The organism is Marinobacter sp. UBA2688 (assembly GCF_002352785.1).
Lineage (GTDB): Bacteria > Pseudomonadota > Gammaproteobacteria > Pseudomonadales > Oleiphilaceae > Marinobacter > Marinobacter salarius.
Map to the genome: position 1 here is coordinate 362927 of NZ_DELU01000026.1, position 57207 is coordinate 420133.

At 55.0% G+C, this 57207-nt stretch carries 59 protein-coding genes (2 of these 59 only partly in view); 32 read left to right on the forward strand and 27 right to left on the reverse strand.

Annotated elements, in window-relative coordinates; translation table 11 throughout:
- From B3M52_RS17085 to B3M52_RS17115, 7 genes are all read left to right on the forward strand, one after another.
- Positions 1-586, forward strand: partial view of a tetratricopeptide repeat protein gene (locus tag B3M52_RS17085; RefSeq protein WP_414673602.1) — the 3' end only. 1322 nt of this gene lie to the left of the window's left edge; only the last 586 of its 1908 coding nucleotides appear in the window; its start codon lies beyond the left edge, outside the window; it ends in the stop codon at positions 584-586.
- Between the two features lie 11 nt (positions 587-597).
- The gene (locus tag B3M52_RS17090) at positions 598-1122 is read left to right on the forward strand and encodes a hypothetical protein (protein ID WP_286749927.1); all 525 of its coding nucleotides are present in this window, start codon (positions 598-600) and stop codon (positions 1120-1122) included.
- Positions 1123-1147: 25 nt separating this feature from the next.
- Positions 1148-2512, forward strand: a complete 1365-nt coding sequence (locus B3M52_RS17095; protein ID WP_286749928.1) for a PelD GGDEF domain-containing protein — start codon at positions 1148-1150, stop codon at positions 2510-2512.
- Positions 2502-3488, forward strand: coding sequence for a tetratricopeptide repeat protein (locus B3M52_RS17100; RefSeq protein WP_286749930.1), 987 nt, complete (start codon positions 2502-2504; stop codon positions 3486-3488). Before B3M52_RS17095 ends, B3M52_RS17100 begins: the two co-directional genes overlap by 11 nt.
- The gene (gene pelF, locus B3M52_RS17105; protein ID WP_286749932.1) at positions 3485-5005 is read left to right on the forward strand and encodes a GT4 family glycosyltransferase PelF; all 1521 of its coding nucleotides are present in this window, start codon (positions 3485-3487) and stop codon (positions 5003-5005) included. The genes B3M52_RS17100 and pelF overlap by 4 nt, the downstream gene beginning before the upstream one ends.
- The gene (gene pelG, locus B3M52_RS17110; RefSeq protein WP_286749934.1) at positions 5005-6381 is read left to right on the forward strand and encodes an exopolysaccharide Pel transporter PelG; all 1377 of its coding nucleotides are present in this window, start codon (positions 5005-5007) and stop codon (positions 6379-6381) included. Before pelF ends, pelG begins: the two co-directional genes overlap by 1 nt.
- Positions 6382-6558: 177 nt before the next feature.
- Positions 6559-7896 carry an HD-GYP domain-containing protein gene (locus B3M52_RS17115; RefSeq protein WP_286749936.1) on the forward strand — a complete coding sequence of 446 codons (1338 nt, stop codon included), beginning with the start codon at positions 6559-6561 and terminating at the stop codon, positions 7894-7896.
- On the opposite strand, the gene B3M52_RS17120 is transcribed toward B3M52_RS17115, so the two are convergent.
- On the reverse strand, positions 7861-8289 hold the full coding sequence (locus tag B3M52_RS17120; protein WP_286749938.1) for a hotdog fold thioesterase: 429 nt from the start codon (positions 8287-8289) through the stop codon (positions 7861-7863). The genes B3M52_RS17115 and B3M52_RS17120 overlap by 36 nt on opposite strands.
- Before the next feature lie 219 nt (positions 8290-8508).
- On the opposite strand from B3M52_RS17120, the gene B3M52_RS17125 reads away from it, so the two are divergent.
- Positions 8509-8655 (forward strand): hypothetical protein, encoded by a 147-nt coding sequence (locus B3M52_RS17125; protein ID WP_286749939.1) that lies wholly within the window; start codon positions 8509-8511, stop codon positions 8653-8655.
- A gap of 148 nt (positions 8656-8803) precedes the next feature.
- Positions 8804-9487: a type 1 glutamine amidotransferase domain-containing protein gene (locus B3M52_RS17130; RefSeq protein WP_286749940.1), complete on the forward strand. Its 684-nt coding sequence runs from the start codon at positions 8804-8806 to the stop codon at positions 9485-9487.
- On the opposite strand, the gene B3M52_RS17135 is transcribed toward B3M52_RS17130, so the two are convergent.
- From B3M52_RS17135 to B3M52_RS17175, 9 genes are all read right to left on the reverse strand, one after another.
- Positions 9488-9955, reverse strand: coding sequence for an acyl-CoA thioesterase (locus tag B3M52_RS17135; RefSeq protein WP_286749941.1), 468 nt, complete (start codon positions 9953-9955; stop codon positions 9488-9490).
- Between the two features lie 51 nt (positions 9956-10006).
- On the reverse strand, positions 10007-11182 hold the full coding sequence (locus B3M52_RS17140) for a benzoate/H(+) symporter BenE family transporter (RefSeq protein ID WP_286749942.1): 1176 nt from the start codon (positions 11180-11182) through the stop codon (positions 10007-10009).
- A gap of 120 nt (positions 11183-11302) precedes the next feature.
- On the reverse strand, positions 11303-12082 hold the full coding sequence (gene benD / locus B3M52_RS17145; protein WP_286749943.1) for a benzoate diol dehydrogenase BenD: 780 nt from the start codon (positions 12080-12082) through the stop codon (positions 11303-11305).
- The gene (gene benC, locus B3M52_RS17150) at positions 12079-13107 is read right to left on the reverse strand and encodes a benzoate 1,2-dioxygenase electron transfer component BenC (RefSeq protein ID WP_075195454.1); all 1029 of its coding nucleotides are present in this window, start codon (positions 13105-13107) and stop codon (positions 12079-12081) included. The genes benD and benC overlap by 4 nt, the downstream gene beginning before the upstream one ends.
- Before the next feature lie 20 nt (positions 13108-13127).
- Positions 13128-13619 (reverse strand): benzoate 1,2-dioxygenase small subunit, encoded by a 492-nt coding sequence (gene benB, locus B3M52_RS17155; RefSeq protein ID WP_075195455.1) that lies wholly within the window; start codon positions 13617-13619, stop codon positions 13128-13130.
- On the reverse strand, positions 13616-15007 hold the full coding sequence (locus B3M52_RS17160; RefSeq protein ID WP_286749945.1) for a Rieske 2Fe-2S domain-containing protein: 1392 nt from the start codon (positions 15005-15007) through the stop codon (positions 13616-13618). The genes benB and B3M52_RS17160 overlap by 4 nt, the downstream gene beginning before the upstream one ends.
- Before the next feature lie 32 nt (positions 15008-15039).
- Positions 15040-15981 (reverse strand): catechol 1,2-dioxygenase, encoded by a 942-nt coding sequence (gene catA, locus B3M52_RS17165; protein WP_286749947.1) that lies wholly within the window; start codon positions 15979-15981, stop codon positions 15040-15042.
- Between the two features lie 113 nt (positions 15982-16094).
- Positions 16095-16385, reverse strand: coding sequence for a muconolactone Delta-isomerase (gene catC, locus B3M52_RS17170; protein WP_007152837.1), 291 nt, complete (start codon positions 16383-16385; stop codon positions 16095-16097).
- Positions 16386-16433: 48 nt separating this feature from the next.
- Positions 16434-17555, reverse strand: a complete 1122-nt coding sequence (locus B3M52_RS17175; protein ID WP_286749949.1) for a muconate/chloromuconate family cycloisomerase — start codon at positions 17553-17555, stop codon at positions 16434-16436.
- 106 nt (positions 17556-17661) lie between these two features.
- Between B3M52_RS17175 and B3M52_RS17180 the strand changes: the two genes are divergently transcribed.
- Positions 17662-18564, forward strand: a complete 903-nt coding sequence (locus B3M52_RS17180; RefSeq protein WP_286749950.1) for a LysR family transcriptional regulator — start codon at positions 17662-17664, stop codon at positions 18562-18564.
- Positions 18565-18566: 2 nt separating this feature from the next.
- Here the strand turns inward: B3M52_RS17180 and B3M52_RS17185 are convergent, their stop codons facing one another.
- Complete coding sequence (locus B3M52_RS17185; RefSeq protein WP_286749951.1) at positions 18567-19346, reverse strand: IclR family transcriptional regulator domain-containing protein; 780 nt, start codon at positions 19344-19346, stop codon at positions 18567-18569.
- Between the two features lie 197 nt (positions 19347-19543).
- On the opposite strand from B3M52_RS17185, the gene B3M52_RS17190 reads away from it, so the two are divergent.
- From B3M52_RS17190 to B3M52_RS17265, 17 genes are all read left to right on the forward strand, one after another.
- Positions 19544-20359 carry a CoA transferase subunit A gene (locus tag B3M52_RS17190; RefSeq protein ID WP_136633519.1) on the forward strand — a complete coding sequence of 272 codons (816 nt, stop codon included), beginning with the start codon at positions 19544-19546 and terminating at the stop codon, positions 20357-20359.
- On the forward strand, positions 20359-21135 hold the full coding sequence (locus B3M52_RS17195) for a CoA-transferase subunit beta (RefSeq protein WP_286749953.1): 777 nt from the start codon (positions 20359-20361) through the stop codon (positions 21133-21135). Before B3M52_RS17190 ends, B3M52_RS17195 begins: the two co-directional genes overlap by 1 nt.
- 8 nt (positions 21136-21143) lie before the next feature.
- A complete protein-coding gene (gene pcaF / locus B3M52_RS17200) occupies positions 21144-22346 on the forward strand; it encodes a 3-oxoadipyl-CoA thiolase (protein WP_414673603.1) in 1203 nt (400 codons plus the stop codon).
- A 14-nt stretch (positions 22347-22360) separates the two neighbouring features.
- Complete coding sequence (locus B3M52_RS17205; RefSeq protein WP_286749954.1) at positions 22361-23149, forward strand: alpha/beta fold hydrolase; 789 nt, start codon at positions 22361-22363, stop codon at positions 23147-23149.
- A 165-nt stretch (positions 23150-23314) separates the two neighbouring features.
- Positions 23315-24241, forward strand: a complete 927-nt coding sequence (locus B3M52_RS17210; protein WP_286749955.1) for a methyl-accepting chemotaxis protein — start codon at positions 23315-23317, stop codon at positions 24239-24241.
- A gap of 177 nt (positions 24242-24418) precedes the next feature.
- Complete coding sequence (locus B3M52_RS17215; RefSeq protein WP_286749956.1) at positions 24419-25594, forward strand: ABC transporter substrate-binding protein; 1176 nt, start codon at positions 24419-24421, stop codon at positions 25592-25594.
- Positions 25595-25692: 98 nt separating this feature from the next.
- Positions 25693-26556: a branched-chain amino acid ABC transporter permease gene (locus B3M52_RS17220; RefSeq protein WP_273622778.1), complete on the forward strand. Its 864-nt coding sequence runs from the start codon at positions 25693-25695 to the stop codon at positions 26554-26556.
- 13 nt (positions 26557-26569) lie between these two features.
- Positions 26570-27526 carry a branched-chain amino acid ABC transporter permease gene (locus B3M52_RS17225; protein ID WP_286749959.1) on the forward strand — a complete coding sequence of 319 codons (957 nt, stop codon included), beginning with the start codon at positions 26570-26572 and terminating at the stop codon, positions 27524-27526.
- 2 nt (positions 27527-27528) lie between these two features.
- Entirely contained in the window at positions 27529-28296 is a 768-nt protein-coding gene (locus B3M52_RS17230; RefSeq protein WP_075195475.1) for an ABC transporter ATP-binding protein, read from the forward strand.
- Positions 28293-29006 carry an ABC transporter ATP-binding protein gene (locus B3M52_RS17235; protein ID WP_075195476.1) on the forward strand — a complete coding sequence of 238 codons (714 nt, stop codon included), beginning with the start codon at positions 28293-28295 and terminating at the stop codon, positions 29004-29006. Before B3M52_RS17230 ends, B3M52_RS17235 begins: the two co-directional genes overlap by 4 nt.
- Positions 29007-29308: 302 nt before the next feature.
- A complete protein-coding gene (locus tag B3M52_RS17240) occupies positions 29309-30400 on the forward strand; it encodes an IS630 family transposase (protein WP_199448324.1) in 1092 nt (363 codons plus the stop codon).
- Positions 30401-30722: 322 nt separating this feature from the next.
- On the forward strand, positions 30723-32297 hold the full coding sequence (gene mdlC, locus B3M52_RS17245; protein WP_410797521.1) for a benzoylformate decarboxylase: 1575 nt from the start codon (positions 30723-30725) through the stop codon (positions 32295-32297).
- A gap of 27 nt (positions 32298-32324) precedes the next feature.
- Positions 32325-33302 (forward strand): TRAP transporter substrate-binding protein DctP, encoded by a 978-nt coding sequence (dctP, locus tag B3M52_RS17250; protein WP_286749964.1) that lies wholly within the window; start codon positions 32325-32327, stop codon positions 33300-33302.
- Between the two features lie 77 nt (positions 33303-33379).
- Positions 33380-33832, forward strand: a complete 453-nt coding sequence (locus B3M52_RS20045; RefSeq protein ID WP_410797522.1) for a TRAP transporter small permease — start codon at positions 33380-33382, stop codon at positions 33830-33832.
- Positions 33832-35145 carry a TRAP transporter large permease gene (locus B3M52_RS17255; RefSeq protein WP_286749965.1) on the forward strand — a complete coding sequence of 438 codons (1314 nt, stop codon included), beginning with the start codon at positions 33832-33834 and terminating at the stop codon, positions 35143-35145. Before B3M52_RS20045 ends, B3M52_RS17255 begins: the two co-directional genes overlap by 1 nt.
- Before the next feature lie 60 nt (positions 35146-35205).
- On the forward strand, positions 35206-36666 hold the full coding sequence (locus tag B3M52_RS17260) for a benzaldehyde dehydrogenase (protein ID WP_286749967.1): 1461 nt from the start codon (positions 35206-35208) through the stop codon (positions 36664-36666).
- Positions 36667-37133: 467 nt separating this feature from the next.
- Positions 37134-38138 carry a porin gene (locus tag B3M52_RS17265; RefSeq protein ID WP_286749968.1) on the forward strand — a complete coding sequence of 335 codons (1005 nt, stop codon included), beginning with the start codon at positions 37134-37136 and terminating at the stop codon, positions 38136-38138.
- 322 nt (positions 38139-38460) lie between these two features.
- On the opposite strand, the gene B3M52_RS17270 is transcribed toward B3M52_RS17265, so the two are convergent.
- The 5 genes from B3M52_RS17270 to B3M52_RS17290 are packed head-to-tail and all read right to left on the reverse strand — an operon-like array spanning position 38461 to position 43596.
- Positions 38461-39786: a TRAP transporter large permease gene (locus B3M52_RS17270; protein WP_286749969.1), complete on the reverse strand. Its 1326-nt coding sequence runs from the start codon at positions 39784-39786 to the stop codon at positions 38461-38463.
- A gap of 23 nt (positions 39787-39809) precedes the next feature.
- Positions 39810-40325 carry a TRAP transporter small permease gene (locus tag B3M52_RS17275; RefSeq protein ID WP_286749970.1) on the reverse strand — a complete coding sequence of 172 codons (516 nt, stop codon included), beginning with the start codon at positions 40323-40325 and terminating at the stop codon, positions 39810-39812.
- 3 nt (positions 40326-40328) lie between these two features.
- Entirely contained in the window at positions 40329-41360 is a 1032-nt protein-coding gene (locus B3M52_RS17280) for a TRAP transporter substrate-binding protein (RefSeq protein WP_286749971.1), read from the reverse strand.
- Between the two features lie 26 nt (positions 41361-41386).
- Entirely contained in the window at positions 41387-42469 is a 1083-nt protein-coding gene (locus B3M52_RS17285; RefSeq protein WP_286749972.1) for an enolase C-terminal domain-like protein, read from the reverse strand.
- 8 nt (positions 42470-42477) lie between these two features.
- The gene (locus B3M52_RS17290) at positions 42478-43596 is read right to left on the reverse strand and encodes an alpha-hydroxy-acid oxidizing protein (RefSeq protein ID WP_286749973.1); all 1119 of its coding nucleotides are present in this window, start codon (positions 43594-43596) and stop codon (positions 42478-42480) included.
- A 349-nt stretch (positions 43597-43945) separates the two neighbouring features.
- On the opposite strand from B3M52_RS17290, the gene B3M52_RS17295 reads away from it, so the two are divergent.
- Positions 43946-44845, forward strand: coding sequence for a LysR family transcriptional regulator (locus B3M52_RS17295; protein WP_286749974.1), 900 nt, complete (start codon positions 43946-43948; stop codon positions 44843-44845).
- A gap of 135 nt (positions 44846-44980) precedes the next feature.
- Here the strand turns inward: B3M52_RS17295 and B3M52_RS17300 are convergent, their stop codons facing one another.
- A complete protein-coding gene (locus B3M52_RS17300; protein WP_286749976.1) occupies positions 44981-45862 on the reverse strand; it encodes a LysR substrate-binding domain-containing protein in 882 nt (293 codons plus the stop codon).
- 165 nt (positions 45863-46027) lie between these two features.
- On the opposite strand from B3M52_RS17300, the gene B3M52_RS17305 reads away from it, so the two are divergent.
- The 4 genes from B3M52_RS17305 (at position 46028) to B3M52_RS17320 (ending at position 50093) form a co-directional block, all read left to right on the forward strand.
- A complete protein-coding gene (locus B3M52_RS17305; protein WP_227662382.1) occupies positions 46028-47146 on the forward strand; it encodes an S-(hydroxymethyl)glutathione dehydrogenase/class III alcohol dehydrogenase in 1119 nt (372 codons plus the stop codon).
- Between the two features lie 52 nt (positions 47147-47198).
- Positions 47199-48038: an S-formylglutathione hydrolase gene (gene fghA / locus B3M52_RS17310; RefSeq protein ID WP_036202357.1), complete on the forward strand. Its 840-nt coding sequence runs from the start codon at positions 47199-47201 to the stop codon at positions 48036-48038.
- 120 nt (positions 48039-48158) lie between these two features.
- Positions 48159-49163 (forward strand): porin, encoded by a 1005-nt coding sequence (locus B3M52_RS17315; protein WP_075195479.1) that lies wholly within the window; start codon positions 48159-48161, stop codon positions 49161-49163.
- Positions 49164-49283: 120 nt separating this feature from the next.
- Positions 49284-50093: an IclR family transcriptional regulator gene (locus tag B3M52_RS17320; RefSeq protein ID WP_036202351.1), complete on the forward strand. Its 810-nt coding sequence runs from the start codon at positions 49284-49286 to the stop codon at positions 50091-50093.
- Here the strand turns inward: B3M52_RS17320 and B3M52_RS17325 are convergent.
- The 10 genes from B3M52_RS17325 to dmpE form a co-directional block, all read right to left on the reverse strand.
- Entirely contained in the window at positions 50090-51046 is a 957-nt protein-coding gene (locus tag B3M52_RS17325; RefSeq protein WP_075195481.1) for an AraC family transcriptional regulator, read from the reverse strand. The genes B3M52_RS17320 and B3M52_RS17325 overlap by 4 nt on opposite strands.
- Before the next feature lie 176 nt (positions 51047-51222).
- Complete coding sequence (locus B3M52_RS17330) at positions 51223-52167, reverse strand: ketopantoate reductase family protein (RefSeq protein WP_036202345.1); 945 nt, start codon at positions 52165-52167, stop codon at positions 51223-51225.
- A 28-nt stretch (positions 52168-52195) separates the two neighbouring features.
- Positions 52196-52894, reverse strand: a complete 699-nt coding sequence (locus tag B3M52_RS17335; RefSeq protein WP_041333577.1) for a hypothetical protein — start codon at positions 52892-52894, stop codon at positions 52196-52198.
- A gap of 38 nt (positions 52895-52932) precedes the next feature.
- On the reverse strand, positions 52933-53124 hold the full coding sequence (locus tag B3M52_RS17340) for a 2-hydroxymuconate tautomerase (protein WP_007152856.1): 192 nt from the start codon (positions 53122-53124) through the stop codon (positions 52933-52935).
- 9 nt (positions 53125-53133) lie between these two features.
- The gene (locus B3M52_RS17345; RefSeq protein WP_075195482.1) at positions 53134-53769 is read right to left on the reverse strand and encodes a glutathione S-transferase family protein; all 636 of its coding nucleotides are present in this window, start codon (positions 53767-53769) and stop codon (positions 53134-53136) included.
- Entirely contained in the window at positions 53766-54359 is a 594-nt protein-coding gene (locus B3M52_RS17350) for a 2-hydroxychromene-2-carboxylate isomerase (RefSeq protein ID WP_075195483.1), read from the reverse strand. Before B3M52_RS17350 ends, B3M52_RS17345 begins: the two co-directional genes overlap by 4 nt.
- Positions 54360-54392: 33 nt before the next feature.
- Positions 54393-55187, reverse strand: a complete 795-nt coding sequence (gene dmpH, locus B3M52_RS17355) for a 2-oxo-3-hexenedioate decarboxylase (RefSeq protein ID WP_075195484.1) — start codon at positions 55185-55187, stop codon at positions 54393-54395.
- Positions 55184-56221, reverse strand: coding sequence for a 4-hydroxy-2-oxovalerate aldolase (gene dmpG, locus B3M52_RS17360; RefSeq protein WP_075195485.1), 1038 nt, complete (start codon positions 56219-56221; stop codon positions 55184-55186). The genes dmpH and dmpG overlap by 4 nt, the downstream gene beginning before the upstream one ends.
- Positions 56222-56233: 12 nt before the next feature.
- Complete coding sequence (locus B3M52_RS17365) at positions 56234-57169, reverse strand: acetaldehyde dehydrogenase (acetylating) (RefSeq protein WP_041333571.1); 936 nt, start codon at positions 57167-57169, stop codon at positions 56234-56236.
- 23 nt (positions 57170-57192) lie between these two features.
- Positions 57193-57207 carry the 3' end of a 2-oxopent-4-enoate hydratase gene (gene dmpE, locus B3M52_RS17370; RefSeq protein ID WP_075195486.1) on the reverse strand. The gene runs 771 nt beyond the window's last position, so only the last 15 of its 786 coding nucleotides appear in the window; the start codon falls outside the window, past its right edge; its stop codon occupies positions 57193-57195.

The following is a 57207-nucleotide window of genomic DNA, read 5'->3' on the forward strand; positions in this document are numbered from 1 at the left end:
ACCGGACAGCGCCGAAGCCTGGTGGCTGACCCGCCGCGACCGCGCCTACGCCAGCGCCAGCTACACCCCTTTCTCCCGGCTTAACCTGAATGCCCAACTTGAGCAACTGACGGTCAACAGCCTGGAGAACGATCAACTGGCGGATGGCTACGGGCTGGACCTGAATGCCACCTACACCATTTTTCGCAATGACCCGGCCTGGATTATCAGCGCCGGTTATCGCAACCAGCAGCTATCATTGGCCGAAACCCTGCCCTCATCCACCCTTGCGGCACTGGATCAGCCACTGAACACCGACAGCCTGCTGACCGAGGAGTACGAACGCATCGGTGTGGGCACGCGTTGGTTCCATGGCTCACCCCACGCACTGCATCGCTCGACACCCTCACCCCGCGCATTTCTCGGTTTGGACGCCGGTTATGTATTATCCACGTCAACGGCGGAAGTCGGTGTGGAAGTGGGCCTTGGTTGGCGGGTGCTGGGGGATGATGAACTGGCCCTGTCCGGACGCTGGTCGTCGGAAGGGCTGGACGGCAACGGCCGAACCGAATTCAATCTTACATACACGATTTACCCTGGTCGCTGAAGGAGACCGTTATGAAAACACTACGCCATAGCCTCTGGCTCACCCTGTTATTGCTGGCTGGCTGTTCGGTTATCCAGAGCCAGGAGGGCTCGCCGATTCCGGAGGATGGACAGTTTGCGGTGCTGCCGCTGATTAACCTGTCACAGACACCCCAGGCCGGAGACCAGTCCGCCAGTGTGCTATCCGCGATCCTGCGAGCCAAGGGCAGCGAAAACGTGACCCTTTACCTGCCGGACGACCGCAACCCCCTGCTGTACGAAAGCAGTGAACGACAGCAGACCGCCCTTACCACGGCCCGCAACGACGGCGCTGACTACCTGTTTACGGGCACCGTGGAAGAATGGCGTTACAAAAGTGGGTTGGATGGCGAGCCAGCCGTGGGCATTACCCTGGAAATACGCAACGCAGACGACAATCGCGTCGTCTGGTCCGGCACCTCGGCCCGCACGGGATGGGGTCGTGAAAGCCTGAGCGTGGCGGCCCATAAGGTTCTGGACGAGCTGACCAACGCCATGCCACTGATCGAAAGCCAATAATACCGCCTGAGCAACAGGGTTCACTATGGACGAAGCAGAGCAGATAACGGGCGAGAAGGTACGGGTACCCATCGCACTGAAGTGGCTGGAAACCCTGCTGATTACCGCGTTTTTCCTGGCCTTTAGCGTTTGGCACCGGCCGGATGATCCGTTCTATCTGACAGGAAACTTTCCCTGGCCAGTGCTGGGACCGCTACTGGTAGGCCTGAGGTACGGCTTTTTCATGGCGCTGATTTCAGCCCTGATCATCATCGCCGCCCTGGGTTTTCACTTGCGGTTTGAGATCACCGGCGGCGCCCGTGATTTTCCCTACGTGTGGACCACCGGGGTACTCGGCATCAGCCTGTTGGCGGGTGAGTTTCGGGACTACTGGGGCCGCCAGCAGCAAAAACTGGAAGCGAGCAACGAGTACCGTGGCTCCCGTCTGGAAGAGTTCACTCGCAACTACTATCTGCTCAAGGTGTCCCATGACCGACTGGAACAACAACTGGCCGGCAGTTCCAGTAGCTTGAGAGAGGCGCTTCGACGCCTGTATGCACAGATTGGCGAAGCCGGTCAGACAGGGCTGAATCAGGAGGCGGCCTCATTGATGCTCCAGCTACTGGTGCGTTACGGACAACTGCAGATAGCCGGCATCTATGCCATCAATAATGGCGTACCCGAGCCGGAACCACTGGCAACGGTCGGTCGCTTCCGCAAGGTGGACCTGAAAGATCCCCTCTTGCTGCACGCAATGGCGGAACGGAAACTGGTGTCGGTGCAGACTGAATTCCGCCAGCGTATGGGCGACCTCGACACCGACCTGCTGGCAGCCATCCCGCTGATTGACTCCGAAGATCGCTTTATCGGCCTGTGTGTTATCGAGGCCATGCCCTTTTTCAGCTTCGAGGCTCGCTCGTTGCGACTGCTGGCGATCCTGGCCGGGCACATGGCAGACATCGTCCACGAACAGTCGGAAGTACAGGCCGGTGGCTCACCGGAATGGCGTTACTTTCGGCGCCATCTGGCCCGTGCGGGCCGCGACGCGGAATTTTTCAACCTACCCGCAGCGATGGTGGGCTTGCCACTGACCAACAACCGCAATGGCCAGTTGATTGCCGACCATATTCAAAAAGTCCGCCGGGGCCTCGATGTGATTGCCGAGCATCGGGCCGGCAATCAGCGCTACATCGTTGTTCTGATGCCACTCACCGATGAACTGGGCCTGGCAGGCTATTTACAACGACTGGACGACGGGCTGAGGGAGCAGCTGGGGTTGCAGGCCGGTGATCTGGTGACACCGCAAACCCTGCAAGTCCGTAATCGAGCCCAGGCCGATGAGTGGGTGCAGGCCTTCCTGTTCGACAACCAGGGAGAGAACAACCAGGGAAAGAACAGCCATGGCCAATAGCTGGTTTGCACTGCTCGCCCTGGCGCTGGAAACCGGCGGCGTCACCGGGCTGCTATCACCCACCGCCGGCAACCTTGAGCTGGCCGCTTACCTGATCGCCCATGCCATGGCCTGTGCGCTGCTCACCCTGATCCTGCTGCCGTTGATGCCGTCGCGCTATCGCGGGCAGCCCATTACCACAGGTGTCTTCCTGTTCACTCTGCAGTTTGCCATCCCTTTCATCGGCAGCGTGGGCCTGGTTCTGGGCATGTTGCTGGCACTGTATCTGCCACGGTCCAGTCGCGACATACCCTGGCAGGAAGTGGACATACCCGAACTGCCGTTCCAGCCGATCGATATGGATCTACAGGTGGTTTACAGCCAGGGCGGCCTTCGCCAGGTACTGCGCGAAGCCATTAGCACCGACAAACGCCTGAAAGCACTGATGGCCACCCGCCAGATGAACGACCGGGACGCCATTGAAATCCTGCGCGAAGCTCTGAAAGACCCGTCTGACGATGTGCGATTGCTGGCCTATTCCATGCTAGAGCAAAAAGAGAAAACCCTGGCCCAGCGGGCCGGCACTCTCCAGCAGTCACTGCAGAACGCCGACGACCTGACCAGCGTTTCCCTCCAGCGGAGGCTGGCACAGGTTTGGTGGGAGATGGCTTATCTGGGCCTGGCCCAGGGCGGCCTGCGACAATACTACCTGGACAGTGCCGGTAAACTGCTACGACGACTGGTGGCCCGCCGCTCCCAACACAACGACTGGCGCCTACTCGGCCGTGTGGAACTCGCCCTGGGCAACATCGACAACGCGGAAGAGGCCTTCCGTTCGGCGCTTGCCGGCGGCTCGTCACCGGAATTGATCATGCCCTACCTGGGGGAAGTCGCGTACCTGCGCCGGGACTTTGCTCAGGTGCGCCAACATCTTTCAACCTGCCCTCCGGAGCGTTTCCATCCCGCCAACCGACCGGTTATCGAGTCATGGCTATGACATTACCCAAAACCAGCGTAACGCCCCAAGCTGACATCGCCCTTTTGCTGGAAGGCACCTATCCGTTCATCCGGGGCGGGGTGTCCTCCTGGGTGCACCAAGTCATTACCGGCCTGCCGGAATACACCTTCGCCCTGATCTTTCTGGGCGGCGACCGCGCACATTACGGCGAGCAACAGTATGTCCTGCCAGACAATGTCACTCACCTGGAATGCCACTACCTGATGGACACCGAAGCCGCTGGCAAACCCCGGCCACGTCGGGGTAACAAGGCCGCCTTCGAGGCCCAGAAGTGCCTGCACGAGCAGTTCAAGTCCGAAACATCAGTGCCGCCAGACATCCTCCACAAGGTGTTTGCCGACCTGGGCCAGAAGCAGGGTATCAGCCGTGACGACTTCCTCTACAGTGAAGAAAGCTGGGAGATGATTGACGAGAACTACCGTAAATACTGTACGGAGCCGTCCTTTGTCGACTATTTCTGGTCGATCCGTATCATGCACGCGCCATTGTTCCAGCTCGCCGAAGTGGCGCGAAAGATGCCTGCTGTGCGCATGCTGCATTCCATTTCCACCGGTTACGCGGGCTTGCTCGGCGCCATCGCCAGCGAGCAGCGGGGCATTCCCTTCGCGCTCAGTGAACATGGCATCTACACCAAGGAACGCAAGATTGACCTCTCCCAGGCCCAGTGGATTCACGACCCCACAGACCAGGTCAGCGGTACGCTGAACGAGCAATTGGGGTACATTCGCAGACTCTGGATCCGTTTTTTTGAGGCCCTTGGACGCCTGGCCTACCAGCAGGCAGACCCGATCGTGTCGCTGTACCAGGGCAATCAGCAACGGCAGTTCCAGGACGGTGCACCGCCTGAACGTACCTGTATCATTCCCAATGGCATTGAGCCCACCCGCTTCGACGCCGCCAGGAAGGCCCGCCCCGACCACATCCCGAAAGTCCTGGGACTGGTCGGACGGGTCGTTCCCATCAAGGATATAAAAACCTTTATCCGTGCCATGCGCTCGGTCAGCGAAACCATTCCCGACGTGGAGGGCTGGATTGTCGGCCCGGAAGATGAGGACGAAACCTACGTACGCGAGTGCAAGGAACTGGTCGATAGCCTTGGCCTCAACCAACGAGTGAAATTTCTGGGGTTCCAGAACGTCAACGACATTCTTCCTCAGCTTGGGCTGATGGTACTGACGTCCATTTCCGAAGCCTTGCCGCTGGTGATCCTGGAGGCCCACGCTGCGGGCCTCCCCTGCCTGGCCACCGATGTGGGTGCTTGCCGCGAACTGCTGGAAGGCGCCAGCGACGAAGACCGGGCACTGGGCGCCAGCGGTGCTGTGGTGCCCATCGCAGACCCTGAAGCGACCGCGCGGGAAGCGGTGCGACTGCTGTCAAATCCCGAACAATGGCAACAGGCTCAGAAAGCGGGACTGGAGCGGGTACAGAAGTTCTATACCCTGGAAAGCATGTTCGGGGCCTACCGCTCCATTTACAACAAGGGGCTGAACGGCTAATGGCAGGCATCGGTTTCGAGATACGCCGCATCCTCAAGCGCGACAGCTTCCTGAACCTGTTCGAGGCCTACGGCCTGGCCGGCATCATCAGCTCCGGCCCCTGGGTGCTGTCGGTGCTCGGCGTCATGATGATCGGGGTGATCAGTTTCACACTGGCGGTATCTGATACCGAGGTGGTTCAGTTCCTGGTATCGGTGACCTACCTGATGGCCGTCTCCCTGACCCTGTCGGGCCTGTTCCAACACGTCTTCACCCGCTGGGTGGCAGACCGGCTGTACGCCAAGCGCAATGACCTGATCCTGCCCAATTTGATGGGGCTGATCTGGGTCACTACGGTACTGTCATTGGGGCTGGGGTTGATGGCCATGGTGCTGTTCTTCAGTGACACTTCGGTACTGTACCGCCTGCTGATGCTGGCCAACTTTGTCGTGCTGTGTAACCTGTGGCCGGTGACAATCTTCCTGTCCAGTATGAAGTCCTATCGTCGCATTGTGGTGGTGTTTGCGCTGGGTTACGCCACCGCCGTGGTCAGCTCCATGGTGCTGTCACAATTTGGCCTTGAGGGATTGCTGGCGGGCCTTCTTCTGGGCCACAGCCTGCTGTTCTTCAGCTTCTTCTACACCATTATCCGGCAATATCCAGGCAACCACTTCATCCGCTTTGATTTTACCCGGCGGCGGCAGATTTTTCCGGCACTGATTCTTACCGGTCTGCTGTTCAATGCGGCGGTGTGGGCCGACAAATTTATCTTCTGGTTCCACCCGGACACGTCCCAGCCCATTATTGCCAGCCTGCGCGCCTCGGTGATCTACGATCTGCCTATTTTTCTGGCTTACCTCTCGATTATTCCCGGTATGGCGGTATTCCTGGTCCGCATGGAAACCGACTTTGCAGAGGCCTATGAACGTTTCTACAACGCCGTACGGGAAGGCGATACCCTGGAACGGATCAATCGCTTCCGGGACCAGATGGTCATTGTGGCCCGCAATGGCATCTACGAGATCTTCAAGGTGCAAGGCCTAACCGTCATTGTGATTTTCCTCTGGAGCGAGGAAATCCTGGCGGCTATCGGAATTTCCCCCCTGTATCTGCCATTATTCCACATTGACCTGGTCGCCGTTGGCATCCAACTGCTGCTGCTGGCGATCCAGAACGTGCTGTTCTACCTCGACGCGCGGGGCATCAACGTCACCCTCTGTGCGCTGTTTTTCTTCGGCAATATTGTGTTTACGTTTATCACTATCGAATTGGGGGCGTCGTTCTACGGCTATGGCTTTGCCGCTGCCGCCCTGCTGGCAGTGCTGACCGGCCTGTGGCTGCTGTCACGGAAGTTCGACAAGCTGGAGTACGAAACCTTCATGTTGCAGGGGCGGTAGTACATGCTAGGCTGAAATTACCGGCATGATTTCACTTAGTTACAGCATTTGACATTATTTTAGGATTCAAGTGATACGCGAGCGCAGCGTTCACTCATACTTTAGGAGAAGCGCACAAAGCCTGAACAGAGTTTACTCTGACGATCGTGCCAATCCTGGTTTCGAGACTACTTAACTATGCCAATGGGCCGCGAAGACATCGTAGAGACGGAAATCCCCGTATCCCAGTTGGCGATAGGGATGCATGTCATTCGTCTCGACCGGCCCTGGGAAGACACCGATTTCCTGCTTCAGGGCTTCATTCTTCAGACCGAGGAAGATGTGCTCGCCGTTCAGCAACAGTGCGAAACGGTCATCGTGGAAGGGCGTGTACAAGTCGCTCCAACCGCCGAGAGACATCTGCCGGTGAGCAAGCGGAAAACCTCCGTTGGAACAGGCCGGGGCGACGGCTCTCAAGCGCCTTCGGCCATCCCCAAGCGAAAAGTCACTTACGTCAATAAAGTAGACGCCCGCCGGGAAATGGCAACGGCGCGGATGAATTATGCCGATGCCAAAGCCACGGCTAAAAACATCATGTCCAGCCTACGGCTCGGGCGCACCCTGGAAATGAACCAGATCCACCAGGTGGTGGATAACTGCGTCGACAGCGTGCTGCGCAACGACAACGCCCTGTTGCTGCTCACCAAGATCAAGAACAAGGACGAATACACGGCCGAACACTGCATCAACGTATCGATCCTGTCGGCAGCGTTTGCCAAACATCTGGGACTGCTGGAGGGAGAGATCCGCACTGTGGCGCTTTGCGGCCTGCTCCACGACGTAGGTAAGATGCGCATCGACGACGAGATCCTGAACAAGCCCGGGGCCCTCACGCCCGAAGAGTTCGCGGTGATGAAAAACCACACCACATTTGGTCGCGATGTGCTGGCGGCACTCCCCCGACTGGCACACGCGGCCGTTGATGTCGCTTATTCCCACCACGAACGAATGGATGGCAAGGGCTATCCAAGAGGCCTGTCCGGGCAGCAGATTCCGCTGTTCGCGAAAATCGTGGGGCTGGTCGACACCTACGACGCCATCACCAGTTCCCGGGTTTACGACAAGGGGCGGGCGTCCATGGAAGCTTTGCAGATTATTCACCGCAACAAGGGCGCCCAGTTCGATGCGGGGCTGGCAGTGGAGTTTATCCGCATGGTTGGCGTTTACCCGCCCGGTTCCATCGTGGAAATGACCAACGGTGAGGTAGGCATCGTGGTGGCCACCCATCCCACCAGCAAACTCAAACCGCGAGCGCTACTGGTGAGGGACTCGAACAAACACCCGTTGGCGACTTTCCGCGAAGTAAACCTGCTGAAAGAAGCATCGGACAGCACCGGGCAACCTTACAAGATTGCCCGAGAGGTGCCGGACGAAAGCTACGGTATCGTGATGAAAAACTTCATCGAACAGGGCATCCTCAGTCGCAAGGCCCCGGAGATATCAGCCCCGGTCGATGACGGCCATGGTGAGTCTTGAGATACAGGTCAGCTTACCTTCCTCGTTTTCCAGCTTTATTTCCCAGACCTGCGTTGTACCGCCGATATGAACCGGGCGGGCCGTACCGTACACCCAGCCACTGGTAACCGACCGAATGTGGTTGGCGTTGATGTCCAGACCCACCGCAATCTGGTTCTCCTTGCGCAGGCAATAGTTGGCGGCCATGCTGCCCAACGTCTCCGCCAGCACCACTGACGATCCGCCGTGGAGAATGCCAAACGGCTGCACCGTACGCTCGTCGACCGGAATCCGGCCAATCACGTAGTCATCGCCAATTTCCACGTACTCAATACCCATGGTCTCGACAGCGGTGTTTTTACTCGCTTCGGCCATTTGTTCGAGGGTGGGGATACTGCGGGTCCAGATTGCCATCGACTGCTACCTCCTAGTGTTGTGGGCCCTGTAAGCTGAGGGGCGCCAAAGCTCTTTAGTGTATACAGATAGGTAGCGAACGACCATAGGGTGGGTATCCTATAAACGCATCCCACCAGGCAAGACTAACCATACCCTGAATTGTTATTGATAATCGTTTGCATTAGAGATTATTGCTGCTAGTCTTTCAGTGAGTCGAAGCAAACAGGAGAAGGTGTGATGAGCCGAGCAGCAACTCAACTGGCCGGCAACGCCAGCAGCATTTTTCAGGCGTGGCTGGATCTGAAACAGCAGACTGATCGCAACGTACAACTCCATACCAACCGCAGCCCAGAGACAAAGCGCACGGAACAGTCGCAACGTTGATTCAAACAGTTTTTTCAACATCACCCCGCCATGAGTGTTCTGGTGCGATCGCTCGCCCACACGGTTGAATTCCAGCCGGATCACCGCAACAAAGAAGATTATAAGGCAGTTGTCAGAATACATCCCTTGATCAAAAAGGACAGGTTACATGAAAGTACTGATGGTTCTCACCTCGCACGATCAGATGGGAGATACCGGGCACAAGACCGGCTTTTGGCTGGAAGAGTTCACCGCCCCCTATTACGTTTTCAAGGATGCTGGCGCAGACATCACCGTTGCCTCTCCCAAGGGCGGGCAGCCACCCGTCGACCCCAACAGTGAAACTGAGGATGCACTGACGGAAACCACCCGTCGTTTCCAGCAGGACGCCCATGCCAAGGAAGCGCTCGCCAGCACGAAGAAACTGGCGGATGTGGATATGAACGACTATGACGCCCTGTTTTACCCCGGAGGCCATGGCCCATTGTGGGATCTGGTGAACGATGACAAGTCCGTCGCTCTGATCAAGGCAGCCTACGAACAGGACAAGGTCATTGGCGCCGTATGCCATGCCCCGGCGGTCTTCAGAGACGTCGAGATCAAGCCAGGGCAGAACCTCGTCGGCGGTCGCAACGTGACCGGTTTCAGCAACAGTGAGGAAGACACCGTTGGCCTGACCAACGTTGTGCCATTCCTGCTGGAAGACATGCTGAAGGAAAAATCCGCCACCTACACCTGCGGGGATGACTTCACACCGCACATCGTGGTGGACGGTAAGCTGATTACCGGGCAGAACCCGCCCTCCTCGGAAGGCACCGCCAAGGCGGTGATGCAGGCCTTGCAGCAGGGCTGATCAGCGATCCTGAACTTGCTCCCCGGCGTGACTGATCAGCACGCCGGGAGCGCCTTCCTCCAGCGTTTTCCGGATGGCGTCCGGCAGTGGCGTCTTCGTCATTGTCGACGGCTGGATCAACACGTAAGTGATATCAGCCTCTGCCACCAGCAATCCATCACCGTACCGATAAAATTCAAGATGCACCGTGAATGAGGTGTTACCGATACGGCCAGCTCGTATCCTGGCTTCCAACACATCATCAAAGCGCGCCGGTGCCCGATAGTTCACGGTGAGACTCACTACCTGAATGTCCAGATCCTGATCCAGCAGATTCTGGTAATCCCCGAACAGAACGCGGATATATTCATTAACGGAAATGTCCACGTAATCCGCGTAGCGTGCATTGAACACCACACTCTGGGCATCGCATTCACCGTAGCGGACGCGAAACCGAAACCGGAATGGCAGGTCGGTCGATTCAGTCATGGTCACTCAGCCCCAAAATCCGAGAAGCCCCCAGCCTACCCCATCCAGAAATCATTTTCTGCCGGTACTGCCATTAAGAACCAGGTAACAACCATAGCCGATCACAACACCCCAGAACGCAGACGACAGCCCGAACACCGACATGCCAGAGGCCGTCACAATAAAGGTGATCAATGACGCTTCACGATGGCTGGCATCTTCCAGCGCGGCAAACAGGTTGCCCGCAATAGCCCCCAGCAACGCCAGCCCCGCAAGTACCGCAACAAAGGCCGCAGGCAGTGAGGTGAACAGACTGACGATGGTACCGGCAAACAGGCCACCCACCAGATAGAACACGCCGTTAAACACACCGGCAACGTATCGACGGGAGGGGTCTTCGTGGGCATCCTTACCCGTGCAGATGGCGGCGGTGATTGCCGCCACCACCGTGGTGATACCGCCAAAGAACGCCATCGGCAGCGATACCAGGCTGGTCACCCCGATGATCGGCTTGGCCCTGACCGGGTACCCGGCCCCCTGAAGGATTGCCATGCCTGGGAGAAATTGCCCGGTCAGGCTCACCAGTACCAGCGGAATCGCCAGGCTCAACGTTGATCCAAGGTTCCACTCCGGCTCAATGAACTGTGGGACTGCAATACTCCAGCGCACGCCAGACAGTGATGCCCCTTCCAATACCACTGCCAGAATCACACCGGCAATCAACAGCAAAATCAGGGTGTACTTGGGAAACAGACGACGGAACACCACGTAGGAAAGCAGCATGCCAATCGCCAGCGCCGGGGTTGTTTCAATCGCGGTAAACGCCCCCACGCCGAACTGGAACAGGATGCCCGCCATCATGCCCGCGGCAATGCCCTTGGGAATGGCACGAACGAACGTGTCAAAGGTGCCTGAGACACCAATGATAAAAATGATGACCGCCGCCGTAATATAGGCGCCTACGGCCTCATTCAGCGACAGTTCCGGAAACAGCGCCACCAACAACGCGGTGCCGGGCGCCGACCAGGCAGTGACGACCGGCGCCTTGAGCCAGATCGACAGAATGATGCCGGAAACCGCCGCACCCATGGAGATTGCCCAGACCCAGGACGTCATCATCTCGTCGGAAATGCCAGCACTTGCTCCAGCCTGGAACAGGATGGCCAGCGGCCCGGAGTAGGACACCAGAACGGCCAGAAACCCGGCCACAATGGCCGGCAAAGAAAGGTCTTTCAGAAGTCTCGACATAAGCGCAATCCGTTGTTGGTTTTATGATTCTGCTTAACGAAAAAGGGCCCCAGGCGCTTACACGCCGGGGCCAAGGAGGGTCAGACTGACTGTCTACCCTGGGTTGCATCCGCATCCGGCCTACCCCAGATCGCCCCCAGCAACGGGAATAACGGTACCAGTAATATAGCTGGCAGAGTCTGACGCCAGAAACAGAATCGGTTCGGCCTGCTCGTCCAGGGTTCCATAACGATTCATGAAGCTGTTTTCCGTGGTCTGGTCAATCAGCGTCTGATACCAGGCCTTCTCCTGCTCACTCTGCTCTTTTGCATTGCGCGGCGTCAGGCGCGGGGGCGCTTCTGTGCCTCCGGGGGCGGCGGCATTTACCCGGATATTGTGCGGCGCGTATTCATAGGCCAGGTTCACCGTCATCGCATTCACGCCGCCCTTGGCCGCGCCATAGGGCACACGCATCAGCCCGCGCGTTGCCACCGACGATACGTTCACGATGACACCTCCCTTCTGCTGAAGCATATGAGGCAGAACCGCCCGGCAGCACCACAACGTGGTAAACAGTGAACGCTGGATTTCCTTCTCGATCTGCTCCGGGGTGTAGTGTTCAAACGGCTGTGCCCAGATCGTACCGCCGACATTGTTGATCAGAATATCGATGCGACCGTACTGCTTCTGCGCTTCTGCCATAACGCTTTCAGCACCGACCCAGGTTTCCAGATTGGCCTGGACAGCAACGGCATCAGCCCCCTGGTCACGCAACTCCGCGGCAACGCCCTGAACGTAATCCGCAATATCAACCAGAAGCAGCCTGGCGCCCTCGGCGGCGGCCAGCTCGGCCACGCGCTTGCCAATCCCCTGGGCGGCGCCGGTAATCACCATGACCTTGTCGGTGAAGCGGTCTTTCATGCGACCTTCTCCCTGGCCGACGGTGCACTGGGTGTGAACTTCTCGTAGTGGAAGGAGTTCGGTTCAATGCCCTTCTCACGGAAGAACCCGAGCACGGAATCCACCATGGGAGGGGGACCACAAAGGTAGACATCGACGTCGCCGTCGTTCACCGGCGCTTCGTCCATATGCTGGGTGACATACCCCTTGCGCGGATGGTCACTTTCTTCGCCAGAAACAACCGTCACGTAGCTGAAGTTGTCCAGCTCCGCGGCAAAACGGTCCAGAATATCCAGGCACACCAGGTCATCGTCATTGCTGACGCCATACACCAGGTGAGTTGGCTGATCACAGCCATTGGCTTTCAGATACTCCAGCTTTGCCAGCATCGGCGCCAGGCCGGTGCCACCTGCCAGCATCAGTATCGACCGTTCAACGGGACGTAGATAGAAGCTGCCCATCGGGCCGGTCAGGGTCACCTTGTCACCAGTGCGCGCCTCGCCCACGAGCCACGAACTCATCAGCCCGCCCGGCACGTTGCGAATCAGGAAACTGAGATCGCGGCTGCCGGGCGGCGAGCTGAAGGAGTAGGCCCGGGTCTCTTCGGAGCCTGGAACCTGAATGTTCACGTACTGTCCCGGCAGAAAGGCAATGTCTTCATCGGCCGTGATCTTCAGCTCGATCGACGTGGGCGAGATCAGGTTCACCTCGGCCACCGTCCCTGCCACTTCCGCATTGCCGGTCTTGCACATGGTGGAAGCGACTGGCACTTCCACCACACAATCACTGGAGGGCACCATCTGGCAGGTCAGCACCATGCCCTGCTCGGCTTCCTCGTCAGACAGCGCTTCGTCAATGTATTCATCACCCATGTCGAACTCGCCCTGACGGCAGGCACCCTTGCAGGTGCCGCAGACGCCATCGGAGCAGTCCATGGGCAGATTGATCTGCGAACGGTAGGCGGCGTCCAGAACCGTCTCGCCTTCGTTGCAGGACACAAAACGGGTAACGCCGTCTTCAAAGTTAAGCGCGATGTTATAACTCATGATGATGCTCTCCCCATCAATTACAGGTGATAAACGTCCAGCACCTGATTGATGCAATCGTTGTTCAGGACCATCCTCTTCTCCCGGATCAGCGGCTGGTCGCCGGTGACATCCAGGGTGTAGAAAGACGTTCCAAAGAATTCCGCAGTTTTCTTGTAGCGATAGGACTTGGTCAGCCAGTTAAACCGCAATGTCACTTCACTCTCGTTCTGGGACAGGATCTCCAGATTGCTGGTGAAATGGGTCGTGCGCGGCTCGGGCATGGAACTGGCGCCGGAACGCTCGGTTTTGATCCGGTAGATCCGGTCTTCCAGGCCTTCCTTGTTGGGGTAGTAGATGAGCGAGATCTCGCTTTGCGGATCTTCTGTCAGCTCATCGTCATCGTCCCAGGCCGGCATCCAGTAGGTGACGTCCTCGTGGTAGCACTCCAGCCACTTGTCCCACTCCCGGTCGTCCAGAAAACGGGCCTCACGGATGATGAACTGTTCGATATCGTGATAGCTCAGGCTCATGCGGAAGCCTCCTCTGAATCTGTTGAACTCGAAGCCAAAGGAATGAAACGGGCACGCTCGGCCTCGATGGCGCGAGTCATCTCAACCTGCCAATGCTTGTGGTGATTCACATACAGGCCTTCGTCGTCCGGGCGGGCGCCGCTCATGGTCGGCTTCATGTCGATCTGGTCGGCGTGCTCATCCGGGCCATCGATCCAGTGGGCCGCGCCGCGGCTCATGTCGTTCCAACGCATGTCACGGGCTTCGTAGCCGTTCTGGCAGGCACGGAATTCCTCCAGATCGTCCGGAGTGCCCATACCGGTCACATTGAAGAAATCCTCGTACTGACGGATGCGCTTGGCGCGCAGCTCTGCCGGCTCGTTCTTCGGGCCAAAGGCGTAAATGGTGACTTCCGTCTTGTTGACGTCGATCGGCCGGGTCACCCGGATCTGGGTCGAGAACTGATCCATCAGGTAAACGTTCGGATACAGGCACAGATTCTTGGTGGTACGAACGATGGAATCGGCACGAGCTTCGCCGTAGGTCTTCTCCAGACGTTCCAGCTGGCTGAAGATCGGGCGCACTTCCGGGTTCAGCAAGCGGGTCCACAGCATCATGTGGCCGTTCTCGAAGGAGTAGAAACCACCCTCGGCAGACCAACTCTTGGCATCCACCGCTTCGGTGCCGCCCTTGTCGTAATTACGCTGGCCCATGGTGGAGAGGTAGTTCCAGTGCACGGTGCCCACGTGGTAGCCGTCCGCACCGTTTTCGGCGGTCAGCTTCCAGTTACCTTCATAGGTATAGGTCGAACTGCCCCGCAGGATTTCCAGGCCGTCTTCCGACTGATCCACGATGTTGTCGATGATCTTGGTGGTTTCACCCAGATGCTCTTCGAGCGGAAGCACGTCGGCATTGAGACTGCCGAACAGGAAGCCACGGTAGTTGCCAAACTTTGGCATTTGCTTCAGGTCGTGGGAGCCATCGGTATTGAACTGCTCCGGGTAACCGCCCTTCTTCTGGTCCTTGGCCTTCAAAAGCTGACCGTCGTTGCGGAAAGTCCAGCCGTGGAACGGGCAGGTAAAGGAGGTCTTGTTGCCACGCTTTTTACGGCACAGGGTGGCGCCACGGTGCGAGCAGGTGTTCAGTATGGCTTTGAGCTCGCCATCCTTGGTGCGGGTGATTACTACCGGCTGGCGACCCACGGTCACCGTGAAGTAGTCGCCCGGCTCCGGAATCTGGCTTTCATGGGCGAGGTACACCCAGTTGCCTTCAAAGATGTACTTCATCTCCAGGTCAAACAGTTCCTGGTCGGTGAAGATACCCCGATCACACTGATAACGGCCGGTTTCCGGATCCGCGATCACCGCGTCGCGTACTTTGTCTGCAAGCTTGTCGAGTTTGCTAGTCATGTCGTTCACTCCGTCTTGTTCTTGGGTGGCGCTTAGGCAACGTCGGTTTCCAGGGCGCGACGGCGTGCGTGGCGTTCCTGGAGCTCGGGCTTGTCTGTCGCAACCAGAGTGACGTTGAACTCAACCTCGGTAATCGGTCCGTTCACGCCATGCTGTGCACCTGTTTCCGACTGCTCAACACGATTGGCGGCAACCACCAGTTCTTGGCGGGTGGCAAATGCAAAGTCGTCGTAGGTGTACTCGTCACCGGCAATGTTGATCTGCGTCGTCAGGTGCTTGTAACCCGGCTTCGACACAAAATAATGAATGTGCGCGGGGCGTTGACCGTGACGGCCCAGATGATTCAGCAACTGCTGAGTGGAGCCTTCCGGCGGGCAACCGTAACCGGACGGCATGATGCTCTGGGCGGCGTACCGGCCTTCGGCGTCGGTTTTGATACGACGGCGCAGGTTGTACTCGCTCTGCGATTGGTCGAAATAGGAGTAGGCACCCTTGGTATCTGCGTGCCAGATATCCACGACCGCGTTCGCCAGCGGCTCACCGTTTTCATCGGTGATTCGGCCCTTGATCAGGATGGCTTCGGCGTCCTTGTCGGAGCCGTCGTCCATGCGATCAAAGCCTTCGCTCATGGGGGCGCCGGCAACGTACAGCGGGCCTTCGATGGTGCGCGGCGTACCGCCGGTCAGGCCGGCCTGCTCGTCTTCGGCGTCCTGGCGAATGTCCAGGTAACGGTCCATACCCAGGCCCGGCGCCAGCAGGGCTGCCTCACCATTTGCGCCCAGTTCGCCCACGTAATAGACGGCGCTCCAGAACTCCTCGGGCGTGACATCGAAATCTTCCACGATCTGGAAAATATCGTGCATGACGCGATGAACGATCTTCTTCATACGCTCATTGCCACCGTCCTTGTCGAAGCCGGCTACTTTCTCCAGCAGTTCCTTCACATCTGCGGATTGCATGGTCTTAACGGTCATTGTTGGTCTCCTCGGTCTTTTGTTGTTGTTGCTCCAGACATCCCAATCAATTGGCAACAAGTTCTGTGTGGCGCCTGAAAACATTGGGCGCCGGTATTGGCTGATTACGCCCGTTAGCGGTCATCCTCGTGAATGGATGACGGGTGACGGCACAGGGGCGCAACGGTGATATCCATGTACGGGAACAGCGGAAGGTTGCCGACCAGGTCCTGCAGCTCGGCGTTGTCCTCCACATCAAAAATACTGACGTTGGCGTAGCTACCCGCCACACGCCACAGGTGGCGCCATTTGCCCTTTTCCTGCAGGTCCTGGGCGTAAGCTTTTTCCCGGGCCTTGATGTCCGCTACCACATCGGCGGGCATGTCGTGGGGGATGTTCACTTTCATCTCAACTTTGAACAGCATGTGCTTTCCTCCGTTATCCATTCTTGCGGCGTACTTACGGCCGGCGCCCTATGCGTCTCTGCGATAGACCGCCAGCTTGTCTTCATCAATCTCGACACCCAGGCCCGGGCCCTGCGGCAGGTCCACGCCGTTGGCGTGGAAGTTCAGCGGGCGCACCACGATGTCGTCTTTCATCAGTAGAGGGCCGAACATCTCTGTTCCCCAGTGAAGGGTTTCCAGCGTGGACCAGGCGTGCAGGGACGCGGCGGTACCGATGGTGCCTTCCAGCAGGGTGCCGCCGTACAGTCCGAGTCCTGCGGACTGGGCAACCGTCGCCTGTTCCAACGCCCGGATCGGGCCGCCAGCCTTGGCAATTTTCATGGCCACCGCACCGGCAAATCCTCCGGCCGCCAGGGCAAACAGGTCCTTGGCGTCGGCTACGGATTCATCGGCCAGAATCGGGATATGGAATTTTTCGGACAGGCGTACCAGGGCGCCAAAATCCTTCATCGGGGTAGGCTGCTCCACCAGATCAATGCCCGCGGCCTGCAACTCAGCCATACCCTTGGCTGCCGTGGCTTCATCCCAGGCCTGATTGACGTCAACACGCACACTGGCCTGCTCGCCCACGGCTTCCTTGATAGCCGCCACATGGCGCACATCATCCATCACTGCGCGAGAACCAATCTTCAGCTTGAAATCGCAGTGGCGTTGTTGCGCGATCAGACTGTGCGCCTCATCAATATCTTTGGCGGTATCGCCACTGGCTAACGTCCAGAGCACCGGAATGTGCTGATGCAGAGCGCCGCCGAGCAGATCGGAAACCGGACGATTCAGGCGCTTGCCCTGCAGATCCAGCAGCGCGGTTTCAATGGCAGACTTGGCCAGGTTGTTTCCGCGGGTCGCACGGTTTAGCCTTACCCTAAGAGTATTGATGGCATCCGCTGGCTGATCGATCAGCAGTGGCTTGAAATAGGTGTCGATGGTAAGTTTCACGCTTTCGGGGCTTTCCGGGCCGTAGGCCAGACCACCGATCGTGGTGGCTTCACCCAAACCTTCCAGGCCATCGGAATCCTTCATCCGCACGATCACCATGGTCTGAACCCCCATGGTTGTCATGGATAGTTTGTGCGGCCGGATGGTCGGGATATCGACCAGGATGGCTTCAATGGACTGAATGGTGGCGGACATGTGCTCTCCGAATCGCAAGTTAAAATACCTGTCATTCGGACAGTACGAAGTTTCACGTATGGGAACCAATATTGATTAAGTACGAAGCGATACCCTGGAGGTATGGATGGAGCTGAGACACTTGCGCTACTTCGTGGCGGTGGCAGAGGAACTGAACCTCACCCGTGCTGCGGAAAAGCTGTTTATCGCCCAGCCACCTCTGACCCGTGCCATCAAACAGCTGGAAGAAGAAGTGGGGGTTGCGCTGTTCATCCGGAAGCCCCGGGGGCTGGTATTAACGACCGGCGGTGAATACTTTCTTGAGCAGGCACGGCAGATTCTCGGCAAGATGGCCGCAACCGTCAGCGACACCCGCCGGATCGCCCAACACCGCAAAACCGTTTTTTCCATCGGCTTCGTCCCCTCCGTGTTCTACGGGCAACTGCCACTGATGGTCAGACGCCTGCGGCGCAACAAGAACCTGGAAATCATCCTGCACGAACTGAAAACACGGGAGCAGGTAGATGCGCTGAAATCGGGGAAGATTGATATCGGTTTTGGCCGGGTGCGCATCGAAGACCCGGACGTTGAGCAGGAACTGCTGTTTGACGAACCCATGATTGCCGCCATTCCTGCTGGTAACCCCCTGACCCGGCATCCGCCATCGATGAAGGAGCTGTCGGAATGGCCGATGATCACCTTCCCGTCCGGCCCGGGACCGAACTTCGCCGATCTGACCCAGGGCCTTTTCCACCGCCGAGGCCTGCGAGTCAACGTGATGCAGCAAGTCAACGACGTGCAGACGGCGCTCTCCTTGGTGGCTTCGGACATGGGGTTTACCCTGGTGCCGGAGCAGGTCCGGCGGTTGCACCGGGAGGGAGTGGACTATATGCCCCTGGAAGACGACAACATCAGCGTACCGGTTATTGCGTCACGGCGACGGGGAGAAAACCCCAATGCGGTCATGCGGCTGGCGAACACGATTCTGGATGAGCTGGTGGAAAACCGGCTGACGGGCCGGTATCCGTGATTTCAGCGGGTCGTTCGCCGTACCGCCTCGGCCGCCTGCTGCAACCGGGGCAAATACACCCCCATCAGTGTCTCCATATCCACCCGCGCCGCATTGGTACTGATATTGATCGCGCCCAGCAGCTCGCCATTGCCGGCAAACACCGGCACCGCAGCGGAACGAAGGCCTGAGTCGAGCTCCTGATCCACAATCGAATAGCCCTGCTCCCGAACCTTCGCGATGTCTTTCTTCAGGGCATTGGCATTGGTAATGGAAGAAGCCGTATAGGGCTCGAGCTTCACCCGAAGAAGAAACGCCTCCAGCTCCGCTTCCGGCAACTGCGCCAGCAGCACCCGGCCCATAGAGGTATAGGCCGCCGGCAGACGTGTGCCCACAGAAAGGGTAATAGCCATCAGCCGGTGTCGGGCCGATGAGCGCACCACGTACACCACATCGTCACCGTCCAGCACCGCCAGTGAGGATGACTCACCCAACTCGGCCGTAACGTCCTCAAGGTATTGCTGGATTACCGCCCGGTACTGATTCGACGATTGGTAGGCATAGCCCAGCTGCAAGACGCGAGGGGTCAACTCGAACTGTCGGCCGTTACGTTTTACGAACCCCAGCGCGTGAAGAGTAAGCAGGAAACGACGCGCCTTGGCCCGGTCCATATCCGTCCGTGTCGCCACCTCGCTCAGGGTCATCCGTGGATGCTCAGCGTCAAACGCCTGCAACACCTCCAGCCCTGACGCCAGCGCACCTACATAATCCCGGTCTCCGGGCCTGAGAACCTGATCGTCCATTCCTGCTCCTTACTCGCCTGAACACAGCCTGTTCGAATGGTAACAGCTCGTTCGCTATCCGAACATCCGTGCATTTTTGGTAACTGGTGAAAATTTGTACTTGACGACGACAAAACCTTCGAGTCATTATGTTCGCATATTAAACTTATGTTCGTATATCGAACTTTTCAACAATGCACTGCACTGGAGATTCCGTGATGGCTGAATTTCTCTCTCTCAAGGAAGCCGTGAGCCGCTATATCAGCAATGGCGATACGGTCTGTATGGAAGGCTTTACGCACCTGATCCCCTTCGCTGCGGGCCACGAAATCATTCGCCAGGAAAAGCGCGACCTGACACTCATCCGCATGACACCGGATCTGGTGTACGACCAGATGATCGGTGCGGGTTGCGCCCGAAAACTGATCTTCTCCTGGGGCGGAAACCCAGGCGTGGGCTCACTGCATCGCCTGCGAGATGCCGTCGAGAAAGGCTGGCCGAATAAACTGGAGATCCTGGAGCACAGCCACGCTGCCATGGCCTGCGCCTATGAAGCCGGTGCTGCCGGCCTGCCACTGGCAGTGCTCCGTGGCTACGTGGGCAGCGATCTGCCAAAGGTGAATGACCAGATCAAATTCATCGAGTGCCCGTTCACCGGAGAGCGCCTGGCCGCCGTGCCATCGGTACGTCCAGACGTTGCTGTGATTCATGCCCAGCGGGCCGACCGCAAAGGCAATGTACTGATAGAAGGCATTGTGGGTATCCAGAAAGAAGTGGTTCTAGCCGCCAAGCGCAGCATCGTCACCGTTGAAGAAGTGGTGGACGATCTGGGCGCTTCCGTGAACGCCTGCGTGTTGCCGTCCTGGGCGGTTACGGCCATTGCCGAGGCCCCAAAAGGCGCCAGCCCGTCCTATGCGCTGGGCTATTACGACCGCGACAACGCTTTCTACAAAGAGTGGGACGGCATTGCCCGGGACCGGGAAACCTTCCAGAGCTGGCTGAAAGACAACGTATTTGAAAAAGGAGCTGCGTGATGAGCCTTGAATTTACCTCTTCGGAAATGATGAGCGTCACTGCCGCCCGCGCACTGACCAACGACATGACCTGTTTCGTCGGTATCGGCCTGCCCAGTGAAGCCGCCAACCTGGCACGCCTGACCCACGCGCCCGACGTCACCCTGATTTACGAATCCGGCACCCTGCAGACCAAGCCGGACGTTCTTCCACTGTCCATCGGTGATGGCGAACTGTGCGAATCGGCGTTGACCACCGTCGGCGTTCCGGAGATGTTCCGCTACTGGCTCCAGGGCGGCCACATCAGTGTCGGCTTCCTGGGCACCGCCCAGATCGACCGTTTCGCCAACCTCAACACCACCCTGATTGGAGACTACCGCGAACCGAAAGTGCGGCTGCCAGGCGGTGGCGGTGCCCCTGAGATTGCCACCAACGCGAAGGAAGTGTTCATTACCGTGAAGCATTCCAAACGCACCTTCGTGAAGGACGTGGACTTCGTCACCACCGTTGGTTTTGGACGCGACGGCACCGCTCGGGATAATGTCCCTAATATTGGTCGTGGCCCCACGGTGGTCATTACCGATCTGTGCATTCTCAAGCCGGACCCGGACACCAAAGAACTGGTGGTCACTTCCTTGCATCCGAACGTGACCCGGGAAGAAGTGATCGAAGCGACTGGCTGGGAGATCCGGTTTGCGGAACAGCTGGAAACAACGCCGGAACCCAGTGCCAAAGAGCTGGACATCCTGCGTGACCTGAAAGCGCGCACACATGCACATCATGCCGGCCAACAATGAGGACTATCATGACTGACGTTTATCTCTGCCACCCCCGCCGTTCGGCCATTGGCCGTTTCGGCGGCACCCTGGCCAGCGTTCGCCCCGATGACCTCGCGGCGCATATCTTCAAGGCTGTACTGGAACAGGCCCCGGAACTCGACCCCGCTGCCATCGACGAGGTGATGATGGGGTCTGCCAACCAGGCCGGTGAAGACAACCGCAATATCGCCCGGATGTCTGCCCTGCTCGCAGGCCTGCCCACCTCCGTGCCCGGCACTACCCTAAACCGCCTGTGTGGCTCCGGCATGGACGCAGTGGGCACCGCCTTTCGCGCCATACGCGCCGGCGAAATGGAGCTGGTACTGGCCGGCGGCGTGGAATCCATGTCCCGCGCGCCCTATGTGATGGGCAAGGCTGACTCGGCTTTTTCACGGGGTCAGAAGATCGAAGACACCACCATCGGCTGGCGCTTCGTGAACCCGCTGATGAAGAAGCAATACGGCATCGACTCCATGCCGGAAACCGCGGAAAACGTCGCCGAGCAGTACCAGGTGTCGCGGGAAGATCAGGACCTGTTTGCCTTCCGTTCCCAGGAAAAAACCGCCCGGGCACAGAAGGAAGGCCGCTTCGCAGAAGAAATCGTGCCGGTATCCATTCCCCGCCGAAAACAGGACCCGCTGGTATTCGATGCCGACGAACATCCCCGTGCAAGCACCCTGGAGAAACTCGCCTCCTTGCCAACCCCTTTCCGGGAAGGCGGAAGCGTGACCGCCGGCAATGCTTCCGGCGTCAACGATGGTGCCGCGGCTATGCTGGTTGCCAGTGAAAACGCGGTAAAAGCCCACGGCCTGAAACCCATGGCCCGCATCCTGGGCATGGCCACGGCCGGCGTGGAACCGCGTATTATGGGCATTGGCCCGGTCCCCGCCGTTCGAAAACTGCTGGAGAAGCAAGGCATCGGCATTGACGACATCGACGTGATCGAACTGAACGAAGCCTTTGCCGCGCAAGGACTGGCCGTACTACGGGAACTGGGCGTTACCGACGACGATCCCCGGGTCAACCCGAACGGCGGCGCCATCGCCCTTGGGCATCCACTGGGCATGTCTGGCGCGAGACTGCTGCAAACGGCAGCCCACCAGCTGCAACACACCGGCGGCCGATACGCGCTTTGCACCATGTGTGTGGGCGTCGGCCAGGGTATTGCAACACTTATCGAACGCGTCTAAGGCAAGGAGCTACCATGGCTTTTCTGAAACATAACGGCCGCACCGTCTGTTACCGCCTGCTCGGTGATAGCGCGAAACCGCTGCTGATGCTGGCACACCCCCTGGGCATGACGCAGGCCGTGTGGGACGACATGCTCCCTGCACTGCTGAACAGCTTCCGGGTACTCACCTGGGACTTGCCAGGACATGGCGCCAGCGCGGCCTGGCCAGAGGCCAGTGACCAGATCGCCCCTGAAGATCTGGCACAGGAGGCCCTCGCACTCGCCACTGCCGCCGAGGCACAGCGTTTCCACTTCGCGGGCACGTCCATCGGGGGCGTGATTGGCCAACAGCTCGTCAGCAAGCATGCAGACCGATTGCTGTCCGCCACACTCACCAACACCGGAGCCGTCATCGGCACCCCCGACGCCTGGAACACCCGTTCTGCGAGCGTTCTGGAACTGGGCCTGAGCACCATGGCGGTGGATATTGTGCCGCGCTGGTTCGGCCCCGCCGTCTGCGAACAGCAACCAGCGCTGGTGGAAGGCTGGCGCGTGATCATGGGGCGCGGCGATAACCGTAGTTATGCCCTGCTGTGCGAAATGCTGGGGCGGGTCGACTTCCGCGAAATGCTCGGCGAGCAACGCGTACCACTCCGGTTAGTGGGAGGGTCCGACGACGTGGCCACACCGCCAGACACCCTGAGGGCGCTGGCCGACGTCAGTGGTGCGGCGGAGCCGGTCATTCTGGAGCAGGTTGGCCACGTGCCTTCCGTTGAGTGCCCGGACAAGTTAACCCAGATCCTGGTCGGCAACCTAAGCTGATCGACAAGCAAGCCAGGCCCGTGTGTCTCCCGGCCTGGCTTTCATTCCCGTCAGCACCCAACTTCACTATACGGACACACCTCTGCACTCTGCGGATAGTGGCGCCGCCAAAAAAGCCTTAGCGTTTCAGCACAATCAGAACTATTGCCCTGCGGAAACACCACTATGGCTGACACCCTCGCGTTCGAACAAGAACCGACACACTCCGGAACCTCCAAAACCCCCATCTACGGCACACTGATCCTGGCGTTAGCGGGCATGGTATTGCTGCTTGCCACAGCAGGCAGCCTCCTTCAGGTTGTTGCTGCAACTCTGACCTTGGGCCTTGTTGCCGCCGCTCTCGCCCTCTGCGTGAAATGGCAGCCAGAGGTTATCACCGTCCGTGAGGAAATACCGGTGCCCGTACTGGAACCCGTCGCAGAGCCGTTGCCGGAAACCAACCTGCAAGAACAACCGTTAGCCCCCGACCCCATGCTCATCAGCCACCTCGACGATTTGCGCAATAATGTCGAGGTCATCCTGGAAGAAATGGGCGAGGCCGGCAAACTCGCCAAGGCATCGGGCGCCAAAGTCACCCACAGCGCCAGCTGCATTTCCGACTCCGAAGCCTCCATCCGGGAGCTGGCCGATTTCATGGGACGCATTGATGAGGTCTTCACACAACTGGGTACACAGTCCGGGGAAATTGGCACCATCGTCGGCAACATTCAGGATATTGCCAAACAGACCAATCTGCTGGCCCTGAACGCTTCCATTGAAGCCGCCCGGGCGGGGGAACATGGCAGAGGGTTCGCCGTGGTGGCAGACGAAGTGCGCCATCTTGCGGTTCGTGCCAACGAATCCAGCGAAGGCATTCGCGCCATCGCCAACAGCCTGACAACCACGTCGGTGGACGCGGGCAATGGCATGGAGAGAATCCGCGAGTCGTGCAACCAGTGCCTGGGCCAGTCCGGTGAAGCCTTACAGGCAATGAAGGATATTCAGGCCGGGGCCGTGGCCCGAATGGAAGTGGTGCAGGGAATTACTGACCGTCTACAGGTTCAGCGTGAGCTGACCCACCAGCTTTATACCGATCTCAGCCCGAACGACTGATTTTCAGGCATCGTTGTACACCGAGTCTTCATTTTTTCGTCGGCCAACTGTCTGAAATATAAAGTTCCAACAATACTGTGCAATCACCGGACACCCCTGTGCAGAAAACGGATATTTCTGTAGCGCCGTGACGCCTCTAATGACAGAACCGCAAAACAAAAATTTCGAGGTGTTGAAATGAACAGGACCAAATCCCTTGCCAGCGCAGTACTGGCAACGACTCTAACCGCAGGCATGAGCCTGGGCGCCCATGCAGCCGCCGGTGACCCGGTAAAAATTGGCGTTATGCTGCCGTTCAGTGGCATCTACGCACAACTGGGCGAAGCCGGGCGCGACGGCCTGAAGCTGGCGCTGAAGGAAAACGCCGCCAACCTGCACGGCGCGGACATTGAATTTATTGAGCTGGATACCGAAGCCAAACCATCACGGGCTCCAGAACTGGCGTCGTCTCTGCTGAACCAACACGAAGCGGACTTTATAATTGGCCCGGTTCACTCCGGTGTTGCCATGGGCATGATCAAGATGCTTCGTGGCAAGGATACCGTGATGATCATTCCGAACGCAGGTGCGGCAGCGGCCACAGGCCCATTGTGCTCGCCCAACATGTTCCGGACGTCCTTCTCATCCTGGCAGCCATCCTACCCCATGGGCAAAGTCGCTCTGGAAAAGGGGTATAAGAAGGTTTATGCCATCAGCTGGAACTACGGCATGGGCCGCGAGAGCCTTGACGCTTTTGAAGAGTCGTTCACTGCCGGTGGTGGCGAGATTGTCGAGAAAGTGCTCCTGCCCTTTCCATCTACCAACTTCCAGTCCCACGTGAGCTCCATTGCGGATACAAATCCCGACGCTGTATTCACCTTCTTCGCTGGCGGCGGCGCCATCAAGTTCGTGAAGGACTATGATGCCATGGGCCTGCGCGGCAAGATTCCGCTGCTGGGGTCCGGCTTCCTCACCGAAGGCACTCTGAAGGCGCAGGGCGACGCTGCCGAAGGCGTGATGACCGGTCTGCACTATGCAGAGCAACTGGATGTTCCCAAGAACCGGGAATTCCGCGAAGCCTTCAATACCGAATACGGCCACTACCCGGACATCTACGCCGTACAGGGCTATGACGCGGGGCAGGCTATCGCTAACACCATCGACCAGCTCAAGGGTGACATTTCGGACAAGCAGGCCGTGATCAGCACCATGGAAAAGCTGACCATCGACAGCCCGCGTGGAGAGTTCACCTTCTCCAAGGCCCACAACCCGATCCAGAACGTCTATCTGAGGGAAGTGAAGGACGGCGTGAACGTGGTGCAGAGCATCGCCGCCGAAGCGCTGGAAGACCCTGCCCGTGGCTGCAAGCTCTAAGCACGGGTTCTGAATCCCCCGGCGAAAGCCGGGGGCTCATCTGAAGCTCCCTTGCCCACACCTGAACTGACTTATCCGTAAAACCGTTGGGTATCACTATGTCTACCGAACTTTTCTTCGTGCAACTTATTAATGGTCTCCAGTATGGGTTGCTTCTGTTTTTGATCGCCTCCGGCCTGACCCTGGTGTTTGGTGTCATGGGCATCCTTAACCTGGCCCATGGCTCCATGTACATGGTCGGTGCCTATCTGGTGTGGTACTTCGTTGCGGTAACCGGCAGCTTTACGGTATCCGCCATTCTCTCGGCGGTCATCGCCCTCGGCCTGGGCATACTGATCGAACGGGTATTGATACAGCGATTGTATAACCGCAACCACCTGGATCAGGTACTGCTGACCATCGGCATGATCTTCGTGTTCAACTCGCTGCAAAGCATTCTCTGGGGCAACGACCCTTATGGCGTCGCGGTTCCTGACGCGCTGAGCGGTTCCGTACCCTTCACCGACAACTCCAGTTACCCGATTTACCGCATCTTTGCGGCATTCATCTGTATCGCCATCGCCGCCGCGCTTTATTTTGTGGTGAGCAAGACCCGCCTGGGCATGCTGATCCGTGCCGGAGAATCCAACCGAGAAATGGTGGAAGCCCTGGGCGTCAATATCAAAAGCCTCTACACCATCGTGTTTGCGATTGGCGTCATGCTGGCCGCGGTGTCTGGCATTATCGCCGCCCCCATGCGCTCCATTGTTCCGGGTATGGGCGAAAGCGTCCTGATTACCTGCTTCGTGGTGGTGGTCATCGGCGGCATGGGTTCGATCAAAGGCGCCTTTGTGGGAGCCCTCCTGGTGGGGGTTATCAGCACATTTGCTGCGGTACTGATGCCCACCATGTCCAACATGATTATCTACATCTTTATGATCCTGGTGCTGCTGGTGAAGCCCCAAGGCCTGTTCGCCAAGTAAGCGGGAGCCGAACATGATTTTTGAAAAGCGCACTGAACGCATTTTCCTGGCGATTTTCTTTCTGATCGCCCTTTGCATTCCCTTGTTCCTGGAAGATAATTCCTTCTTCGTGGGGAAATCCACCACCATCCTGATCCTGGCTGTATTCGTGATGTCGCTGGATTTTCTGGTAGGACGTGTTGGCCTGGTAACCCTGGGGCACGCACTCTTTTATGGGCTGGGCGGCTATCTGTTCGTTATCCTTGCTCCTGAGTATGAAGCGGTCAACTTCTGGATCTACGCTTTCTACGTCATGGGGATCAGCGCCCTGATCGCACTGGTTATCGGCGTAGTGGTACTTCGCACATCCGGCATTTACTTCATTATGATTACCCTGGCCATATCGCAGATGGGCTATTACTTCTTCTTCGACTCGCTAGAGTTCGGCGGTGGCGACGGCCTATTCATTTTCATGAAGCCGGAAACCAGCATCTTTGGGCTGAACTTCCTGGATCTGGATAACCCGACACACTTTTACTACCTGGCTTTGCTGGCTGTGCTGGTTACGCTGCTGGTTATAAAAATCATCCTGCGTTCGCGTTTTGGCCGCATTGTGGAAGCCAGCCGCCTGAATCCGGAACGCACCGAGGCCCTGGGCTATAACATTTTCGCGTTCCGTCTGATCAGCTACATCATTGGCAGCACCCTGGCGGCCTACGCCGGACTGTTGTTCGCCCTGCAGTATGGCTACGTCAATCCGCAATTCATGACCTGGGAAATGTCCGGTACCGCCCTGGTGATGTCCATCCTCGGTGGTATGGGCACCATCTACGGCGCCATTCTCGGCACCATTACCTATGAAGGTCTGCAGTATTTCTTCGAGCACATGAGCGAAGACTGGATGCTGTTCATGGGCGGCGCGATCATCCTGATGGTCCTGCTGCTGCGCAAAGGCCTGGCCGGTTACCTTGAAAAGCTGCTGGAGAAATAATCATGGCCAACGACATCATTCTGGAAACCGAATCCCTCAGCAAACACTGGGGCGGCATCAAGGCACTCAACGACATTTCCCTGCAGTTTCATGACCGACAACTGCACGGCGTGGTCGGTCCCAACGGCGCGGGCAAAAGTACGCTGCTGAATATGCTGTGCGGCACACTGAAACCGACCAGCGGGTGTATTTTCCACAAGGGCGATCAGATTGAGGGCATGAAACCCTGGAAATTTGTGCGCCGGGGCATTGGCCGCAGCTTCCAGAAAACCAACATCTACGCTGATGTCACCTGCCTGGAAAACTGCGCCGTGGCCGCTCAACGCCGCTTCACCGGCAGCTTCAATCTGTTCGCGTCGCGTCATTCCAACAAGCTGGTTCGGGAAGCGGCTGAAAAAGCGCTGTGCCAGGTGGGGCTCGAAAGCCGCATCCACACCGTCGCAGCGGAAATATCCTACGGTGAGCAACGCCAGCTTGAGTTGGCGATGGTGCTGGCAACCGACCCCTGCATCCTGCTGCTGGATGAGCCTATGGCGGGCATGGGTCACGAGGAGTCCCAGCGCATTATCGAGCTGCTGAACGAACTCAAGCAGACCTACAGCATTGTGCTGGTGGAGCACGATATGGATGCCATCTTCGAGCTCTCCGACCAGCTGACCGTACTGGACAACGGCACCCATCTGATCACCGGCACCGTGGATGAAGTACGTAACGAGCCCCGGGTGAAAGAAGCCTACCTGGGCAAGGAAGACGAGGAGGAAGCGGCATGAGCAACAGTCTTCTGGAAGTTAAAAACCTCAACACCCTGTATGGCCGAAGCCACATCCTTCACGATCTGTCGTTCCGGCTGGATAAGGGGCAGTCCATGAGCCTGATGGGGCGTAATGGCATGGGCAAGACCACCACGCTCAAGTCCATTCTTGGCATCGTGCCGCCCCGCAGTGGTCATGTGTATTTCGACGGACAGGACATCAGCAACCTGCCGACCTGGAAGCGGATGCGCCGCGACATAGCCTATGTTCCCGAAGGCCGGGGCATGTTCCACAATCTGACGGTGAAGGAACACCTGCAAATGGCCGCCCGCCCCGACAGCAACGGCAACACCGGCTGGAATTTCGATCGGGTCATGGATACCTTTCCGCGCCTTCAGGAGCGCCTGTCAAACCTGGGTACGGAGTTGTCCGGGGGCGAGCAGCAGATGCTGGCGATCGGTCGCGCGTTGGTCACCAATCCCCGACTGATGATTCTGGACGAGGCAACCGAAGGTCTGGCGCCGCTGATCCGCCAGGACATCTGGAACGTGATTGCCACCATTCGTGAGTCGGGCATTTCCACACTGATCGTGGACAAGAACATCAAGGCGCTGAAAAAGCTCTGTGACCGTCATGTGGTGGTGGTGAAAGGACAGGTTCACTTTGATGGCAGCTCCGAAGAACTGGACCAGAATCTGGAAAAGGTCGAAACCGCACTTAGTGTTTAGATGTACCCCAAACAGCCTGCTGCAGAATCCGATCTAAGGTGGTAGCCGCTCAATTGGTTTGAACCATTGTTCCGCGGACATTCTCAAATGCCCGCGGAACAATGGATAACCCGGACATATTTCCGCCTGCGTTCTTAACGAATCATCGAAGCAGATAGCAATGTTTAAACTGAGACCGCCCCAGGCAGCGCAGAGAAACTCGGTACTTTAAATGCCTTATTACTAGTGTTCCGTTCGGTTAATTCGCTGTCTCATAAAGGTTATAATGGGAACTCATCGATCAGCAAGCATAGGTTTCCATTGTGCCCAAGCCCGCAGCCCCATTTAATCTGACCGTAAACGATCAACTGGAACTCGAAGGCTGGTGCCGAACCAATACTCTGAGCCAGCATCTGGCTCAACGTGCCAGGATTCTTTTGTTACTGAATGAAGGCGAGACGCCTCAAGGGATCTCGGACTCGCTTCAGGTTAGCACTCAAACGGTATTCAAGTGGCGCAAGCGCTACCGTGAACAAGGTCTTGAGGGGCTTTATGATGCGCCGCGACCGGGGCAGCCCCGAAAACTGGACAACAAAACCGTCAAAAAGATTTTAGAGGACACGGTCCATAAGGTCCCGAAAGAAGCCACACACTGGAGTCTCAGCCTCATGGCAAAGCATGCCGGGGTGACGCGCTGGCAAGTGCGCCAGATCTGGCAAGCGGCGGATTTAAAGCCGCACCGGCTCAAAACGTTCAAAATCAGCAACGACCCGAACTTCGCTGAGAAAGTGTGTGACGTTGTCGGCCTTTATCTGAATCCACCGGACAATGCGCTGGTTCTGTCTGTTGATGAAAAGACCCAGATCCAGGCGCTCGACCGGACACAGCCAAAATTACAACTCAGGCCAGGACAAATTGAGCGTCATACGCACGACTACAAGCGCCATGGTACAACCAGCCTGTACGCGGCTTTTAACATTTTGACGGGCGAGGTGATTGGTCGTGTTACTCAACGCCATCGTGCCAAGGAGTTTCTGGACTTTTTGCGACAGATCGACCGGGAAAGCCCGAAGGATCTGGATCTGCACGTGATCCTGGATAACAGCTCGACTCACAAGACCCCGGAGGTCAAAACCTGGCTGGCTAAGAACCCCCGCTTCAAACTGCACTTCACGCCTACGAGCGCATCGTGGCTGAACGCCGTTGAGGGGTGGTTTGGACAACTGGAACGCCGCGCCCTTTATCGAGGCATTTTCACCAGCGTTGGTGAGTTGAAATCAGCGATCAAAAAGTACATTAAGGTCCACAACGAAAAACTGGCCAAGCCGTTCCGGTGGCATAAAAGCGCCGAAGCTATTATGACATCGGTGGCGCGGGCAAAGCTGAGTGCCATTGATAATAAGCGCGCGAATTAACCGAATGGGACACTAGTACATTTAAATTGTCTCAGTCAGACACCAGACATTTCTGACAATCGCATCGATATTCCCTCGAAGAAAGCACGACCCAACTTGGTCAACGTCCGTCGGCATGACGTTCATCACTCAAACTGATGCTAATACGTACACAAATAGCCATACATGCCTTGATCATGCCTGAATCTTCTTTGTATGGAGTCAATGTTTAGATATAGATAACACTGATATTTAATTACTCTAAATATCTATTTGATCAATGAGTAGAGCGTTGATAACGTGAAAGTCCAATCAGTAATAAGAAGCTCTCATGACCAATACTCTGCCGTCTGTTAAAGAAACAGTGTTCCAGATACTTAGAAATCATGGAGTCGACAAGGTTTTTGGTAACCCCGGCTCTAACGAATTGCACTTTCTGCGAAACTTTCCCGACGACTTTGAATACATCCTCGGTCTGGATGAAGGCGTTGTCATAGGGATTGCAGAGGGCTACGCACAGGCGAAGGGCCAACCAGCCTTCGTTAACCTGCATTCTGCTGCCGGGACTGGAAACGCAATGGGAGGACTGACCAACGCACGCAACTCCCATAGCCCTATCGTTGTAACAGCTGGGCAGCAAGCCCGAACCATGACCTACGCTGATCCGATGCTTAAAAACACAGATGCCACCATGCTGCCCAGGCCGCTAGTAAAGGACAGCTTTGAACCACTGAGCCATGAGGAGGTTCCCCACTCCATCAATAGGGCACTCAATTCTGCAATGGCCCCGGCCAAGGGGCCTGTATACGTCTCGATACCTTACGATGACTGGGAAAAAACCATCAGTGAGAATGCGCTCCAGCTAGAAAAACGACGCGTTTCGCACTGCGGAGCACCAGATAAGGTGCTCCTGGAAAGAATAAGTTATCAGATCCAGGCGGCTAAACATCCAGTACTGGTCCTCGGCCCGGAGGTCGATGGTGAGGGATGTAATGGTCTTGTCGCAAAACTGGCCGAGAAACTTCATGCGCCGGCCTGGGTTGCACCATCCGCGCCCCGCTGCCCCTTTCCAACAAACCACCGGTGCTTTGCTGGAATATTGCCTGCCGGAGAAGCGGCTCTTTGTAGTCACCTTATTGACCATGACCTGATCATCGTCATTGGCGGCCCTGTTTTTCGCTATCACCAGAATGATCCCGGCACACTGATTCCTGACCAGGCAGAGCTGATTCACATCACCTCCGACAGCGACGAAGCTGCCAGGGCCCCGGTCGGTGAAGCGGTAGTTGGGAGCATAAAGAGCGTTGTCGCCGCGCTTTACGAAAGCCTGCCCGAAAAAGCGGCCGAATGTCCCTGCTTCCAAATGACAGTTAGCCGGAATATAGACGATGACGCGACACTTACTCCTGAGTCACTCTTTGATGTGGTTAACGCGCTGACCCCCCGAAACAGTATCTACCTGAATGAAGCTACATCAACACTCGCAACCCTCTGGTCGCGAGTAACAATGGAAGAATCCGGCAGTTATTACTTCGCTGCGGCGGGCGGCTTAGGTTTTGCGATGCCCGCAGCACTTGGTGTTCAGCTGGCCTGCCCGAACAGGAAAGTGGTGGCTTTCATCGGTGACGGATCCACCCATTACAGCATTGCTTCATTGTGGACGGCTGCACATTACAACATCCCTGCTATTTACGTGGTGATTAATAACAGAGGGTATTCAGCATTGAAATGGTTCTCTGAACTATTCGGTGTCGACGATGAAGTTCCAGGATTAACTATCGAAGATGTCGACTTCGTAAAAATATCTGAAGGGTACGGGGTAGGTGCCATCAAAGTTAGAACCATTAAAGAATTCAAAGAACATTACATAAAAGCTCTTGAAATGAGCCGACCATTTCTTATCGAAGTAGCAATATAAAACTCAAACAACCAAAAGGTGAACTATATGAACAAAAAAAACCTCTACTTATCCGCTTTTTTAGTTTGTGTCGCGTTACTATTTTCAACGTCGACCAGTGTATTCGCTAAAGAAAAAACTGAAATAACCGCAATTAGCGGGTTTAACATGAATACCGCGCTCACTCGCACGTTTGAAAAATTTGTAGAAAAAATAAACTCAGACGAAAATTCCCCTATACAGATCAAGCTAATAGGCGGCCCAGAAGCAATGCCTCCATTCCAAATTGGAAATGCGGTCAAAAATGGCGTTGTTGACATGATTCTATCGACGGGTGCCTTCTACAGCAATGTAATGCCGTCAGCTGACGCGCTGAAGTTGACGAACTACTCTCCGCAACAACTACGCGAAACCGGAAAATGGCCGGAACTTCAAAAGATATGGAAGGACGAAATGAACGTCCATCTACTTGCTTTCACCAACTATAACAATCAGTTCCATCTCTACACTAACAAACCGATTGAGTCTGCCCAGTTAGATGGTCAACGTCTGAGAGTAACCCCGATCTACCGATCCTTCTTTGAAGCTCTTGGTGCGAGCGTTGTACAAACGGCCCCTGGTGAGGTCTATACCGCGCTGGAACGTGGTGTTGTAGACGGATATGGCTGGACTATGCAAGGTATTTTTGACCTTGGTTGGCAAGAACAAACGAAATACCGAATCGACCCTGGTTTCTACCATGCAGAAGTGACCGTCATGATCAATGAGCGCAAATGGGATAGCTTATCAACCGAACAGCAGAACTATCTTACGGATAATGCCATCTGGCTCGAATCACTGAATGACGAGAATGAGTCTATCAATAAGATTGAGCAAAAGCGCCAAGCCGAATCCGGCATAGAAGTCATTACACTGCAAGGTACTGAACGCAAGAAGTTCCTTGACGTAGCAAAAGATGCCGCTTGGGCTGACGTTATTAAAAACTCACCCAATGTTGCCAACAGGATTAAAACAATCATCGAATAACCACCGATGAGTATCGCAACCTTTGGTCAGAGAGATTATAAAAAATGACAAAATTTGCGAAAACCTATGACCTACTAATGAAAATATCGGGCGTTACATCTGGCCTGATAATATTTTTCATTTCAATTCTTATTTTTACGAATGTAATTCTGAGAAACACTGGCGGTTTTTCTTGGTCATGGGTTACTGAAATATGTGAGTATGGACTTAGTTTTTCTGCATTTCTTGCCGCACCATGGGTGTTATATGAGTCGGCACATATTAAGGTCGACTTCCTACTTCACGGTTCGCCGGAGCACATCAGAAAAAAAATAGAAGTGTCAATCAACCTTATAGGATTAATTATAGGGGCAATACTATTTTATCTGATGCTTCGTGTAACTTTCGAAGCCTTCATGAACGAGACGTTAAAAATCAAGTCATTGGTTGTTCCCGAATGGTGGCTCCTGACAGCCCCAGTTGTTTGCTTTCTATTGATTTGCATTGAATTTTTCCGGCGACTAACAATACCTGCAAGAGGATCATCCTAATGGATTGGCAGCTCAGTCTATTCCTTTTACTTGGGCCTCTTCTGCTTCTTATGATTCTTGGAGTCCCCGTCGTTTTTGCATTCTTTGCGATCAATATACTCGGTGCATTTGTGTTCCTCGGTGGCGAGTTCGGCTTAGTGCAAATGGCCCTGAACTCAGCAGAGGCGATTTCGTCTTTTTCACTGATACCTATCCCGCTTTTTATTCTTATGGGCGAAGTTCTCTTCCATACGGGGCTAGCATATCGGGCAATATCAGCCATTGAACGACTTATCTCAGCCGTCCCTGGTCGACTCAGTATCGTGTCTATTCTGGGCGGAACGGCGTTCGCGACATTGTCAGGATCGAGTATCGCCAACACCGCGATGATGGGCAGTGCGATGCTCCCCGAAATGGAACGGAAAGGCTATCATCCAACAATGTCGATGGGGCCAATTCTGGCTGTTGGCGGAATAGCGATGCTCATACCTCCGTCGGCATTGGCGGTCACGCTGGCAAGCCTCGCGGGGATTTCAATCAGCAAACTACTCGTAGCAGGCATAGTGCCGGGACTGTTGATTGGGGGGGCCACTCTCATTTATGTTCTGATTCGATGCTCCATAAATCCCCAACTGGCACCCATCGACGACGCTGAGTCTTTCCGAGGGACTGAAAAATGGAAACCATTCTTTCGGGACGTAGTACCACTACTGTGTATCTTCTTCGTCGTTGTAGGCTCAATGCTGATCGGTTGGGCATCGCCTACGGAATCGGCAGCTTTTGGGGTGATAGCGTCTTTTATCGCTTCTTTCTGCTACAAATCACTAAATATGAAGTCATTTTTAGTCGCAGTTTTTGAGACAGCAAAAATATCGACGATAATTCTATTCATTCTTGTTTCATCAACTACATTTTCCCAAATACTTTCATTTTCGGGAGCAACAACAGGCCTACTTAACACCTTTCTAGAATTTGATTTGTCGCCATTTATGGTTGTCATAATAATGGTCTTTATTCTATTGATTCTAGGGTGTTTCACAGACCAAATCAGTATGATAATGCTTACACTGCCATTCTTTATGCCGCTAGTAGCAAGTCTTCAGATCGATCCCATCTGGTTTGGAGTATTGACACTAATTGCCATGGAAATCAGTTTGTTAACGCCACCATTTGGTTTGCTTCTACTTGTCATGAAAGGTGTCGCTCCAGCGGGAACCAACCTTGGCATAGTGTATAAATCTGCACTTCCATTTTTGCTACTTCAAGTTGGCGTCTTACTTCTTTTGGTTATTTTCCCAGGATTATCGGGACTATTTACATCATTGATGAATTGACCACGAACCTCAGGTTTATATGAACCAAACAAACAATATTAACATCCAGGAGACCAGAAAATGACTACAAACACACCCGCTCAATGGAATAGAAAACTTTTCTTGGGCAGCTGGGTACCTGGTCGCGGCGAACTCGTTTCGGTGACAGAGCCCGCAACCGGAAACCAACTAGGAATGCTTGCAACCGGTACCAAAGATGACATAGATGATGCCGCCCGCATTGCCAAACGGGCTCAGGTGGGGTGGGCCGCGATGCCATTTGATCAGCGAGCCGCCATCATGCGTCGGGTTGCACGCTCTCTGGAAGATAATGCCACAACGATCAATCAATGGAACATCCGTGAATGCGGCTCCACTGCACCCAAAGCAGAATGGGAGCTACAGGCATGCATTGAGCAGGCTCATATGGCGGCAGCCCTTCCAATGCAAGCTACTGGGGATATTTTCCCGTCCGCAATGCCGGGTCGTCGCAACTATTGGAAACGTATCCCTATCGGCGTTGTCGGCGTTATCTCTCCCTGGAACTTCCCCATCCTTCTAAGCCTTCGGTCAGTTCTACCAGCACTGGCAATGGGCAACTCAGTGATTCTGAAACCCGATATTCAAAGCGCCGTGTGTGGAGGACTGCTTCTGGCAGAGCTGTTCGCGGCTGCGGGTATCCCCGAGGGCGTGTTCCAGGTGCTACCAGGCGCAGCAGAGACGGGCGACGCACTCGTAAGGCACCCCGATGTGAAGATGATTTCGTTTACCGGTTCAACTCCAGTAGGGCGGCAGATAGGAGAAATTTGCGGGAGGAACCTTAAGAAGGTTTCGCTGGAACTTGGGGGCAACAACGCCATAGTGGTTCTTGATGATGCCGACCTGGAATCCGCTGCATCGTGTGCGGCCTGGGGGTCCTTTCTGCATCAGGGTCAGATTTGTATGCAGACGGGCCGTCATTTGGTACAGCGGAGTGTGGCTGAACGATACGCCGAGCTCTTGGCTGGTCGTGCAGCCAAACTGGTCGTGGGCAACCCTGCCAGCGAACAGGTACACATAGGGCCATTGATCAACGACCGTCAAGCCAAAAATGTCGAAGATATTGTTAACCGTTCCATTGAACTTGGGGCCCGATTGCTCACCGGTGGCAAGGCCGACAGTCGCTTCTACCCTGCAACTGTTCTGACGGACGTGACACCCGACATGCCAGCCTGGCGCGAGGAAATATTCGGTCCCGTGGCGCCGATTACGGTTTTTGATACAGAGGAAGAAGCAGTCGCTTTGGTGAACAGCTCAGAATATGGTCTTGCGGCGGCGGTGCATAGCCGGTCGGAGTCCCGTGGCTTAAAAGTCGCGACCCAACTATGTTCAGGTATGCTCCATATTAACGACCAGACAGTGAACAACGAGTTCCAGGTTCCGTTTGGTGGCATGGGCGCATCCGGTAACGGCAGCCGTTTTGGTGGCCCTGCGAATATTGATGAGTTCACGCAAACACAATGGATAAGTGTAATGGGTCCCGGCATGCAGTATCCGTTCTAGCATCAGAGAGCACTTCCAAAACACTATCGACGACTGATACGGATCTTGTCATACATGGATGAACTGCCTCCCCCCAGTACCTAAATGGGGGAGGCATGCATCAACCCCATAATGCGGCGACTTCTACTTTAATAAACAAAAATCACATATCAAATTTATCCGGCTATATAACTGGCCCTACAGAATTACTCATCAAAAGGCATGGCTTTTTTATCTTTCGGCTCACCCGATTTTATTTTCTCACCCTCCTTGCAGAAATAATAAGTCACTATATCGCTAGATATTTTATATTTAACGACAAAACCAAAATACATTCCCCTTCATACCAAAATCATATTTAAACAACAGAAAACAAAATACCTAAATATTTAAATGTACAAAAAATGGATAGAGATATTCACAAATCGGATATTTGATAAATCATTAATAATCGATAGTTAAAGCTCCATAAAATAAGGAGAAAAAGAGTGAACTATCAACATTCAATATTAGCACTTGCGATTACAACTGGTCTTGGCGTTGCTCCTGCTACTCATGCCCTCGAGTTGGGTGAATTCAATGACACAAAATTTAGCATTGGCGGTTACTTCAAGACCGAAGCCATTTATGAAAAGATCGATGACGGTGATTCCCGTATATTTGCTCGTGCGAACCAGTCCCGCGTTAACCTAAAGACGGTTACCCAGAAGGACGGCCATACGATTGTCGGCTTCGTGGAAGGCGATTTTTACGGCGGCTCATATCCCGCCGAGAACAACGACCTGCGGCTTCGCCATGCATTCATCAAGGTTGACCAGACCACAGTGGGCCAGACCTGGACCGGTCAGTTCTGGGCGGTAACCTATAACGACTATCTCGATTTTTTCGCGGGCCCCCGTGGCACTCTCGGCGGACTGAACTTCCGCTCCAACCTCATTAGCCACGAAGCGGGCGACTTCCGGTTTAGTGCCCAGGATCCTGTTAACGATGACGCCGACATTCCTGATGTTGCAGTCAACTACAACCTGAATTTTGACGGCGGTCATCGGCTGATTCTCACGGCATCCGGACGTGAAATCGAAAACGGTGATTTTGTGGGAGGCGGAGCCATCGGCTCCAAGTTCATGATCGGACCACACAGCCTCAATGTAAACGCACATTACGGTGAAGGCCTGGGCGCTTTTACTGCTGTTGGAGCAAACAACAGCTTAACTTCTCCAGATGTTGAAAATGGCGAAGCTGTCAGCCAAGCCGGTTATGATGTTGGATTTCGTTATGTCATTAACAGCACGTGGCGCGCCAATATCGCCTATACCAGTGTTGAAGTCGACGATAATGCCGAGACTGATTACGAAGCCCACCGCGCTAACGTGATTCATAACATCACCCAGGATCTTGAGGTCGGTCTGGAGTGGCGCAAGTACAACTTGGCCTTGGGCCCCTTGCGCCCGGATGGGCAGCAAGTTGAGCTTATGGCCAAGTTAAGCTTCTGATCTGATCAGTTAAAGCAACCCGCAAAGCAGCACCAGGAGGTGCTGCTTTGCGTTGGTCCACAACAGCAAGAACTATTTCAAACTGTAACCTCAATGGCAAAAGCAAGCCCAAGACGGCCAGAAGCTGTCAGCGGTGCTGGATCTTTTACCTGGCCGTTTACCAGTTCAACGAGGAAACCTTGAAAACGAAAAGGCCCGGAAAAACCGGGACCGGTTAGAGAGGAAAAGGGAACGTTCGCGGTAAACTAGCAAGCCTTCGGTACTCAAAGACCTACTAGCGATATAACAGTTACCGCTGTTCCCATATCGGGAAGAAGCGACCCTAATATAATAAATTAGGCAAGAACAAAGCGATTCCCGGAATGAAAACAATCAGTACCAACCGAACAATATCGACTATCCAGAATGGAGTTACCCCCCGAAATATCGTTCCTGTTTTAATATCGCCGAGTACTGCTCGAAGCACAAAAACATTTAACCCAACAGGAGGGGTGATCAGGCTTATCTCTGTAACCACCACAACAATGATCCCAAACCACACCAGATCAAAACCAAGCGATGCAACGACTGGGAAAAATACAGGTACCGTGAGGAGCATCATCGACAGACTCTCAAATACCATTCCAAGAACGATATAAATCCCGATAATGGCAAATAGAACAACAATCGGAGACAGATTAATCGCTGTTACAAATTCAAGTAACATATCCGGCAATCCGGCTCGGTTGATGAAGTCCGAAAAGATAAGCGCACCAATAACTACCGCGAATAACATTGCTGTGGTGCGAGCAGTATCTGCCAACGTTTCAAACAAAGATGAAAGGCTGAGACGACCACGCAGCAAGGTGATCAAGAAAGCGCCTCCAGCACCGATTCCTGCCGCTTCGGTAGGAGTAAAAATGCCTAAATATATTCCCCCCATGACCAGCGTGAATAGAGCTAATATTCCCCAGACACCCTTTGCCGCAACAATCCTTTCTGGCCAGGACGTTCTTGCACCGGAGGGACCAGCTTCCGGATCGCGCCAGACAACATAGCGAACGGCTACAAGGTAAAGCAGCACACCGAGAAGACCAGGGATGAAACCAGCTGCGAATAGCTCTCGAATTGACGAGCCGGTTAGCAAACCATAGATAATCAGAATAACGCTGGGAGGAATCAGGATTCCGAGTGTGCCGCCAGCGGCAATAGATGCCGATGCCAGTGCATCGCTGTATCCATATTTGCGCATCGGAGGCATCGCCACCTTGGACATCGTTGCCGACGTCGCCAGGCTAGAGCCAGAAATCGCCGAAAAGCCTCCGCACGCAACGATGGTTGCCATGGATAAGCCGCCCTTTCGGTGGCCTAGAAAGGCATGTGATACTCGGTAAAGTTCTTGGGACAACCCAGATCTCGTAACCAGGTTTCCCATAAGAATAAATAGTGGTATGACTGACAAGCCGTAATCCTGAACAGTATCGACGACACGAGTGGAAGCCATCGATAACGCGCCGGTCCAGCGAAAACTAGCCAGGTTATCGAGCCCAAGCCCTTGTAAAATGGCAAAACCAAAAAAGCCGACCAGTCCCATTGCGAACGCAATTGGAATTCGCACGACGATAATCAGGAATAGAAGAACGGCAAAGCCGATCAATACAGTGGACATAGGGATCCCCGGTTACGTTTCAGTTAATTTTTGTCGTGGCGTAAGATTCTGAACACGCCGTAGGAGAGCATCCCCAAAGCTGTCGCCCAGCTCATGACAGCGATGTAGATCATGACGTAACCACTTGGCAAGCCAAGAAACTCTGTGACAACGTTGCGGCTGATTGAACGCTCGGCCAACTCCCAGATTCGCCATCCGACTGCACAAAGCGATAAAGAAATAACGAAAGCTGCCAGTAGGGCGAATAGTTTGACGATCCTGGGACCCAGAATGCTGTCTAATAGATCCACAACGATGTGGCATCCCCGCCAGGTGACTACTGGCATTGCCGCAAAGACCATTACCGCGAGACCGATCTCCGTCAACTCGGTACTTCCATGGACAGGACTGGCAAAGATGTAACGGCCCACAACATCAATACAAGTAAGTACCATCAGAAAAAGCAGGACAACGGACGCGATGATTTCGAAAGAGAAGGCCAGCCATAAGGCTGGTCCTCTCTCGTCGTAATGCTTTTTCAGCCATTGAAGGAATGCCATTACTCACTCCTTCTTTTGCGCTTCGTAGTTTCGAGCAATGGAACGAAACTCTTTAAGAGCCTCGGAAGCATTTACGCCGGTATCTTCAAGTGAATTGAGCCAGTCTTCGTCGATCCCTGATGAGATTTGTTCAAACTCCACTGCGATCGGGTCACCCTTCTCTACGCGTTTAACGGCAACGCCCTTATCGATACTTTCTTGCAAGGCTTCATTACCACACTGCTCCCACTCCTGACCGGCAAGACGCGACAGTCGCTCTCCGGATACGCTCAGAAGAGCTTCACGCGTTTGGTCCGGCAAGTTCTCGAGGAAACCTTCATTGATGAAGACAGCGAAACTGGTCTGATACATGCCACCGGGCAGCAGTGTCAGGTTCCGAGCGACTTCATTCAGTCGAATAGTTCGCTGTTCGCATACGGGAAGAAATGTCCCATCGATTACGCCCTGCTGCAGCATTTCATAGACTTTGGTTGCGGGTGCATTTACGCCCACAACATCCATTTTTTCCGCCAACGAATTCATCACCCCACCACCGAGGCGAATTTTCTGACCGCTCAAATCCTTGAGGCTATTGATCGGATCTCTGGTATGGATCTGCCCAGGGGCGTGGGTAAACAAGCCGACGACCTCGACACCAACGAATTCGTTAGCCGGGGCAAGGTATTTCTCATGCACTCGCCAGTATGCGACTGATGCCGCCTCGGCATTCGGGCCATTTAGCGGCAATTCAGCGAGCTGGGTAAGCTCGAAACGGCCTGGCACATAACCTGTGGACGACCATGCTGCGTCAACCACGCCGTCCTCTACCAAAGTGAAAAGATCTTTCGGGTGGCCAATGTTGTATTCGATTTTCAGTTTCACCTCGCCGTTTGTAGCTTCCTCAATCCATTTCCCCCAAGTAGGAAGAACAACCGTGTTTTGAGGATGGGAGGGCGGCAACCAACTAGCTACGTACATGGTCGTCTGAGCATGAGCCAGACTAGTGAAAACCAAAGACAGAAAAAGCGCAGTTATAAGGATTTTTGTAATTTTCATAACATTTCTCCGCACATTAAAGGGGGTTAAACTATGTATTTTTCAATTTCCGACTCTTTCCATACAAAGCCTGCACCATGCTCATCCGAGAGAACTGCATCGCCATCAACAAATGCTAGAGATGAGTCCACAACCGCTTTAGCGATATCCATTCGTTCAAGCCAGTGTGCAGTAGGGCTGACAGCTAGAAGGTGGGCACTATATTCCTGGAATAAATGGCTGGACATTGGTTGCGCAAAAGCTTCGCACAGAGCTGAGGCCTTCAACCAACCTGTGACTCCACCAATTTTCATGACATCCGGCATCGAAAGATCACAAGCTTCCGCCCGGAGTGACTTGATCATTTGCTCAGTTCCTAGCCAGTTTTCTCCAATTTGAATGGCAACATTCGAAGCCGAGCGTACTTTTTCACAAGCGTCGTCATCAAAGTAAGAAACAGGCTCTTCCACCCAGGCTATGCCCTCGGCCTCAAGAACTTTGATTCGTTTTTTTGCCTCGGGAACGGTTAGACTCTGGTTGTAATCAACCATAATATCGACGTTGTCTCCGACCACCTCCCGTAGTTTTAAAACCACGTTGAGATCTTCCTCTAACGTTTCATAACCGATTTTGGTTTTGATTCCGCGGAAGCCCTGCTCTACCGATGCCTCGGCGCGCTGGGCAGCAAGGGATACGCCATCCATACTGTGGCTGTCATAGCTTTTAATTTTTCGAGCACCACCTCCCAGGAATTTATAAAGCGGCAAGCCTGCAGACTTTGCCAATACATCCCAAAGAGCCATGTCGATACCGGAACCTGCCATCCTCAACAGACCGGTGTATCCGAGCAATTGAAACCTTTCTTCCAACAGTTTATTAACAGTAAAGGGTTCAACCTTCATCCCGACGATGAGCTTAGATAAAACTTCAGTTACACTTTTTAGTGATGACAGCATTGCTGGAGAATAACCAAATAAATAGGCCTTCCCTACTGAGCTCGAGTTAGTGAATATATCCACTAATACAAGAGGAGAAGTATCTACTACACCAACCGCAGTATGTATGGGATATTCAAGAGGCACGTTTACAGCTCTTACATCAACTTTCTCAATTATTAAATAAGACACCATTTTATACCTCAATCAAAGACAAAACTTTTATTTATATCGTTAATGTCAGAACATCCAACGTGAGCAAGTGTGCGATCAACATCGTCTTTTAGCATTTGAATCATTTCGTCGACGCCGCGTTCACCGCGAGCAGCCAAAGCCCATAGCAAAGGGCGCCCAATCAGGGTGGCCTCCGCTCCCAGCGCAATGGCCTTCACAATATCTGAGCCCCTTCTGACACCGCTATCAATCATTACGGGAATATCAACTTTCGAAACAACCTCTTCTAAAGCTTGAACCGGAGATATACAGCTATCCAACTGCCTTCCGCCATGATTTGAAAGCACTACACCGTCGACGCCTATCTGAGCACATTTGATTGCATCAGAGGCATTATTTATACCTTTTACTATTAATCTATGAGGCCACTCATCTCTTAACCATTTTAAATCCTGCCAATCGAAGCTAGCGTCCATTTTTCTGCTCATAAGGGCAGATTGAATCTCTATATTATTAAGTTCGGCAGTTTCAAAATTTGCCAGTTTCGGCATGCCATATTTAACAAGATTCCAACTCCAGGATGGATGCAACGCTCCATCCCAAATGACCTTTGGCGTGTATTTAATAGGCAATGAAAACCCATTTTTAAGATCTCTTTCACGGTTCCCATTTACCGCTACGTCGACCGTGAGGATGAGTGTCTGGTAGCCGTTGTCGCGAGCTCTTTGGATAAACTGCTTCGCCAGCTCTTTGTGAATTACATACAGTTGAAACCAAAGTTCGCCGTCACTGGCCTGTGCAACTTCCTCGATGGAAGACGTCGATGCCGTTGATAACGAGAAGGGTATTCCGGCGCGAGCAGCAGCTCTGGCAATTTTCAAATCACCCTCCGGAGAGAAAAGGCCATTCAACCCAGTCGGTGCAACTGCAAAGGGGGCCGCCTGTTTATTGCCAAGAATTGCCCGCTCAATATTGCGATTGCTTACATCAACCAATCTTTTGGGTGATAGCCTTACGTTGGCGAACTCATTTCGATTGTGTTGCAAAGCATTTTCGTCATCGGCACCACCGTCGAGATAATCGAACACCATCTTTGGCAATCTGGATTTCGCTAGGCGACGGTAATCGTGATAACTCACTATCTTCATTGGTGCGTCCTCAGATTCATCAGAAAGGATAGGTTGTTGTTTTTTATCCTTAACTTCGGTTGTCTTTAATATCGTCTCTTCCGGGGCGCTCCCCCATATCGCAAGAGGAGATATCGGAAATCGTCGAGGGCACCTTTCAGAAAGTGGAGCCTATTCGATCTAGGATTACCGAGAATCTTGCTAGCACCATGGCGCTTTATTACTTGATAGTGGGCTGACTTGATTGATGTGTTGTTTTTCACTCTTCCAGCCTCGTGATTTTCTACGGTAACAACGAAAAATATATTGATCAAATTGATAAATTTTGCTATCAAATATAGATTATATGAATATTTGGAGCTGTAAAATTATGCAAAAATCTGACTTGGGCCTGATAAAGGTGTTCCTGTCTATCTATGAGGACGGCAGCGTTAGCAAAGCTGCAGAAACCCTCAACCTAACTCAACCTTCTGTTAGTTACTCACTATCACGCTTACGGGACTTGTTAAATGATTCGCTATTCACGCGTACGCGGGATGGCATGAAGCCTACGTTTGCTGCGGAGCAGTACTACAGAGTATTTGCCAGCTCAGTCGGAAACATCGAACGAGCCATCGCGCTCGCAAGAGACTTCGACGCTGCTATCTCCACAAAAACCTTCCGCATTGCGCTTTCAGATTTGGGAGAGTTTTATTTGCTTCCTAAACTGCTCGAGGCCCTCCGCGAGAAGGCACCAAATTGCAAGCTAGAGATTGTTACTACTGAAATACCGAAAATAGAGGAGGAACTGCTTCAGGGTCGTATTGATTTGGCGATAGGCAACCTTAGTTTTTTAAGAAAAAGCACCAAAAGTATTTTAGCTTTCACCGAGAACTACAGCTGTATTGTTTCAAGCAGCCACCCCAGATTGAAGGAAACTGTCACCAAAGAACAATTTTTGGAGGAAAACCATATCTACGTATCTAAGGCGAGCGGCCATTTTGATGCGAGCGCATATCTCAGAAATAGCGGTGAGACTATTAAGATAGGCCTACATATACCACACTTCTCATCTTTACCGGCAATTATCCCCAATTCACAGATGATTGCTTGTTTGCCTAGCAGAGTAGCAGAGCAGTTTGCTAAATCAGAGGGTATACGTTCATTTCCGCTTCCATTTCAGGCGGAATCCTTTAGCGTTGAGATATATTGGGTTGATAATTTTTATAACTCAAAGGCCAAGACATGGTTGGTGGATCTAGCATTCAATGCAATAGCTGAACCTTCATGATTGGACTTCCCCGATACAGTAGACACTCCTGGCCTATGATTGGACTTACCCCGGTCCACTAGACACTCCTGGCCTATGATTGGACTTACCCCGGTCCACTAGACACTCCTAGCCTATGATTGGACTTAGCCCCAATCAGGCGTTTGGCACGCCCAGTGAATCCACAAAGTAGTCCAGCAGCATTCTCACCTTTGGCGACAGGTGACGGTTATGGGGATACACCGCCCAGATACCGTCATCGTCTTCCTGGTAATGAGTCAGAAGAGGTATCAGCGTACCCGCGTCGAGTGCCGGCCCAACGTAATAATCCGGCAGCTGGACAATACCAACCCCCTTCAGCGCTGCATCCAACAAGGCTCTGCCGCTGTCACAACGCACGTTTCCACGAATCCGGACATTGCGGGGATGACCCGCATCCTGAAATCGCCAGTAGCCCAGATTCCCCTGAAGGCAATTATGGTGTTCCAGCTCAGACAGAGAGTGCGGGGTGCCATGGACAGCGAGATAAGCTGGCGAGGCGCATACATACAGAGTCCGGGCAGCAAGACGCCTGGCCATCAGGCTGGAATCGTCCAGTTTACCAAGCCGTACCGCAAGGTCGTAACCTTCCGCCACCAGGTCCAGTTGCTGGTTGGTCAGTTTCATTTCAACGTCGAGTTCGGGATACCGCAGTACGAAATCGTTGACCAGCGGTGCGATCGACTTCTCTCCGTAGGTTACCGGCGCCGTCAGTCGCAGCCGGCCCTGGGGCACCAGCTGCATATTGGTCATAGAGCGCTCCGCCTGTTCAAGGGCGTCCAGTATCTGGCGACAATGCTGATAGTAGATCTGCCCGGCCTCAGTCGTGGAGACGCGCCGGGTCGTTCGATAGAACAGACGGGTGGATAACCTGTCTTCGAGCGCGCTGATCTGTCGGCTGACGTGAGCGGTCGAGACGTCCAGGCGTTTTGCCGCCCGGGTGAAGCTCTCCGTTTCAGCCACCGCCACGAATTCGTTTACACCTTCCCAGCGCTGCATGTCACCACCCTACTTTTGCTTCAGCAATCCTGATTATTACACATGAGTAAAAGTGATTTCACGAATACGGTCATTATCAACATCTGTGCAGCAAATATAATCACCAGATCATTCGGGCAGTGTCCAAATACAGATGCATCACAAACGGAGAGAATTATGAGCGAGATGATCAAATCAAAAGCAGCCATTGCCTGGGGACCGGGGCAACCACTCTCCATTGAAGAGGTGGATGTAATGCCGCCGAAAGCCGGTGAGGTTCTGGTGCGGGTGATCGCTACCGGCGTGTGTCACACCGACGCGTTTACGCTTTCCGGAGACGATCCAGAAGGTAATTTCCCCGCGATTCTGGGCCATGAAGGCGGCGGCATCGTTGAGGCCATCGGCGAAGGTGTCACGAGTGTCGAGATTGGAGATCACGTTATTCCCCTGTACACGCCAGAGTGTGGAGAATGTAAATTCTGCCTCTCCGGTAAAACCAACCTGTGCGGGAAGATCCGGGAAACCCAGGGCAAGGGCCTGATGCCCGATGGCACCAGCCGTTTCTACAAGGATGGCCAGCCAATCTATCACTACATGGGCTGCTCCACCTTCTCCGAGTACACCGTGCTGCCGGAAATCTCTCTGGCCAAAGTGAACAAAGAAGCGCCACTGGAAGAAGTGTGCCTGCTGGGCTGCGGAGTAACCACCGGCATGGGCGCCGTCATGAACACTGCCAAGGTGGAAGAAGGTGCCACCGTGGCGATCTTCGGCCTGGGCGGCATCGGCCTGTCTGCCATTATTGGCGCTACCATGGCCAAGGCCAGCCGCATCATTGCTATTGATATCAACGACAGCAAATTTGACCTGGCAAAGCAGTTGGGCGCGACCGACTGCATCAATCCGAAAAACTATGACAAACCCATTCAGGAAGTCATTGTCGAACTGACAGATGGCGGCGTGGACTACTCCTTTGAGTGCATTGGCAACGTCGACGTGATGCGTTCTGCCCTGGAATGCTGCCACAAGGGCTGGGGCGAATCCGTCGTCATCGGTGTCGCAGGTGCTGGCCAGGAGATTTCCACCCGCCCATTCCAACTGGTGACCGGTCGAGTCTGGAAAGGCTCCGCGTTCGGCGGCGTCAAAGGCCGCTCCGAGCTCCCTGGAATTGTCGAGCGGTATCTGCAGGGCGAGTTCAAACTCAACGATTTCATCACCCACACCATGGGGCTTGAAGACATTAATGAGGCGTTCGAACTGATGCACGAAGGAAAGAGCATTCGTAGCGTGATCCATTTCGATAAGTGACCGGCGCGGTCGCCTGCCGCCCATGGCAGGCGACTCACCCACGGAGTTCTTGATGAGCATCGAAAACCTGAGCAGCAACAAAAGTTTCGGTGGCTGGCACAAGCAGTACAGCCATCGGTCCGACACCCTTGGTTGTGTCATGCGTTTCGCGATTTACCTGCCACCACAGGTGGCTAGTGGGCAAAAGGTACCCGTCGTTTACTGGCTATCGGGCCTGACCTGCACCGACGAAAACTTCATGCAGAAAGCGGGCGCCCACCGCGTAGCCGCCGAACTGGGCATTGCCATTGTGGCCCCGGACACAAGCCCCAGAGGCGACGACGTCGCCAACGATGACGGTTACGATCTTGGCCAGGGGGCGGGGTTCTATGTGAATGCTACCGAGAGCCCCTGGAACACGCATTACCGCATGTACGATTACGTGCTGAATGAACTACCGGCACTGGTGGAGTCGGTGTTCCCAGTGACCGGCCAACGCTCTGTCGCGGGACATTCCATGGGCGGGCATGGCGCCCTGGTGCTGGCATTGCGCAATCCACAGACATACCAGTCGGTGTCTGCCTTCAGCCCGATCAGCAATCCGGTCAGCTGCCCGTGGGGCAAAAAAGCCTTTGCCGCCTATCTCGGCAACGATACCGGGCGCTGGGCTGCCTACGATGCCAGCTTGTTAATGCGCAAGGCACAGAAATTCGTGCCGGCCCTGGTGGATCAGGGTGACGCTGACAATTTCCTGGCCGAACAGCTTCGCCCCGAAGCCCTTGAGGCGTCAGCCCATATCAGCGGTTATCCGCTGGAACTGAATCTGCGCGAGGGCTACGACCACAGCTACTACTTCATTGCCAGCTTCATTGAGGACCATCTGCGATTCCATGGTCGTCATCTGGAACGGTGACGGAACCCTGCACCGTGCCGGAGATAAGTACAAAAAACGGATAGGGATGTTCATTAACCGGATATTTGCCCACGCCTGAATAACCGATAGTTCAAATGCCAAACAACAAGGAGAAGGCAAATGAACTATCGACATTCATTACTAGCGCTCGCTATTGCATCCGGTCTCAGCGCGGCCCCCGCCGTTCACGCTCTCGAACTCGGCGAGTTCAACGACACCAAATTCAGCATCGGTGGCTATTTCAAAGCCGAAGCCATCTATGAAAAAGTCGATGATGGGGATTCCCGCATCTTCGGCCGTTCCAACCAGTCCCGCGTTAACCTTAAAACAGTCACCCAGAAGGAAGGCCATACGATTGTCGGCTTTGTGGAAGGCGACTTTTACGGCGGCACCTTTCCTGGCGAGAATAACGACCTACGGCTTCGCCACGCCTTCATCAAGGTGGATCAGACCACCGTGGGGCAGACCTGGACCGGCCAGTTCTGGGCCGTTGCCTATCACGATTACCTGGATTTCCTGGGCGGGCCGCGAGGCACCCTGGGCGGGTTCAACTTCCGCACAAACCTGATTAGTCACGAGGTTGCCGGCTTCCGTTTTACTGCACAGGACCCGGTCAACAACGACGCCGACACGCCTGATCTTGCGGTTAACTACAACCTGAGTCTCGACGGTGGTCACCGTGTTATCCTCACCGCATCAGGTCGCGAAGTTGAAAATGGCGACTTCGTGGGTGGCGGCGCCATCGGCTCGAAGTTCATGATCGGGCCTCACAGCCTGAACGTGAATGCTCACTACGGTGAAGGACTTGGTGCATTCACCGGTGTTGGCGTAAACAACAGCCTGTCGTCACCGGATGTCGAAAACGACGACGCTGTCAGCCAGGCAGGGTTTGACGTTGGCTTTCGCTACGTCATCAACAACGAGTGGCGGGCAAACGTCGCCTATACAGCCGTCGAAGTGGATGACGACGCCGACACCAACTACGAAGCCCATCGCGTCAACCTGATCCATAACATCACCCAGGATCTGGAAGCCGGGATAGAGTGGCGAAAGTACAATCTCGCCTTCGGCCCGCTATTGCCGGAAGGCCAGCAGGTTGAGGTCATGGCCAAGTACAAATTCTGATCCGGACCTTCAGAATTGGTATCCTTGCCAACAACCCGAAAAACAGGTGCCCGCCGTCTCCAGGGTGCCTGTTTTCCGCTGGTACACGGCAGCACCAGTCATTCGAAAATGGTAACGTCCATGGCAGAAGAAAGCCCAAAGCGGCAAGGAATCGGTTCGCTGGAAATCGGATTGCATATCCTCAATTATATTTCCACAGCGCCAAAGCCACCCACCCTCAAGGAACTGTCGGGCGCCCTGGATCTGTCACCTAGCCGCGCCCACAAATACCTGGTCAGTTTGCTGCGAGAGGGCTACATCAATCAGGTGAATCACACCCAGTACACCCTGGGCAATTCCAGCCTGACCCTGGGCATTTCAGCACTCCGGCGCATCAACCCGATTCAGCTGAGTTACGAAGCCGTTGACCGGCTCAATGAGGAAACCGACAAAACCGTGTCGGTCACCGTCTGGAACGGCAACGGCCCACTGATCATCAAGTGGCTGGACTCAAGCCAGCCAATCTCGGTCAACGTGAGGCTGGGCGCCGAGCTATCGCCACTGAACTCAGCCTCAGGCAGGATTTACCTGGCCCACCTGCCAGCGAAGCGACGCAAGGAACTGGTGGACCAGTATTACAAGAACGCCAAGTCACTCCCGAAACATCGGGGCAAACCCATCACCCGGGAGGAACTGCAACCTCATCTGGAAACCATCAAACGGGATAACTACTGCGCGTTTTTCAGTGATTACCTCCCCGAAATCAATGTGCTCAGCCGCCCTGTATTCGATATCAACGGCAGCATTGTCACCGTCATCACCCTGTTGGGTCTTGATCGGGACACCGACATCAGCGAAGGCTCATTCCTGTTCGAACAGGTCCGGGAATGCAGTGACCGGGTTACCCGACAGATCTGCGGGCAACAACGGGAAGGTAATGGCCGGGATTAACCGGCCATTCGCAGGGTTTCAGAGGGCAACTCGCCGAAGGATTTTCGATAATCCGAAGAAAACCGGCCCAGATGACTGAAGCCATATTCCAGGGCGATCTCGGTGACATTCCGGCACTTTCCCTGCAAAAGGTCTTCCCGCAACTTCTGTAACTTCAACTGCTTGATGTAACACTTGGGGGTCGTCGCGAAGGCCTTGGAGAAAGCATTGTAGATGGATCGAACACTCATATTGGAGACACTGGAAAGCTCTTCTATATCGATGTTGCGATGCACGTTCTGTTCAATGTACCGCAGCATTTTACCCAGCATGGGCGTACAGGCCGCACCGTTCTCCTGGCTGGACCAGTTACTGGGAAATACTTTCAGCAGTTTCTTGAGGATAATTTCACGATAGGCGCCGCAAACCGGGTTTATGTCCTCGTCTTCGGCATCATCAAGCTCGGACAGCACCGCCTCCATGATATTGATCAGGGCAGGACATAGCCGAAGCTCCACGGGCGCCCGGGTAAAGCGAATGCCATCCTCCGGCAACCGACCGTGTGATAACTCACGGGCATTATTGAGTACATGCTCGGGAACCTTGATGATCAGCTTTTCGCAATCATCCGAATACTCCAGATCAATCTTTTCATAAGGGTTCACCATAACCGCCTGACCACTGCGAACCTTCATGCGCTCGCCCGCCTGATGCCAGACACACTCACCCCGAGTGACCACCTGAAAGTGATAGATGGACTCAAGTTCGGGGCTTTTTACCCGTACATGGTTACCGTAACTGAGTTGGGACATCCCGAACCCGGCAAATTCCCTGAAGCTGAGACTGGACTTCCGTTTCTGCTCTCCAAGCATTTCCAGGCGATGCTGCCCGATATGCTGGTTAACAAACGAAGACACCTCTTCCGGATGTGCCCCCTGAAGGACGGTAGCGCCCGCAAGTGATTGACCAAACATCTCTCGCCTCATTTACTTATTGTTAATGAGTTCACTTTATATAAATTCAGGTGATCAATCAACAACCAACAAAGACACCACCGAAACAGCATGCGTTAGGTCATCAAAGAAGAACGCGAGCATGAGAAATAACTGGGTATACGAGAGCGGCAAGAGCACCAACTCACAGCGGGAAGTCAGGAGGCCTGTTGCTTCAACAAAGTGGCGATGGTCGACGTGTATGGAGCATCGATGCCAAGATTGGCGCAACGTTTAAGTACAGCGCCCGCAATACTGTCCAGTTCAAGGGGGCGCCCCTTCTCCCTGTCTATCAGCATGGACGTTTTGATTGCATTGAAGGAACTGATCAACTCGAACATTTCGTGGAGATCTTCCTTCGTGAGGTTTACATCATCGGCCCTTGATGCCTCAACGGTTTCCGCCATCATGCCATACACAATCCTGCTGAACTCGGGACGATGAGTCAGGCTGCGGGTATCCAATCCTGTCAGTGCCGAGAGGGGATTTACACCATTGTTGATCACCAGCTTACGCCATAGCTCGTAGCGAACGTTGTCGGAAAGCGTGGTGGGAATACCCGAGCCGTCGAATGCCGCCGCGAGTTTCTCCAGCAGCAACGAGCGCGCGCTGCCGGGCTTACGCGCCGCAGGCCATTCGCCCATCACGATCTCAGCAACGCCCTCTGCTTCGACAACACCTGGCCGCACAATATGCCCGCCGATCCGCACCGCAAGCCCGCCGATGATCCGCTCGGCCCCGATGGCTTCTGCCAGCAATGGCTCATTATCAACACCATTCTGGAGGGACAATACAGGAACCCGGCCCTGCCTCAGCCAGGCTCCGAGCTCATCCACGACCGACTCGGTGGCTGTCGACTTCAGGGCAATGACAATGACGTCAAAGTCGTCAGGATGGAATCGGGCGACCAATTGCTGGTGGCTGAAGGCCTCTGGACGATGAATCAGTTCCCTCCCCCCGTAGTGGACCTTCAGGCCGTTGCTGACAAGGGCATCCAGATGGGCTCCGCGAGCAGTGAGCACCACCCGGTGCCCCGACTCCAGAAGCCTTGCTGCGTAGTAGCTTCCAATACCACCGGCCCCAACCATCAGTAGTTTCAGCATTCACGGAATCCTCTGCGTTTTCGACAGATTATTGCATCCATCCATAACCTGCGAGGGACTGGCTATTCTCATTCAGAGAGAAGCCAAACAGGCGCTGAGGTGCCTGCATTCCACCTAGACTGAAGGCGGTATTGAGCACACATAACGTTGGGTCGGCAACGGGGGCTTCGGCCCCCGGAGTAGAATGAGAGGCGCGCAGGTCAGATTTCGACATGGCTTTTACCCATCTGTGCTCATCTTCCCACTGACGAATCAGATTACGGAGATAACTGTCATGTGGCTGAGGATGATCCTCGTTATTGCCGACGTTTTCCAGCCGGTCCAGGCATATCAGCAACACACCCTGGTCTCTCAAGGCTTCCAGGCAATGACCAATATCCCTGTAGTGTTCACTGGTCATACCGGTGTTGAGCCGCAGTTCAATCACCTCCTCAGGCGCAAGATGCGTCATGCTTTCAGCCAGTTCCTTCAAACCCTGTTCCCGAGACCCGCTAACGGCGACATCAAACCCCCGTTCCGCCATTCCGGATTGCAGGCGTCTGGCAAGAATCCCCTCACCACACTGGTGAAAGATTTCCGGCTGTGCGCCCCCTTTTTTCGAGGTAATAAATGCCACGTTGACAACTACGAGATCGGGCCGTATCAGGCGGCGCAGGCTGGCCTGCCCTTTGGGGCCTGTCAGCGCTTCTGTTTCACAGGACAAGTACAGCACGGGCAGCTTGGTCATGTTACTCACCGGCAATAGGCGTTGGTTCGAGGACAGCGCTAGGGCCGTACTTTGCTGGCCGGCTCACCGGCTATCCCAAAATGGCTTTTAGGCATTTCGGTAATGATCACCCGTACGCGTTCAATCGGTGAATCAATTGAGCGTGACATGGCTTCCGACACCTCACGAATAAGGCGCTCTTTCTGTTCGTCCGTGCGACCTTCAAGGATATACAATTGGGCTATCGGCATTATGGTTCCTCACGCAAAATCAACAAGAATGTTCCTGACCCGCTCAGGGCTCGAGGACAAGAAAGCCGGGTGGATGGCCTGGCGACCAAACCATTGGCGAGTTCGAGGAAAATCAGCAGGGATATCCACGCCATAGAGCAGAGCCAGGGCAAACCTTGGGAACAGGGCGCACTCGGCCAAGGTTGGCCAGTTTCCGAGAAGGAAGTTTTCGTCTCGCAGCGCCATCTCCAGTGCGGGCAGCCCACTCAGGAATCCGCGTGTACCCCTGCGAATCCTGCCTTGGTCCCATTCGCTCTCCGGTTTATCGCGTTTCTCAAAAACCACTTCCCGCAGGGATCGCCCCAGAACATTATCCCCATACACAATCCAGCTTCGTGCTTCCGCCCTTCGGCGTGGAAAATCCGGGAGCAAAGCCGAGCCAGTTTCGGCCAGGTACTCAAGCATCGGGCCGGAGTCGGTCAGTACCAGGTCATCCTCAATCATCACTGGCACCGTTTGACTCGGCGATAACCGCTGCCACTCGACGAGAACATCCGGGTCTGACCTGTCCATGCTGTGCATCGCCCGCCCTTGCAAAGCCGCGGCAATCCGGACTCGCCAGCAAAACGGGCATTCGGGCTTATCAATCAGTCGTATCCTGCTCATTGGCGTGCCGCTCCCAAATCCCTCAGGTGCTCCCCCACAAAATCCAGCCTGTCCTGACCCCAGAAAATCTGGTCGCCGATAACAAACGTGGGAACACCCAGGGCACCTTTTTCCTGTGCTTCCTGCCAGTTCCGGTCAAGTTGGGTATGGAGTTCGGGATCATCGACCGCCCTGGCGAACGCCTCCCTGTCTAGTCCAACGCTTTCGGCAACTGAGGACAGGACCGCTGCATCCCCTATGTCCAGGCCGTCCGCCCATTCGGCGCGCATCACTGCCACCACATAGGGTTTGAGCAGTCCTTCCTTCTCTGCCAACAGTGAACCAGCCCCGGCACGGGTAGGATCCGTACTCTTCGGAGGTGGGGTCAGAGGCATGCCAAACCGACGTGCCCAGCGTGCCACGTCCTGCCTGGCGATAGGCATCTTGACCTTTGCCCGGTCCGGATCCGAGCGACCGTGCCATCCTCCCAGAGGCCTCCAGAGCAGATTGACTTGGTACTGGTCAAACAGCTCGAACATACGCTCGCTGGCCAGATAGCAGTACGGGCTGCGAAAGTTGAAATATAAACGTAGATCAATGGTATCGCTCATAATTCCCTGCTCCGTTGGCAGTGCCTTTGAGGCTTAGATAAACCTTCCGGTTACGGTCCCCAGCCCCTGATAACGCACGGTGATATTATCCCCAGGCTCCACCGTGATGGCGGCGGTTATGCCACCGGTCATGATGAAGGTGCCCGCGGGAATGTGCTCACCCCGCTCTGCCAGCAGATTCGCCAGCATCGCCACGCTGGAGGCCGGATGGCCGAGCACGGCGGCACCCGCGCCTACATCGACAACTTCACCGTTCTTCTCGACCACCACGCCCAGGGTTTTCAAATCCACATCCGCCACATCGGCCATCTGGCCGCCGGTGATAAACCGGGTTGATGAGGCGTTATCCGCCACGACACTCACCAGGTCGAACTTGAAGTTCTCATAGCGGGAGTCAATAACTTCCACGGCGGGAATCACAAAGTCCGTCGCCGCCAGCACTTGGCCGATATGGCAGCCGGGGCCTTTCAGGGGTGCCTTGGTGACGAAGGCAATCTCGGCTTCGATTTTCGGATGGATCAATTCCTGGGTGTTGACCACGCCGCCGTCCGGCACACTGAAATAGTCTGCCAGGAAGCCATAGATCGGAGTCTCCACACCCATCTGGGCCATCTTTGCCCAGGAGGTGAGGCCCATTTTCATGCCAACGATCTTGTTGCCACGCTCTTCCTTGCGGCGGCGTATTTCCCACTGCACGTCGTAGGCATCCTCGAAGGTCATGTCCGGGTAGTCATTGGTGACCTTGGTGATGTCGTGGGCCTGCAACTCGGCGTTTTCCACGTGTTCGGCCAGGGCCAGCACCTGTTCACGGCTCAGTGTCTTGCTCATGCGTTCTGCTCCTTTTGCGCCGCCAGCAGATCCAGCGCCACATCCACAATCATGTCTTCCTGGCCACCCACCATCCGGCGTTTGCCCAGTTCAACGAGAATATCCACAGTCTTCAGGCCATACTTCTGCGCTGCTACCTCCGAGTGGCGCAGGAAGCTGGAATAGACTCCGGCGTAGCCAAGCGCCAGGGTTTCACGGTCCACCCGAACCGGGCGGTCCTGCAGCGGCCGCACAATGTCATCAGCGGCATCCATCAGTGCGTACACATCGGTACCGTGCTCCCAACCCATCTTGTCGAAGGCGGCAATGCACACTTCCAGCGGGGCGTTACCCGCACCAGCGCCCATGCCGGCGAGGCTGGCATCGACACGGTCACAGCCTTCCTCGACAGCCACGATGGAGTTGGCCACGCCCAGCGCGAGGTTATGGTGGGCGTGGATGCCCGTCTGGGTTTCGGGCTTCAGGACGTCTTTCAGCGCCCGGAAGCGGTCGCGGATGTCGTTCATGTTCATGGCGCCGCCGGAGTCGACGACATAGAGGCAGGTAGCCCCGTAGTCTTCCATCAGCTTGGCCTGTTCCGCCAACCCTTGCGGGGTCTGCATGTGGCTCATCATCAGGAAGCCGACGGTGTCCATGCCCAGTTTGCGGGCGTGCTCGATATGCTGCTTCGACACATCCGCTTCGGTGCAGTGGGTGGCCACTCTGACGATTCTTGCGCCGGCGCTGTAGGCATTGTCCAGGTCGTGGACGGTGCCGATGCCGGGCAGCAGCAGGGTGGCGATTTTCGAGTGGGTGACTACGTCCGCCACCGCTTCGATCCACTCCAGGTCCGTGTGGGCGCCGAAGCCGTAGTTGAAGCTGGAGCCCTGCAGGCCGTCGCCGTGGGCTACTTCAATACTGTCGACTTTTGCCTTGTCCAGGGCCCGTGCAATGTCCTGCACGTTCTTGATGGAGTACTGGTGACGAATGGCGTGGCTGCCGTCCCGCAGGGTCACGTCGGAGATGTAGAGTTTCTTGCCGGGGTTATAAGTCATGGTTCAGTCTCCTCACTTGACCAGCGATTCGGCGATGCGCTCGGCAGTACCAAGAGCCGCGGAGGTCATGATGTCCAGGTTGCCCGCGTAGGCCGGCAGGTAATGGGCAGCACCCTCCACTTCCAGGAAGATGGAGGTCTTCAGGCCGCTGAACTTACCCAGGCCCGGGACGTTCATGGGCTGGTCTTCAGGAATCACATCAAACTGCACTTTCTGCTTGAGGCGATAGCCGGGCACATAGCGGTTCACCGCCTTCACCATCTCCTCGACGGAGGCTTCCACTTCGGCTTTGTCGGCGGCATCCGAAAGCACGTACACCGTGTCCCGCATCAGCAGGGGTGGTTCGGCCGGGTTGAGGATAATGATGGCCTTGCCCTTGCCGGCACCACCGACCACTTCGATGGCCTTGGAGGTGGTCTCCGTAAACTCATCGATGTTGGCGCGGGTACCGGGGCCGGCGGATTTACTGGAAATGGATGCCACGATTTCCGCGTAATGAGCCTTGGCGACTCGGGACACCGCCGCGACCATGGGAATGGTGGCCTGGCCACCGCAGGTGACCATGTTGACGTTGCCCTCGGCCAGATGTTCCTCCAAATTAACCACGGGCACGCAGTAGGGGCCGATGGCCGCCGGAGTCAGGTCGACCACGCGGATGTCGGGTTTGTGTTCCCGCAGCAGTTTGTCATTGTGAACGTGGGCGCCGGCCGACGTGGCATCAAACACAATGCCGATGTCGGCGAACTCGGGCATCTTCACCAGCCCTTCCACACCCTCGGCGGTGGTGGCCACGCCCATACGTTTGGCACGGGCCAGACCATCGGACTCGGGGTCAATCCCGACCATCACCCCCATCTCGATGTGCTCGGCGGTGCGCAGGATCTTGATCATCAGGTCGGTGCCGATATTGCCCGAGCCGATGATCGCCGCTTTGATTTTGTTGCTCATGATGTTGTCCTCTTCAATCCGGGTCAGGCGAAGCGCAC

Bases quoted from the DNA above. Each gene is read 5' to 3' on its own strand.
- B3M52_RS17090 (WP_286749927.1), top strand. From the start codon at position 598: ATGAAAACACTACGCCATAGCCTCTGGCTCACCCTGTTATTGCTGGCT.
- B3M52_RS17095 (WP_286749928.1), top strand. From the start codon at position 1,148: ATGGACGAAGCAGAGCAGATAACGGGCGAGAAGGTACGGGTACCCATC.
- B3M52_RS17100 (WP_286749930.1), top strand. From the start codon at position 2,502: ATGGCCAATAGCTGGTTTGCACTGCTCGCCCTGGCGCTGGAAACCGGC.
- pelF (WP_286749932.1), top strand. From the start codon at position 3,485: ATGACATTACCCAAAACCAGCGTAACGCCCCAAGCTGACATCGCCCTT.
- pelG (WP_286749934.1), top strand. From the start codon at position 5,005: ATGGCAGGCATCGGTTTCGAGATACGCCGCATCCTCAAGCGCGACAGC.
- B3M52_RS17115 (WP_286749936.1), top strand. From the start codon at position 6,559: ATGCCAATGGGCCGCGAAGACATCGTAGAGACGGAAATCCCCGTATCC.
- B3M52_RS17120 (WP_286749938.1), bottom strand. From the start codon at position 8,289: ATGGCAATCTGGACCCGCAGTATCCCCACCCTCGAACAAATGGCCGAA.
- B3M52_RS17125 (WP_286749939.1), top strand. From the start codon at position 8,509: ATGAGCCGAGCAGCAACTCAACTGGCCGGCAACGCCAGCAGCATTTTT.
- B3M52_RS17130 (WP_286749940.1), top strand. From the start codon at position 8,804: ATGAAAGTACTGATGGTTCTCACCTCGCACGATCAGATGGGAGATACC.
- B3M52_RS17135 (WP_286749941.1), bottom strand. From the start codon at position 9,955: ATGACTGAATCGACCGACCTGCCATTCCGGTTTCGGTTTCGCGTCCGC.
- B3M52_RS17140 (WP_286749942.1), bottom strand. From the start codon at position 11,182: ATGTCGAGACTTCTGAAAGACCTTTCTTTGCCGGCCATTGTGGCCGGG.
- benD (WP_286749943.1), bottom strand. From the start codon at position 12,082: ATGAAAGACCGCTTCACCGACAAGGTCATGGTGATTACCGGCGCCGCC.
- benC (WP_075195454.1), bottom strand. From the start codon at position 13,107: ATGAGTTATAACATCGCGCTTAACTTTGAAGACGGCGTTACCCGTTTT.
- benB (WP_075195455.1), bottom strand. From the start codon at position 13,619: ATGAGCCTGAGCTATCACGATATCGAACAGTTCATCATCCGTGAGGCC.
- B3M52_RS17160 (WP_286749945.1), bottom strand. From the start codon at position 15,007: ATGACTAGCAAACTCGACAAGCTTGCAGACAAAGTACGCGACGCGGTG.
- catA (WP_286749947.1), bottom strand. From the start codon at position 15,981: ATGACCGTTAAGACCATGCAATCCGCAGATGTGAAGGAACTGCTGGAG.
- catC (WP_007152837.1), bottom strand. From the start codon at position 16,385: ATGCTGTTCAAAGTTGAGATGAAAGTGAACATCCCCCACGACATGCCC.
- B3M52_RS17175 (WP_286749949.1), bottom strand. From the start codon at position 17,555: ATGTCCGCCACCATTCAGTCCATTGAAGCCATCCTGGTCGATATCCCG.
- B3M52_RS17180 (WP_286749950.1), top strand. From the start codon at position 17,662: ATGGAGCTGAGACACTTGCGCTACTTCGTGGCGGTGGCAGAGGAACTG.
- B3M52_RS17185 (WP_286749951.1), bottom strand. From the start codon at position 19,346: ATGGACGATCAGGTTCTCAGGCCCGGAGACCGGGATTATGTAGGTGCG.
- B3M52_RS17190 (WP_136633519.1), top strand. From the start codon at position 19,544: ATGGCTGAATTTCTCTCTCTCAAGGAAGCCGTGAGCCGCTATATCAGC.
- B3M52_RS17195 (WP_286749953.1), top strand. From the start codon at position 20,359: ATGAGCCTTGAATTTACCTCTTCGGAAATGATGAGCGTCACTGCCGCC.
- pcaF (WP_414673603.1), top strand. From the start codon at position 21,144: ATGACTGACGTTTATCTCTGCCACCCCCGCCGTTCGGCCATTGGCCGT.
- B3M52_RS17205 (WP_286749954.1), top strand. From the start codon at position 22,361: ATGGCTTTTCTGAAACATAACGGCCGCACCGTCTGTTACCGCCTGCTC.
- B3M52_RS17210 (WP_286749955.1), top strand. From the start codon at position 23,315: ATGGCTGACACCCTCGCGTTCGAACAAGAACCGACACACTCCGGAACC.
- B3M52_RS17215 (WP_286749956.1), top strand. From the start codon at position 24,419: ATGAACAGGACCAAATCCCTTGCCAGCGCAGTACTGGCAACGACTCTA.
- B3M52_RS17220 (WP_273622778.1), top strand. From the start codon at position 25,693: ATGTCTACCGAACTTTTCTTCGTGCAACTTATTAATGGTCTCCAGTAT.
- B3M52_RS17225 (WP_286749959.1), top strand. From the start codon at position 26,570: ATGATTTTTGAAAAGCGCACTGAACGCATTTTCCTGGCGATTTTCTTT.
- B3M52_RS17230 (WP_075195475.1), top strand. From the start codon at position 27,529: ATGGCCAACGACATCATTCTGGAAACCGAATCCCTCAGCAAACACTGG.
- B3M52_RS17235 (WP_075195476.1), top strand. From the start codon at position 28,293: ATGAGCAACAGTCTTCTGGAAGTTAAAAACCTCAACACCCTGTATGGC.
- dctP (WP_286749964.1), top strand. From the start codon at position 32,325: ATGAACAAAAAAAACCTCTACTTATCCGCTTTTTTAGTTTGTGTCGCG.
- B3M52_RS20045 (WP_410797522.1), top strand. From the start codon at position 33,380: ATGAAAATATCGGGCGTTACATCTGGCCTGATAATATTTTTCATTTCA.
- B3M52_RS17255 (WP_286749965.1), top strand. From the start codon at position 33,832: ATGGATTGGCAGCTCAGTCTATTCCTTTTACTTGGGCCTCTTCTGCTT.
- B3M52_RS17260 (WP_286749967.1), top strand. From the start codon at position 35,206: ATGACTACAAACACACCCGCTCAATGGAATAGAAAACTTTTCTTGGGC.
- B3M52_RS17270 (WP_286749969.1), bottom strand. From the start codon at position 39,786: ATGTCCACTGTATTGATCGGCTTTGCCGTTCTTCTATTCCTGATTATC.
- B3M52_RS17275 (WP_286749970.1), bottom strand. From the start codon at position 40,325: ATGGCATTCCTTCAATGGCTGAAAAAGCATTACGACGAGAGAGGACCA.
- B3M52_RS17280 (WP_286749971.1), bottom strand. From the start codon at position 41,360: ATGAAAATTACAAAAATCCTTATAACTGCGCTTTTTCTGTCTTTGGTT.
- B3M52_RS17285 (WP_286749972.1), bottom strand. From the start codon at position 42,469: ATGGTGTCTTATTTAATAATTGAGAAAGTTGATGTAAGAGCTGTAAAC.
- B3M52_RS17290 (WP_286749973.1), bottom strand. From the start codon at position 43,596: ATGAAGATAGTGAGTTATCACGATTACCGTCGCCTAGCGAAATCCAGA.
- B3M52_RS17295 (WP_286749974.1), top strand. From the start codon at position 43,946: ATGCAAAAATCTGACTTGGGCCTGATAAAGGTGTTCCTGTCTATCTAT.
- B3M52_RS17300 (WP_286749976.1), bottom strand. From the start codon at position 45,862: ATGCAGCGCTGGGAAGGTGTAAACGAATTCGTGGCGGTGGCTGAAACG.
- B3M52_RS17305 (WP_227662382.1), top strand. From the start codon at position 46,028: ATGATCAAATCAAAAGCAGCCATTGCCTGGGGACCGGGGCAACCACTC.
- fghA (WP_036202357.1), top strand. From the start codon at position 47,199: ATGAGCATCGAAAACCTGAGCAGCAACAAAAGTTTCGGTGGCTGGCAC.
- B3M52_RS17315 (WP_075195479.1), top strand. From the start codon at position 48,159: ATGAACTATCGACATTCATTACTAGCGCTCGCTATTGCATCCGGTCTC.
- B3M52_RS17320 (WP_036202351.1), top strand. From the start codon at position 49,284: ATGGCAGAAGAAAGCCCAAAGCGGCAAGGAATCGGTTCGCTGGAAATC.
- B3M52_RS17325 (WP_075195481.1), bottom strand. From the start codon at position 51,046: ATGTTTGGTCAATCACTTGCGGGCGCTACCGTCCTTCAGGGGGCACAT.
- B3M52_RS17330 (WP_036202345.1), bottom strand. From the start codon at position 52,167: ATGCTGAAACTACTGATGGTTGGGGCCGGTGGTATTGGAAGCTACTAC.
- B3M52_RS17335 (WP_041333577.1), bottom strand. From the start codon at position 52,894: ATGACCAAGCTGCCCGTGCTGTACTTGTCCTGTGAAACAGAAGCGCTG.
- B3M52_RS17340 (WP_007152856.1), bottom strand. From the start codon at position 53,124: ATGCCGATAGCCCAATTGTATATCCTTGAAGGTCGCACGGACGAACAG.
- B3M52_RS17345 (WP_075195482.1), bottom strand. From the start codon at position 53,769: ATGAGCAGGATACGACTGATTGATAAGCCCGAATGCCCGTTTTGCTGG.
- B3M52_RS17350 (WP_075195483.1), bottom strand. From the start codon at position 54,359: ATGAGCGATACCATTGATCTACGTTTATATTTCAACTTTCGCAGCCCG.
- dmpH (WP_075195484.1), bottom strand. From the start codon at position 55,187: ATGAGCAAGACACTGAGCCGTGAACAGGTGCTGGCCCTGGCCGAACAC.
- dmpG (WP_075195485.1), bottom strand. From the start codon at position 56,221: ATGACTTATAACCCCGGCAAGAAACTCTACATCTCCGACGTGACCCTG.
- B3M52_RS17365 (WP_041333571.1), bottom strand. From the start codon at position 57,169: ATGAGCAACAAAATCAAAGCGGCGATCATCGGCTCGGGCAATATCGGC.